The organism is Cupriavidus sp. FW305-46 (genome assembly GCF_058787075.1).
The window spans coordinates 27230-83050 of sequence record NZ_JBYSZI010000031.1 but is presented as its reverse complement, the minus strand read 5'-3'; the positions used below and the strand labels follow the sequence as shown (position 1 = coordinate 83050).

54 protein-coding genes, 1 tRNA gene and 1 pseudogene are annotated in these 55821 nt (G+C 65.5%); 22 read left to right on the top strand and 34 right to left on the bottom strand.

From position 1 onward, the window contains the following. Window positions 1-50: 50 nt before the first annotated feature. From AC3WON_RS16780 to AC3WON_RS16765, 4 genes are all read left to right on the top strand, one after another. Entirely contained in the window at window positions 51-515 is a 465-nt protein-coding gene (locus AC3WON_RS16780) for a peroxiredoxin (protein WP_492352290.1), read from the top strand. A gap of 404 nt (window positions 516-919) precedes the next feature. Further along, window positions 920-2623, top strand: a complete 1704-nt coding sequence (locus AC3WON_RS16775; RefSeq protein WP_010810471.1) for a PhoH family protein — start codon at window positions 920-922, stop codon at window positions 2621-2623. A gap of 137 nt (window positions 2624-2760) precedes the next feature. Beyond that, entirely contained in the window at window positions 2761-3222 is a 462-nt protein-coding gene (locus AC3WON_RS16770; RefSeq protein ID WP_492319944.1) for a hypothetical protein, read from the top strand. Between the two features lie 47 nt (window positions 3223-3269). Further along, entirely contained in the window at window positions 3270-3941 is a 672-nt protein-coding gene (locus AC3WON_RS16765) for a C40 family peptidase (RefSeq protein WP_492319943.1), read from the top strand. A gap of 61 nt (window positions 3942-4002) precedes the next feature. Here the strand turns inward: AC3WON_RS16765 and AC3WON_RS16760 are convergent, their stop codons facing one another. The 8 genes from AC3WON_RS16760 to AC3WON_RS16725 all read right to left on the bottom strand — a co-directional run bounded on the left by AC3WON_RS16760 (window position 4003) and on the right by AC3WON_RS16725 (window position 10021). Further along, on the bottom strand, window positions 4003-5010 hold the full coding sequence (locus tag AC3WON_RS16760) for an inorganic phosphate transporter (protein ID WP_010809518.1): 1008 nt from the start codon (window positions 5008-5010) through the stop codon (window positions 4003-4005). Between the two features lie 13 nt (window positions 5011-5023). After that, the gene (locus AC3WON_RS16755; RefSeq protein WP_010809517.1) at window positions 5024-5650 is read right to left on the bottom strand and encodes a DUF47 domain-containing protein; all 627 of its coding nucleotides are present in this window, start codon (window positions 5648-5650) and stop codon (window positions 5024-5026) included. Window positions 5651-5839: 189 nt separating this feature from the next. Beyond that, window positions 5840-7231, bottom strand: a complete 1392-nt coding sequence (locus AC3WON_RS16750; protein ID WP_492352289.1) for a replicative DNA helicase — start codon at window positions 7229-7231, stop codon at window positions 5840-5842. Window positions 7232-7391: 160 nt separating this feature from the next. Next, window positions 7392-7844, bottom strand: a complete 453-nt coding sequence (gene rplI, locus AC3WON_RS16745; protein WP_492319942.1) for a 50S ribosomal protein L9 — start codon at window positions 7842-7844, stop codon at window positions 7392-7394. A 32-nt stretch (window positions 7845-7876) separates the two neighbouring features. Continuing rightward, the gene (gene rpsR / locus AC3WON_RS16740) at window positions 7877-8155 is read right to left on the bottom strand and encodes a 30S ribosomal protein S18 (RefSeq protein ID WP_006163606.1); all 279 of its coding nucleotides are present in this window, start codon (window positions 8153-8155) and stop codon (window positions 7877-7879) included. A 3-nt stretch (window positions 8156-8158) separates the two neighbouring features. Beyond that, complete coding sequence (priB, locus tag AC3WON_RS16735; protein WP_492319941.1) at window positions 8159-8458, bottom strand: primosomal replication protein N; 300 nt, start codon at window positions 8456-8458, stop codon at window positions 8159-8161. A 77-nt stretch (window positions 8459-8535) separates the two neighbouring features. Further along, the gene (gene rpsF / locus AC3WON_RS16730) at window positions 8536-8910 is read right to left on the bottom strand and encodes a 30S ribosomal protein S6 (RefSeq protein ID WP_010809513.1); all 375 of its coding nucleotides are present in this window, start codon (window positions 8908-8910) and stop codon (window positions 8536-8538) included. A 118-nt stretch (window positions 8911-9028) separates the two neighbouring features. Beyond that, a complete protein-coding gene (locus AC3WON_RS16725) occupies window positions 9029-10021 on the bottom strand; it encodes an asparaginase (protein ID WP_492352288.1) in 993 nt (330 codons plus the stop codon). A 255-nt stretch (window positions 10022-10276) separates the two neighbouring features. Between AC3WON_RS16725 and lexA the strand changes: the two genes are divergently transcribed. Next, the gene (gene lexA, locus AC3WON_RS16720; protein WP_013957143.1) at window positions 10277-10930 is read left to right on the top strand and encodes a transcriptional repressor LexA; all 654 of its coding nucleotides are present in this window, start codon (window positions 10277-10279) and stop codon (window positions 10928-10930) included. A gap of 110 nt (window positions 10931-11040) precedes the next feature. Continuing rightward, window positions 11041-11211 (top strand): hypothetical protein, encoded by a 171-nt coding sequence (locus tag AC3WON_RS16715; protein ID WP_010809510.1) that lies wholly within the window; start codon window positions 11041-11043, stop codon window positions 11209-11211. 39 nt (window positions 11212-11250) lie between these two features. On the opposite strand, the gene AC3WON_RS16710 is transcribed toward AC3WON_RS16715, so the two are convergent. Then, complete coding sequence (locus AC3WON_RS16710) at window positions 11251-11598, bottom strand: hypothetical protein (protein ID WP_492319939.1); 348 nt, start codon at window positions 11596-11598, stop codon at window positions 11251-11253. 613 nt (window positions 11599-12211) lie between these two features. Here AC3WON_RS16710 and AC3WON_RS16705 point away from each other — a divergent pair. From AC3WON_RS16705 to AC3WON_RS16695, 3 genes are all read left to right on the top strand, one after another. Next, window positions 12212-12508: a hypothetical protein gene (locus AC3WON_RS16705; RefSeq protein WP_492319938.1), complete on the top strand. Its 297-nt coding sequence runs from the start codon at window positions 12212-12214 to the stop codon at window positions 12506-12508. Between the two features lie 277 nt (window positions 12509-12785). Continuing rightward, window positions 12786-13055, top strand: coding sequence for a DUF2188 domain-containing protein (locus tag AC3WON_RS16700; RefSeq protein ID WP_492319993.1), 270 nt, complete (start codon window positions 12786-12788; stop codon window positions 13053-13055). A 449-nt stretch (window positions 13056-13504) separates the two neighbouring features. Next, the gene (locus tag AC3WON_RS16695) at window positions 13505-13726 is read left to right on the top strand and encodes a DUF2188 domain-containing protein (protein ID WP_492352287.1); all 222 of its coding nucleotides are present in this window, start codon (window positions 13505-13507) and stop codon (window positions 13724-13726) included. A 101-nt stretch (window positions 13727-13827) separates the two neighbouring features. On the opposite strand, the gene AC3WON_RS16690 is transcribed toward AC3WON_RS16695, so the two are convergent. From AC3WON_RS16690 to dusA, 3 genes are all read right to left on the bottom strand, one after another. Further along, window positions 13828-13903: transfer RNA gene (locus AC3WON_RS16690), tRNA-His, on the bottom strand. 107 nt (window positions 13904-14010) lie between these two features. Further along, window positions 14011-14319, bottom strand: coding sequence for a hypothetical protein (locus AC3WON_RS16685; protein ID WP_492352286.1), 309 nt, complete (start codon window positions 14317-14319; stop codon window positions 14011-14013). Between the two features lie 981 nt (window positions 14320-15300). Continuing rightward, complete coding sequence (dusA, locus tag AC3WON_RS16680) at window positions 15301-16338, bottom strand: tRNA dihydrouridine(20/20a) synthase DusA (RefSeq protein ID WP_492319937.1); 1038 nt, start codon at window positions 16336-16338, stop codon at window positions 15301-15303. A 629-nt stretch (window positions 16339-16967) separates the two neighbouring features. On the opposite strand from dusA, the gene AC3WON_RS16675 reads away from it, so the two are divergent. Then, window positions 16968-17303, top strand: coding sequence for a hypothetical protein (locus tag AC3WON_RS16675; RefSeq protein WP_492319936.1), 336 nt, complete (start codon window positions 16968-16970; stop codon window positions 17301-17303). A gap of 114 nt (window positions 17304-17417) precedes the next feature. Here AC3WON_RS16675 and AC3WON_RS16670 read toward each other — a convergent pair whose 3' ends face one another. The 3 genes from AC3WON_RS16670 to AC3WON_RS16660 all read right to left on the bottom strand — a co-directional run bounded on the left by AC3WON_RS16670 (window position 17418) and on the right by AC3WON_RS16660 (window position 20872). Next, the gene (locus AC3WON_RS16670; protein ID WP_492352285.1) at window positions 17418-17978 is read right to left on the bottom strand and encodes an NADPH-dependent FMN reductase; all 561 of its coding nucleotides are present in this window, start codon (window positions 17976-17978) and stop codon (window positions 17418-17420) included. A gap of 129 nt (window positions 17979-18107) precedes the next feature. Beyond that, window positions 18108-19196, bottom strand: a complete 1089-nt coding sequence (locus AC3WON_RS16665) for an enoyl-CoA hydratase/isomerase family protein (RefSeq protein ID WP_492319934.1) — start codon at window positions 19194-19196, stop codon at window positions 18108-18110. Window positions 19197-19306: 110 nt separating this feature from the next. Continuing rightward, window positions 19307-20872, bottom strand: coding sequence for a methyl-accepting chemotaxis protein (locus tag AC3WON_RS16660; protein ID WP_492352284.1), 1566 nt, complete (start codon window positions 20870-20872; stop codon window positions 19307-19309). 237 nt (window positions 20873-21109) lie between these two features. Here AC3WON_RS16660 and AC3WON_RS16655 point away from each other — a divergent pair, with 237 nt between their 5' ends. Together AC3WON_RS16655 and AC3WON_RS16650 are read left to right on the top strand one after the other, a co-directional pair. Then, the gene (locus tag AC3WON_RS16655) at window positions 21110-22039 is read left to right on the top strand and encodes a sterol desaturase family protein (protein ID WP_492319932.1); all 930 of its coding nucleotides are present in this window, start codon (window positions 21110-21112) and stop codon (window positions 22037-22039) included. A gap of 174 nt (window positions 22040-22213) precedes the next feature. Further along, a pseudogene (locus AC3WON_RS16650) lies at window positions 22214-23184 on the top strand (autotransporter outer membrane beta-barrel domain-containing protein). Between the two features lie 75 nt (window positions 23185-23259). On the opposite strand, the gene typA reads toward AC3WON_RS16650, so the two are convergent. Continuing rightward, window positions 23260-25080, bottom strand: a complete 1821-nt coding sequence (gene typA / locus AC3WON_RS16645) for a translational GTPase TypA (RefSeq protein WP_492319931.1) — start codon at window positions 25078-25080, stop codon at window positions 23260-23262. Between the two features lie 188 nt (window positions 25081-25268). Between typA and AC3WON_RS16640 the strand changes: the two genes are divergently transcribed. The 9 genes from AC3WON_RS16640 to AC3WON_RS16600 all read left to right on the top strand — a co-directional run bounded on the left by AC3WON_RS16640 (window position 25269) and on the right by AC3WON_RS16600 (window position 34783). Beyond that, a complete protein-coding gene (locus AC3WON_RS16640) occupies window positions 25269-25757 on the top strand; it encodes a MarR family winged helix-turn-helix transcriptional regulator (RefSeq protein WP_492319930.1) in 489 nt (162 codons plus the stop codon). 102 nt (window positions 25758-25859) lie between these two features. Then, window positions 25860-27404 carry an efflux transporter outer membrane subunit gene (locus tag AC3WON_RS16635; RefSeq protein WP_492319929.1) on the top strand — a complete coding sequence of 515 codons (1545 nt, stop codon included), beginning with the start codon at window positions 25860-25862 and terminating at the stop codon, window positions 27402-27404. Window positions 27405-27448: 44 nt separating this feature from the next. Beyond that, window positions 27449-28705 (top strand): HlyD family secretion protein, encoded by a 1257-nt coding sequence (locus AC3WON_RS16630; RefSeq protein ID WP_492319928.1) that lies wholly within the window; start codon window positions 27449-27451, stop codon window positions 28703-28705. Between the two features lie 2 nt (window positions 28706-28707). Beyond that, window positions 28708-30321 (top strand): DHA2 family efflux MFS transporter permease subunit, encoded by a 1614-nt coding sequence (locus AC3WON_RS16625; protein WP_492352283.1) that lies wholly within the window; start codon window positions 28708-28710, stop codon window positions 30319-30321. 200 nt (window positions 30322-30521) lie between these two features. Beyond that, a complete protein-coding gene (locus AC3WON_RS16620; RefSeq protein ID WP_492352282.1) occupies window positions 30522-31304 on the top strand; it encodes an IclR family transcriptional regulator in 783 nt (260 codons plus the stop codon). A gap of 18 nt (window positions 31305-31322) precedes the next feature. Next, window positions 31323-32027, top strand: a complete 705-nt coding sequence (gene pepE / locus AC3WON_RS16615) for a dipeptidase PepE (protein ID WP_492352281.1) — start codon at window positions 31323-31325, stop codon at window positions 32025-32027. A gap of 60 nt (window positions 32028-32087) precedes the next feature. Then, a complete protein-coding gene (locus tag AC3WON_RS16610) occupies window positions 32088-33011 on the top strand; it encodes a DUF1177 domain-containing protein (RefSeq protein ID WP_492319924.1) in 924 nt (307 codons plus the stop codon). Then, a complete protein-coding gene (locus AC3WON_RS16605) occupies window positions 33008-33706 on the top strand; it encodes an AroM family protein (protein WP_492319923.1) in 699 nt (232 codons plus the stop codon). Before AC3WON_RS16610 ends, AC3WON_RS16605 begins: the two co-directional genes overlap by 4 nt. 84 nt (window positions 33707-33790) lie before the next feature. Then, complete coding sequence (locus AC3WON_RS16600) at window positions 33791-34783, top strand: Bug family tripartite tricarboxylate transporter substrate binding protein (protein WP_492352280.1); 993 nt, start codon at window positions 33791-33793, stop codon at window positions 34781-34783. A 37-nt stretch (window positions 34784-34820) separates the two neighbouring features. Here the strand turns inward: AC3WON_RS16600 and truB are convergent, their stop codons facing one another. From truB to AC3WON_RS16560, 8 genes are all read right to left on the bottom strand, one after another. Continuing rightward, complete coding sequence (gene truB, locus AC3WON_RS16595) at window positions 34821-35768, bottom strand: tRNA pseudouridine(55) synthase TruB (protein WP_492319921.1); 948 nt, start codon at window positions 35766-35768, stop codon at window positions 34821-34823. A gap of 99 nt (window positions 35769-35867) precedes the next feature. Further along, on the bottom strand, window positions 35868-36236 hold the full coding sequence (rbfA, locus tag AC3WON_RS16590) for a 30S ribosome-binding factor RbfA (protein ID WP_010809484.1): 369 nt from the start codon (window positions 36234-36236) through the stop codon (window positions 35868-35870). Between the two features lie 60 nt (window positions 36237-36296). After that, complete coding sequence (infB, locus tag AC3WON_RS16585; RefSeq protein WP_492319920.1) at window positions 36297-39185, bottom strand: translation initiation factor IF-2; 2889 nt, start codon at window positions 39183-39185, stop codon at window positions 36297-36299. Between the two features lie 91 nt (window positions 39186-39276). Further along, window positions 39277-40752: a transcription termination factor NusA gene (nusA, locus tag AC3WON_RS16580; protein WP_010809482.1), complete on the bottom strand. Its 1476-nt coding sequence runs from the start codon at window positions 40750-40752 to the stop codon at window positions 39277-39279. Further along, a complete protein-coding gene (gene rimP, locus AC3WON_RS16575; RefSeq protein ID WP_492319919.1) occupies window positions 40749-41237 on the bottom strand; it encodes a ribosome maturation factor RimP in 489 nt (162 codons plus the stop codon). The genes nusA and rimP overlap by 4 nt, the downstream gene beginning before the upstream one ends. A gap of 299 nt (window positions 41238-41536) precedes the next feature. Further along, entirely contained in the window at window positions 41537-43426 is a 1890-nt protein-coding gene (rluB, locus tag AC3WON_RS16570) for a 23S rRNA pseudouridine(2605) synthase RluB (protein WP_492352279.1), read from the bottom strand. 5 nt (window positions 43427-43431) lie between these two features. After that, complete coding sequence (gene scpB / locus AC3WON_RS16565) at window positions 43432-44286, bottom strand: SMC-Scp complex subunit ScpB (RefSeq protein ID WP_492319917.1); 855 nt, start codon at window positions 44284-44286, stop codon at window positions 43432-43434. A gap of 568 nt (window positions 44287-44854) precedes the next feature. Then, window positions 44855-45613, bottom strand: coding sequence for a sulfite exporter TauE/SafE family protein (locus AC3WON_RS16560; protein ID WP_492319916.1), 759 nt, complete (start codon window positions 45611-45613; stop codon window positions 44855-44857). Between the two features lie 78 nt (window positions 45614-45691). Here AC3WON_RS16560 and fnr point away from each other — a divergent pair, with 78 nt between their 5' ends. After that, window positions 45692-46417, top strand: coding sequence for a fumarate/nitrate reduction transcriptional regulator Fnr (gene fnr / locus AC3WON_RS16555; RefSeq protein WP_010809477.1), 726 nt, complete (start codon window positions 45692-45694; stop codon window positions 46415-46417). 62 nt (window positions 46418-46479) lie between these two features. Here the strand turns inward: fnr and AC3WON_RS16550 are convergent, their stop codons facing one another. The 10 genes from AC3WON_RS16550 to zapE all read right to left on the bottom strand — a co-directional run bounded on the left by AC3WON_RS16550 (window position 46480) and on the right by zapE (window position 55778). Then, window positions 46480-46725, bottom strand: coding sequence for a hypothetical protein (locus AC3WON_RS16550; RefSeq protein ID WP_013957176.1), 246 nt, complete (start codon window positions 46723-46725; stop codon window positions 46480-46482). Next, window positions 46722-46931, bottom strand: coding sequence for a hypothetical protein (locus AC3WON_RS16545; protein WP_492319915.1), 210 nt, complete (start codon window positions 46929-46931; stop codon window positions 46722-46724). Before AC3WON_RS16545 ends, AC3WON_RS16550 begins: the two co-directional genes overlap by 4 nt. Before the next feature lie 28 nt (window positions 46932-46959). Next, window positions 46960-48432 (bottom strand): cytochrome c oxidase accessory protein CcoG, encoded by a 1473-nt coding sequence (ccoG, locus tag AC3WON_RS16540; protein ID WP_492319914.1) that lies wholly within the window; start codon window positions 48430-48432, stop codon window positions 46960-46962. A gap of 49 nt (window positions 48433-48481) precedes the next feature. Beyond that, a complete protein-coding gene (gene ccoP / locus AC3WON_RS16535; RefSeq protein WP_492319913.1) occupies window positions 48482-49399 on the bottom strand; it encodes a cytochrome-c oxidase, cbb3-type subunit III in 918 nt (305 codons plus the stop codon). A 2-nt stretch (window positions 49400-49401) separates the two neighbouring features. After that, entirely contained in the window at window positions 49402-49566 is a 165-nt protein-coding gene (locus tag AC3WON_RS16530) for a cbb3-type cytochrome oxidase subunit 3 (protein ID WP_010809472.1), read from the bottom strand. Between the two features lie 3 nt (window positions 49567-49569). After that, window positions 49570-50232: a cytochrome-c oxidase, cbb3-type subunit II gene (ccoO, locus tag AC3WON_RS16525; protein ID WP_492319912.1), complete on the bottom strand. Its 663-nt coding sequence runs from the start codon at window positions 50230-50232 to the stop codon at window positions 49570-49572. Window positions 50233-50250: 18 nt separating this feature from the next. Then, window positions 50251-51699, bottom strand: a complete 1449-nt coding sequence (gene ccoN, locus AC3WON_RS16520) for a cytochrome-c oxidase, cbb3-type subunit I (RefSeq protein WP_492352278.1) — start codon at window positions 51697-51699, stop codon at window positions 50251-50253. Between the two features lie 155 nt (window positions 51700-51854). Next, window positions 51855-52001 (bottom strand): cbb3-type cytochrome oxidase assembly protein CcoS, encoded by a 147-nt coding sequence (ccoS, locus tag AC3WON_RS16515; RefSeq protein WP_010809469.1) that lies wholly within the window; start codon window positions 51999-52001, stop codon window positions 51855-51857. 3 nt (window positions 52002-52004) lie between these two features. After that, window positions 52005-54575 carry a heavy metal translocating P-type ATPase gene (locus AC3WON_RS16510; protein WP_492352277.1) on the bottom strand — a complete coding sequence of 857 codons (2571 nt, stop codon included), beginning with the start codon at window positions 54573-54575 and terminating at the stop codon, window positions 52005-52007. Window positions 54576-54680: 105 nt separating this feature from the next. Beyond that, on the bottom strand, window positions 54681-55778 hold the full coding sequence (zapE, locus tag AC3WON_RS16505; protein ID WP_013957184.1) for a cell division protein ZapE: 1098 nt from the start codon (window positions 55776-55778) through the stop codon (window positions 54681-54683). Window positions 55779-55821 lie beyond the last annotated feature (43 nt).

Below are 55821 nucleotides of genomic sequence, written 5' to 3'. Positions count from 1 at the left end.
CCCCTCACCCGATTCTCCGATCCCCTGCCCCTCCCCCAGGAGCCACAAGCATGACCGTCAGTCTGAACAAGGCCGTACCCGACTTCAGCGCGCCGATGACCGGCGACGCCACCTTCCGCCTTGCCGACAACCGCGGCAAGACGGTGGTGCTGTACTTCTACCCGAAGGACAACACGCCGGGTTGCACCACGGAGGCCATGAACTTCCGCGACCAGTATGAGGATTTCCAGAAGGCCGGCGTACAGGTGTTCGGCATCTCGCGCGACAGCATCCGCTCGCACGAGAACTTCAAGGCCAAGCTTGAGCTGCCCTTCGAGCTGATCTCCGACGCCGACGAAGCCGTGTGCACGCTATTCGATGTCATCAAGATGAAAAAACTCTATGGCAAGGAGCACCGGGGCATCGAGCGCAGCACCTTCATCATCGACGGCAAGGGCATCCTGCGCCACGAGCTGCGCGGCATCAAGGTGCCGAGCCATGTTGACGAGGTCCTGGAAATCGTGCGCGGGATCTGAGGTATCACGTCGGTATCGGCCTTGCCTCTGCACGGACGCCAAGCCGGACGTGCTGTGTCGCAACAAGCCGTTGGCAAACCCAATTGCCAAACCCAAAACCTTCGGATACATTGGCCCGTAATGAGTTCAGATTCCGGATGCCACGCTGTTTCGACTCCCCGGCCCAGGCGGTTCGCGCCACAGGCCGGTAGCGGATCTGCCGTGTCGGCAGTCCGCAAAAGAGCCGCCAATCCTGTTATGCAGGCATGGCGGCTTTTTTGTTTGCAGCCGCGTCTGTGCTCATGCCTGTCCGCGCCGGGAGCCTCGCGCATGCATGCCCCGGCCATCGGCCGCCACGACGTATCGCGGCGTCGCGGCACGGACACCCTCGCCCCCTTCTTGTCCCCCTGAAAGGAATGCCAAGCATGCCGCTGCCTACCATGCCCGCCAAGCCTGCCCAATTGCTGGATCCGAGCGAGTTTGCTCCGGTCTCCGCGGTGCCCAAGGCCAAAGCCGCCACACAGGGCAAGAAACCTGTGCCGGCGCTCGAGCGCGTGGCATTGCTGGAAACCGGCGACACCGAGGTGCCTGAGGTCCAGGCCCGCGCCGCCGGTGGCACCCGTGCCCGCAGCACCGAGACCCCGGCCGTATCGACGCCTGCCGTCAATGCCGCACCGGTCAGCCTGGTCAAGCCGTCCACCGGCCCCACGCGCCGCGCCCGCAAGTCCGAAGGCCCGAGCAAGCTGTTCGTGCTCGACACCAACGTGCTGATGCACGACCCGGCCTCGCTGTTCCGCTTCGAGGAACACGACATCTATCTGCCGATGATGACGCTCGAAGAACTGGACAACCACAAGAAGGGCATGAGCGAAGTCGCGCGCAACGCGCGCATGGTCAGCCGCACGCTCGATTCGCTGGTGGGCGGCACCGACGGCGTGCTCGACGAAGGCCTGCCGCTGGCCAAGCTGGGCAACCGCGATGCGCAGGGCAAGCTGTTCTTCCAGACGCGCCTGAACGACATCAAGTTGCCTGAAGGCCTGCCGCAGGGCAAGGCCGACAACCAGATCCTGGGCGTGGTCAGCGCGCTGCAGCAGCAGTACCCCGAGCGCCAGGTCGTGCTGGTGTCGAAAGACATCAACATGCGCATTAAGGCGCGCGCACTGGGCCTGCCGGCCGAAGACTACTTCAACGACCAGGTCCTGGAAGACAAGGACCTGCTCTATGCCGGCGTGCTGCAGCTGCCCGGCGACTTCTGGACCAGGCACGGCAAGGGCGTGGAAAGCTGGCAGGACCCGAAGTCAGGCGCCATGTTCTACCGGCTCACCGGGCCGCTGGTGCCGTCGTTCCTGGTCAACCAGTTCGTCTACCTGGAACCGGTCGACGGCAGCCTGCCGCTGTACGCGCAGGTCAAGGAGATCAACGGCAAGACCGCGCTGCTGCAGACGCTCAAGGACTACACGCACCACAAGAACAATGTGTGGAGCGTTACCGCCCGCAACCGCGAGCAGAACTTCGCGCTCAATCTGCTGATGAACCCGGACATCGACTTCGTCACGCTGCTCGGCCAGGCCGGCACCGGCAAGACCCTGCTGGCGCTGGCAGCCGGGCTGGAACAGGTGCTGGACCAGAAGCAGTACAACGAGATCATCGTCACGCGCGCGACGGTGCCGGTGGGCGAAGACATCGGCTTCCTGCCCGGCACCGAGGAAGAGAAGATGCAGCCCTGGATGGGCGCGTTCGACGACAACCTCGAGGTGCTGCAGAAGAGCGACGACAGCGCCGGCGACTGGGGACGCGCCGCCACGCAGGAGCTGATCCGGTCGCGCATCAAGGTCAAGAGCATGAACTTCATGCGCGGACGCACCTTCGTCAACAAGTTCGTCATCATCGACGAGGCACAGAACCTGACGCCCAAGCAGATGAAGACGCTGGTGACGCGCGCGGGCCCCGGCACCAAGATCATCTGCCTGGGCAATATCGCGCAGATCGACACGCCGTACCTGACCGAGGGTTCGTCGGGCCTGACCTACGTGGTCGACCGCTTCAAGGGCTGGAGCCACAGCGGCCATATCACGCTGGCGCGCGGCGAACGCTCGCGCCTGGCCGACCACGCCGGCGACGTGCTCTGACACCGGCAACCTGAGGGCGCGCCCAGCCGGTGGCGGGGCGCGCCCGCAGTGCCTGAGCGCCGTCGTCAACGGCAAGCACTTTGGGGCTATGATGGCCCCATGTTTGCCGTTGCCCCGCATCCCCACTGGAGGCGTCGATGAATACCCAGCATCTGCCCGGCAGGCATGCGCCTGCCGTTGCCCGCAGCCAGCACAGGCAGCGCCTTGCGCTGGCCATGCTGGCAGCCGCCGGCATCGCGCTGGCCGCCAGCTGGCGCCCGGCCCATGCCGCCGCCGAAGAAATGGTGATCCGCACCATGGGCCCGGTCAGCTACGTCTGCGGCGGTGTCGCCGAGGACGAGCGCCAGGCGCTGGCCGCGAAGGAAAAGGACTTCAACATGGGCATCCTGTTCACACAGGGTGCGAACGGTGAATTCCTGTCGGACGTGGCGGTCAGGCTGGTGCGCGACGAGCAGGAAGTCGCCAGCTTCCGCGCCGCCGGCCCGCGCTGCCTGATACGTGCGCCCGAAGGCAGCTACAATATCGAGGCCAGTTACAAGGGCCAGGCCAAGTCCATCAAGGTCAGCACCGGTACGCGCAACGCCCAGCTACGCTGGTAGCGGCAAGGCTTCCGGTGCGCCGGCAGGCCTGCGACCGGAAGCCCAGGATGCCATTGCGCCGTACCCGAATTCCTACCCATCCATTGCGTGCACAGGGCCTGCTTGTCCAGGTCCGGCTGCCGCTGCTCTGCGCCGCCGCCCTGCTGCTGGCGGCCTGCGCCAGTTCCCCGCCTTCGCGCCACGCCGGCCTGCCGCGCACGCCGGGCAAGCCCATGATCGACCCCAGCGCCGGACTGGAAGAGATTTCGATCCAGGCGATGTCCCTGGTCGGCACACCCTATCGCTACGGCGGCAATACGCCGGACTCCGGCTTCGACTGCAGCGGGCTGGTGCGCTACGTGGTGTCGCGCGCGGCCAATGTGAACCTGCCCCGCACCACCGAGGCGATGGGCACCCGCGGCAGCTCGCTGGACCGCAGCGAGGTGGCATCCGGCGACCTGGTGTTCTTCAACACCACCGGCCGCGCCAATTCGCACGTGGGCATCTACGTCGGACAGAACCGCTTTGTCCATGCACCGTCGTCCGGCGGCACGGTCCGTCTCGAAGACATGGGCAAGCCTTACTGGGCCGCGCGCTACAACGGCGCGCGCCGCGTGGTCGCGGCGGTCAACCAGCCGCCGGCGCCGGTGGCACCCCCGGCCGCGCCACCGCTGCCTGAGCCCGCGCCGGCTCCGCTTCCGGTCGACGACGATCCCATCGCTGCCTTCGCCAACCAGTGAAGCGCCCAAACAAAAAGCCAGGCATCAGCCTGGCTTTTTGTTGGTACGGCCGCCCCCTGCCTTACAGGATATGCCGCCCGATCCACCATGCGATCGCCGCCATGAAGGCCGACGCCGGGATCGTCAGCACCCAGGCCCAGACGATATTGCCGGCCACGCCCCAGCGCACCGCCGACATCTTCTGCGCCGAGCCGACGCCGACGATGGCGCCGGTGATGGTATGCGTGGTCGATACCGGCACGCCCAGCGCCGAGGCAAAGAACAGCGTAATCGCCCCGCCCGTCTCGGCGCAGAAGCCGCCGACCGGCTTGAGCTTGGTGATCTTCTGGCCCATGGTGCGCACGATCCGCCAGCCGCCGAACAGCGTGCCCATGCCGATGGCCACGTAGCAGCTGACGATCACCCAGGTCGGCGGCTGGCCGCCGGCGACCACATGGCCGCTGGCGATCAGCAGCATCCAGATGATGCCGATGGTCTTCTGCGCGTCATTGCCGCCGTGGCCCAGGCTGTACAGCGAGGCTGAAACCAGCTGCAGCCGGCGGAACCAGCGGTCCACCCGCGACGGCGGCGTGCGGAAGAAGGTCCAGCCCACCATCACCATCATCAGCGAACCGAGCAGGAAGCCCAGCAACGGCGAGACCAGGATGAACGCCACCGTCTTCAGCAGGCCGCTGCCCACCAGCGCGCCCGTGCCGGCCTTGGCCACCGCCGCGCCCACCAGCCCGCCGATCAGCGCATGCGACGACGACGACGGGATGCCGTAGTACCAGGTGATGACGTTCCAGGCGATCGCCCCGACCAGGGCCCCGAATATCACGTAGTGGTCGACGATATTGACGTCGATGGTGCCGGTCCCCACCGTGGCCGCCACCTTCAGGTGAAAGACAAAGATTGCGACGACGTTGCACATCGCCGCCATTGCCACCGCATGGTGCGGCTTGAGCACGCCGGTGGACACCACCGTGGCAATCGAGTTGGCCGCGTCGTGGAAGCCGTTCATGAAGTCGAACAGCAGCGCGAGCGCCACCAGCAAGGCGATCACCCACAGGCTCATTTGTATGGTCTGCATGCCGATTGCCGCCTCAGGCGTTTTCCAGGACGATGCCTTCGATGATGTTGGCGACGTCCTCGCACTTGTCGGTGATCGTCTCGAGCTGTTCGTAGATGGCCTTCAGCTTGATCAGGCGCTTGACGTCGGTCTCGTCGCGGAACAGCTTGGACATCGCCGAGCGCATCACGCGGTCGGCTTCAGATTCAAGCTGGTCGATCTGCTGGGCGGTCTTCAGGATGGTGCTGGCATTGCCCATGTCCTCGAGCAGGCCCACCGCGATCTTGACCTGGTCGCAGCACTGCACGCAGATGGCCGCCAGGCGCAGCGCCTCGTCGGTCAGGTTGGTCACGTCGTACAGCGAGATGGTCTCGGCCACGTCTTCCATCAGGTCCAGGATGTCGTCCATGGTCGTGATGAGCTTGTGGATCTCGTCGCGGTCCAGCGGCGTGATGAAGGTCTTGTGCAGCAGGTCGATGGTGTCGTGCGTGATCCGGTCGGCCTTCTTTTCGGTGGCCTGGACGCGGCGGGCATGGGCCTCGGCGTTGGGCAAGTCGTTGACCAGTGCCTGGAGCTCATGGGCGGCGGTCACCGCGCAGTCGGCATGCTGGTTGAAATATTCGAAGAACTTGCCCTCCGTGGGCATGAATCGGCCGAACATGGAATGTTCCTTGTGGCAGCGTGCAGACGCTGCGGATTGTGTTGCGGATTGAGCGGACGCGTTGCATGACAGCCGCGAGGGCGACTGTCATCAAAGCGCAATATTTTACAGGGTTACGGGGATATTGCCCGCGAATTTGGCACAAACGAGACGGCGCCGCACAGACTATTGCAGGCCGGCTTGACTTCGTCAGTTGTCGTTGTCGAAGAAAGCCGGGCCGCCGCTGAAGTTGTCAAACTTCGTGAACTGGCCGAGGAAGGTCAGGCGCACCGTGCCGATCGGGCCGTTACGCTGCTTGCCGATAATGATCTCGGCCGTGCCCTTGTCCTGGGAATCCGCGTTATAAACTTCGTCGCGGTAGATGAACAGGATCACGTCGGCATCCTGTTCGATAGCGCCGGATTCGCGCAGGTCGGACATCACCGGACGCTTGTTGGGACGCTGTTCCAGGCTTCGGTTCAGCTGCGACAGTGCAATCACCGGACAGTTGAGTTCCTTGGCCAGACCCTTGAGCGAACGGGAGATTTCGGAAATTTCCGTGGCGCGGTTCTCGCCGCCGCCCGAACCTGACATCAGCTGGAGGTAATCGATGATGATCAGGCCAAGCTGCCCGCACTGGCGCGCCAAGCGCCGCGAACGGGCACGGAGTTCCATCGGGTTCAGTGCCGGCGTCTCGTCGATGAACAACTGCGTGTCGTTCATGCGCTGGATCGCATGCGTCAGCCGCGGCCAGTCCTCATCCAGCAGGCGGCCGGTACGCAGCCGGTGCTGGTCGAGGCGGCCGACCGAGCCAAGCATACGCATGGCCAGCTGGGTGCCCGCCATTTCCATCGAGAACACGGCCACCGGCAAGCCCTGCTCCACCGCCACGTGCTCGCCGATGTTCAGCGAGAACGCCGTCTTGCCCATCGACGGACGGCCGGCAACGATGACCAGGTCGCCCGGCTGCATGCCGCTGGTCATCTTGTCCAGGTCGATGAAGCCGGTCGGGACGCCGGTGACGTCGGTGGTGGAGTCGCGGTGGTACAGCTCGTCGATGCGCTCGACCACCTGGGTCAGCAGCGGCTGGATTTCCTGGAAGCCCTTCTGGCCGCGCGAGCCTTCTTCGGCAATCGCAAAGACCTTGGATTCGGCCTCATCCAGCAGCTCGCGCACCTCGCGGCCCTTGGGCGCGAACGCGGCCGAGGCGATATCGTCGGCCGCCGTCACCAGCTTGCGCAGCACCGAGCGCTCGCGCACGATCTCCGCGTAGCGGCGGATATTGGCCGCGCTGGGCGTGTTCTGCGCCAGCGAATTCAGGTAGGCCAGCCCGCCCACCTCCTCGGCCTTGCCGGCGACCTGCAGCATTTCATAGACCGTGATCACGTCGGCCGGCTTGGTGGCCGAGATCAACCGGGCGATGCTCTGAAAGATCATCCGGTGGTCAAAACGGTAGAAATCCGCCTCGGAAATGAAGTCCGCAATGCGGTCCCAGGCGGCGTTGTCCAGCAGCAGGCCACCCAGCACCGATTGCTCGGCTTCGATGGAATGCGGCGGGACCTTGAGGTTCTCGAGTTGGGGGTCGGCGACAGGCGCGTTCATGGGGAGGGATTATAACGGCGGGAGGACGCACTTCGCCGGACATTTGGCGACCGGGCAGGCAAAGACAAGCGGGCAACAAAAAAAGGCAGGAGCCGGGGCTCCTGCCTTTTTTGCTTGCGGCGCTTCAGCCGGCGCAGCGCGCCGGCAAGGCGGCACGTCCTTAGACGCTCTCACCCACGACCGACACGGTCACGTCGACCACGACGTCCGTGTGCAGCGCAACGCTGACCGGGTGGTCGCCCACCATCTTCAGCGGACCATTCGGCATGCGAACCTGGGCCTTTTCCAGCTTGAAGCCTTGGCCAGCCAGGGCTTCAGCGATGTCGGCGTTGGTCACGGAACCGAACAGGCGGCCGTCCACACCCGACTTCTGGCTGATCTGGACGCTCAGACCGTTCAGCTTCTCGCCTTCGGCTTGCGCGGCGGCCAGCTTCTCGGCAGCGGCCTTTTCCAGCTCGGCGCGCTTGACTTCGAATTCGGCGATCGCGGTTTGCGTAGCACGGCGGGCCTTCTTGCCCGGGATCAGGAAGTTACGGGCGTAACCGTCCTTCACCTTGACGATGTCACCCAGGTTGCCCAGGTTGATGACTTTTTCCAGCAGAATAATTTGCATCGTATTCTCTCCTTAACGGACCTAGGGCCTGATCAGTTCTTGTGCAGGTCGGTGTACGGCATCAGCGCGAGGAAACGCGCACGCTTGATGGCCGTATCCAGCTGACGCTGATAGTGAGCCTTGGTACCGGTCAGGCGGGCCGGCGTGATCTTGCCGTTGTCGCCGATGAAGTCCTTCAGGGTGTCCAGATCCTTGTAGTCGATCTGTTCCACGCCAGCCACGGTGAAGCGGCAGAAGCGCTTGCGCTTGAACAGCGGGTTCTGTTGCTGGAAGCGCTTCTTGTTCTTGTTGTCACGTTTGACGAATGCCATGATTCAATCCTTTTCGAATGCTTTACATCCAGTGATGTGAAAGACGAGAGCCTTGCTGTTGCGGTGCTTGCGGGCCAGGAATCCTTCGCAGTCGAGCAGCGTGCCGAGCGGTAACCGCTCCAGACGCTGGCCAACCTGTCCGACCCCCATCGCTGCGATTGCAAACTCGACCTGCCGCGGCGTTTGCGCCTCGACGGCCTCGCCGCTGTACTGCAGGATGCAGTTCACGACGGGGACCCCGGCCGGGGTATAGCGCAGGGCATCGCGTTCCGCCAGGGTGGCGGCAAGCCGAAGCTGGTTCAACGCGGGACCTCTTGCTGGTTGCAATCCATGCTGCCGTGGCCGACGCTGTCAGCCATGGCGCGCACCGCAGTCCGCACTCAGGCGGCCTGGCCTTCGGTGGTCGTTTGCGCGGCCTTGCGGGCTTCTTCGCGCTGCACTTCCTTCATCATCGGCGAAGGTGCAGTCTCGGCCTTCTTGGTCTGCACGATCAGGTGGCGCAGGACGGCGTCGTTGAACTTGAACGCGTGTTCCAGTTCAGCCAGCGTTTCCTTGCCGCATTCGATGTTCAGGCAAACGTAGTGAGCCTTGGCCAGCTTCTGGATCATGTAAGCCATCTGGCGACGGCCCCAGTCTTCCACGCGGTGAACGTTGCCGTTCTGCGAGGTCACGAGCTGCTTGTAGCGCTCGATCATGGCCGGCACTTGTTCGCTCTGGTCCGGGTGGACGATGAAGACGATTTCGTAATGACGCATTGACGCTCCTTTTGGATTAGCCACCCGGGCGTCACGAGTCCGGTGTGGCAAGGTTGAATAGCCTTAAATTATAGCCCGCATGGCGGCAAGTGCGCAAGCCGCTGATTACACAGACAAATCAGGCGTTGGCAAACACGGCCTGCAGCCTTGCCGGATCCCGCGCCAGGCCTGAGTCGGCTGCCAGCGCCAGGGCCAGCAGCACGCGCGCCTTATAGGGATTGAGGTCCGTTGCGGAAACAAAAGCTCCATCCGTCGGGCTGAGCTGGGGCGGAATCGCCACATGGCCGGCCCCGGTGCGGGAACTGCGCACCACGGCCACGCCCGCGGCAGCGGCATCGGCCAGCGCCTCGGCCAGCACCTCATGCACCGAGCCATTGCCGGCGGCAGCCACCACCAGCCCGGCAACACCCGCGCGGACCAGCGCATCCACTGCCACCCTGCCCGGCTGCGCGTAGCTCGCCACGATCTCCACCATCGGCCACGCCGCCGGCATCGGCCCGATCACCCAGGCCACGCGTGGCGCGCGGGCGAAGCGCACGTAGTCGTCCTGCACGAAACCCAGCGGCCCGCAGGCCGAAACAAAGGCGTCCACCGCCGACGTGTGGGCCTTGGCCACATCCCGCGCAGCGTGGATCTGCTGGTTCAGCACCACCAGCACACCCTTGCCGCGCGCATCGGGATGAGCGGCCACGCGCACCGCATCCAGCAGGTTCAGCGGCCCATCGGCCGACAGCGACGTCGACGGCCGCATTGCCGCCGTCATCACCACGGGCACCGGACACGATTGCGTCAGGTGCAGCGCCATCGCAGTTTCTTCCAGCGTATCGGTGCCGTGGGTGATCACGATGCCAGCCACGTCGGGCTGCGCGGACCAGTGCTCAACCCGCGCCGCCAGCGTTTGCCAGAGCGTGAAGGTCATGTCCTTGCTGTCGACCTGGGCCACCTGCTCGGCCTCGATGCGAGCCGCCGACTGCAGCGCGGGCACCGCTGCCAGCAACGACGACACCGGCACGGTCGCCGCCTGGTAGCGTGCGCTGCTGGCAGAGTTTCCGGCCGCGCCAGCAATGGTGCCGCCGGTGGCCAGTACGACGATGCGAGGCAATTGGGTCATGGAGCGTGCAAAGAAAGTGGAAAGGCAGGAATGCCGATTGTAACGGGCGCGCCCCGCCTCGCCGCGGCTCTCGCCGGTGATCCGCATTCCGTCCATGAGACACGCCCCAAAAATTCTGCTTGCGCTCAGGCCGATACTGTATAAAATCACAGCATACTGTTTAAACATACAGTGCCCGGCCAGACGGATGCAGGATAAAGGATCGACCGATCCTCTTACCCGAAACCCCGCGGCCCCGCACGGAACGGCGATCCCATGGCGACCCTGACACCCCGGCAGCAGCAGATTTTCGATCTGATCCGCAACACGATCCGCCGCACCGGCTTTCCGCCCACGCGCGCCGAAATCGCCGCAGAGTTTGGCTTCTCCTCGCCCAATGCCGCGGAAGAACACCTGAGGGCGCTGGCACGCAAGGGCGTGATCGAACTGACCCCGGGCGCTTCACGCGGCATCCGCCTGAAGGTGGCACGCAGCGATTCGGAAATGCCCGACCAGTTTTCGTTGCCGATGGCCGGCGTGATGCAGCTGACGCTGCCGCTGGTGGGCCGCGTTGCCGCCGGCAGCCCGATACTCGCCGCCGAGCATATCGACCGCCAGTACCAGGTCGACGCCTCGGTCTTCGACGAACGCCCCGATTACCTGCTGCGAGTGCGCGGCCTGAGCATGCGCGATGCCGGCATCCTCGACGGCGACCTGCTGGCCGTGCGCCGCGCCAGCGAAGCCGCCAACGGCAAGATCGTGGTGGCGCGCCTGGGTGATGACGTGACCGTCAAGCGCCTGCAGCGTCGCGGTGGCCATATCGAACTGATCGCAGAAAACCCGGACTTCACCAACATCATCGTGGAGCCTGGCGAGGAGTTCTCGCTGGAAGGCATCGCCGTCGGGCTGATCCGATCCTCCGGCTTCTAACCGGGCACCGCAGGCCAACCGCCTGCGCGGGCCCACCCGCTTCCATTGCTTTGCAGACGCCGCCCGGCTTGCCGGGTGTTGACCCCGCTTTGCCTAAAAGAGGTGCCACCATGCCGCAAATCCACCAAGTCGCCGCCCGTCGCCCGGTCAAGCCTGTGCCGTTCCGCCAGAGCAAGGGCGTACGCGTCTACCAGGGTACGCAGCGCCGCACCATGGTCGGCAGCATGGCGGCGATCTGCCGCATGCTTGAACTCGAAACCGCCGAAAAGCTGGCCGCCTGAAATCTGCCGACTGTCTCCGAGCAGCTGCGGGCGCCGCCCTCAGCTACGCGGCGCACACGCCTTGGCTTCGGCTTCCAGCTCCGTCGGCGTCAGCTGCGGGAACCAAGTATCGCTCTTGCGCAGCTCCAGCGCCGTACCATCCTGCTTCGCCGTCAGCGAAATCAGATAGGCGTATTGGTATTCACCGCCAGACGTGGTCTGGCCGATGCGGATCTCGGTCTGGCTCTTCGCCGGATAGTTGACGACCGCGGCGTCATCGCCCAGATTGTTGCGCAGGCATTTCGCAACCTCACCCATCTTGGCGGGCGTGAACAAGCGCATCGGCGCACGCGCGCGAATGTCCTTTTCAGAAGTGCCGGTGGCACACCCTGCCACCATGGCTGCCATCGCTACGCCAACCGCTGCCGCTCGAACAGACATACCACCCCCGGGAAATGCAGAACGGCGCCCTCGCGAGGCGCCGTTCTGGGAAATGCTTTGGGGTGGCTGATGGGACTCGAACCCACGACAACAGGAATCTCAATCTTAGCCACCAAGCTAATAACGACGCGGGGTTCCGGGTAGTTCGTGGGAATACTGGAAGCCCGCATACGGCTCTAGGTCGGGGATTATATATCGAGTATTCCCACGGGCACACGGCTAATTTGTGTCGCATACCCCACCCGACAGAAATTACCTCTGGCTGCTTTCGCAGCGACCCTACGAGTAGCTATACTGTATATCCATACAGTACTCATATATGCCCCGCCATGTCGCCCGAACCTGCAAACTGCCCCATCTGCGGCACTGCCGCCGAGCGCACTCGCGCCCCATCTCATGGCTACCTCTACCGTTGCCCAAGCTGCGGCACCTTCCGCATCACCAGCAGCGCCCTGGTGCGCAAGAAAGACATTCCGAGTTCCGCCCGGGAAAATGTCCGGCTGTTGCGGGCTTACGGCCACCAGCCTCAGATCGAGGTTTCTCGGGACGGCGTGCGCATCGTCCCCGGTCGGAGCTGAGCATGGGCAACAGCAAAAAACGCGCGGCAGGCTGCCATCTTCCGACCGCAACCGCCGAGCCGTTCCCGGCTCCCGGCGCAAACGGCATTCTCAGTCGAGTTCAGGGGCACTACATTGCCGCTGGCCTGCAGACGTTGCCTCGCGCCACGCACGACGGGCCAAGCCATCATGCGGTCCTGGTCGAGGCCGGGCACCTCGGCACCGTGCGACTTTTCATCGAGAAGAAGCTGGCCCGCCACAACCGACACAGCCACTACTACTGGTCGGCCTATCGGGCTGAGCCGGCTGAACGGCAATAGCGCAGCCAGGCAACTACACCCCCGGGAAGCTGGCTGCCGGTAGCGGCACTATATGCAGCATGCCAAAGATGTAGTTGGGCGCGGCCGATCAGGCTTGCTCGTTCATCCGACCGGACTCAGGATGCCTGACGGCCAACCGCTTTCACGCTCGGCGCCCCCTGGCGCCAATCTCAGGGCGTGACTCGAAGCCCGCCTCAGTGCGGGCTCCTCTTGTCAGACGGCGCCTGATACCGGAGGGCGAGTGGCATGCAGAAACTGGATCCAGCGACTTCAGGAGATGGTCATGCCAGGAAGAAACATACATGTCGTACGAGTCGAAGGTCTTCAATGGATAGTTGAAATTGAGGATGGGTCCACCGACCGTCAATTCTTCCCCTCCCGGGAGGCGGCCATTGATGCAGGTACAGCAATGGCTCGGCAGGAGAAGGCCGATTTGATCATCCATGGCCGTGACGGACTGATTCGCAGGCGAAAGTGCTTTGGCGACGCCGCATGCGGGAGGCGTGCCGTTGCCGGCCGGCTACCGCTTGCACCGACGCTGAGCTGAGTGGCAAGACCTGCCCGCGGAAACGGAGTCTCGCAGTCACTGAAATCAATCTCGTCTCGCCCCCCTGCGCCATGGATCATTAGAGCGGCATCGCGGTCCATTGCCAAATGAACGAGACGGATAGATTGCACGTGCGCGACTTGGATCATCGGTTTCTACGGCCCACTGCGATCCATCAGTCACTGGCACTTGGACAGTAGTGCTCGCCAAATCGTCAAGGTGAAGCGGCCGTAGCCAGCATGTGATTTACGCCAAGTGCATGCGAAATCTCTCGTTGCAATGAGCCGGCAAAGTCGCGGTCTCGTGGGCTGTAGCTTATCTGACTGCGACAGGCGTGCGTGCCCCGCAGGAAATCCGCGACTCGTCCGCTATCACTTGTCGGACAGCGCCTGATACCGGCGCCTGCGGGTCGCGCGGAGACTGGCTCCATCAACTTCAAGGAGACAGCCATGCCAGGCCAGAACATCCATGTTGTACCTGCTGGTGACCGCTGGGCCGTTGAGGCGGAAGGCGGCCACGGACGGGAGACATTCGACACACAAGCGGAGGCCATCGCCGCCGGCACCAAGCGCGCCCAAGAAAAGAAGGTCGAACTGCTGATTCACGGCCTAGATGGCCAGATCCGGGAGAGGAACTCCTTCGGAAACGACCCGCGCGACATTAAGGGGTGACGCTGTGGCCAGCCGGCAGCCGCCGGCTGCCTATGCGGCCGAGCGCGGTGACCGGAAAGCAAAACAGCGCCTGTATAAGGCGCTGTTTTGCAAGGATACTTTGGGGTGGCTGATGGGACTCGAACCCACGACGACAGGAATCACAATCCTGGACTCTACCAACTGAGCTACAGCCACCGTAGAGGTCATCAGCGCGTTTCCGTTGCTGATCGACGAAAACCAAGATTATACAAACAGTTTCCCGGGATGGCTAGTATCCCGCACAATTTTTTTGAGAGAAAAACTCAGGCTCTGGACGGGCTCCACTTTGCCTCAAGCAGCACTGCCTGCTTGATGGCTTCGACGGCCTCCGCTTCGGTATCGAACTGCCCCAACAGGCGGCGCGACTTGCCATTCAGCACGGCTTCCTGCAACGCCTTGCCAGCGGCTTCCGAAGTGCCGGGATGCCAGCAGTAGCGTGCCGTCCATTTGCCGTCCTGCAGTTGCTCGGCAACCCAGATCACCCTGAAGTCTTCATAGACAACGCCGAACGGCGCTTCGTTTTCCACGTTTTCTTTTTCCACGCTGCTCCCCCTGCCGGCATCGGTCCGCATGCCATGCCTTGTCTCGCCTGGGGCAATGCGAGGGATCGTATCACGGCCGCCGACCAGGGCGCCCGCCCGGCTGGCACCTTCGCGCCTGCCGCTGATTCGCTCGCGGAAATATGCTGTGCACAGCCCCTACCTCTGCAGGGTTCATGCCGCAAATGCGCGAAGCGATACTTGTGCCTGAGGGACATTGACCCCCCTCGACCTTCCCGTCAGGCGGCCCGCCCCATCGGGCCGCCTGCCTCTTTTTGGCCACCCTGCCTTCTCATTGTCGTGGCGCCAGCACCTGGCGAAGGAACCTCACGAGCATCTGAGAGCCCAATCGACGTCATCGACAAAATCGACACGTCTACGAACGGCAGGAAACGGGAATGCAAATCAAGTGTAGATGGCCTACGCGGATTCTTGCGCTGACGGCATTGGCGGCCTTGCTCGGCGGATGCGCTGGCGGCGGGGTCGACGGCAGGGAATCGAGCATCACGACCTACGGCACGCTGGACGTAGGCATCAGTCATACGCGCTAGCCTGCTGGCGTGACCGATGGAACTCTTCACGAGGGCAACCGTCTAATCCCCTCGTCAGCGCATGCAAAGCGAGCGCGCAAAAAAAGAGTCCGCAGCGCGGACTCTTAAATTTAGCGATCTCAAATGCCCTGAAGGCGGTTGCACTGTAACTGCCATCCCGGGAATGCACCATTCGGGTAAACGAAGAGCAACAAGCCTGGCGTAGCAACAAGAGAACGCCGACGAAAAAAAAGCCCGCCGAAGCGGGCTAATAATCAGTTGAAGAAAGCCCTGTATTCGAGGGCAGGCACAGTGTATGAAAGTGCCCTGCCTCAGCGAATTAGGGGAATCCCTTTCCTGGCGCCGGTTTCCGGGCGATCAGGCATTGCAAGTGCGGCGCGCGGTACCCCCGTGCAGCCATGCACATTTTCACGATTCGGAGTTAGAGCGCGCCCTCGGCAGAGCGCGCGCAGCCCACGCTCGCTTACGCGGCCAGAGGCTCTTGTGCCTGCGGCTGCAAGTGCGCGCGCGCCTCTTCGAACAGTGCATCCACATCGGCTCGCGTGCGTGTCGCATTCATGCGCTTGGCATCCGACAGCACGCGGCGCCAGCCACGCCCGCCCGCGATGCCACGATGCAGGCCAAGCATGTGGCGCGTGACCGCGCCCATATAGCCACCCCGCTCCACCAGGTCGCCGATATAGCGCTGCATCGCCAGCTCGACATCGAGCCGCGACGGCGCCGGCGCACTCGCATCGCCATAGAAGCGCGCATCCATTTCGGCCAATACGTAGGGCTGATGGTATGCCTCGCGACCGATCATCACGCCATCGACGTGCTCGAGGTGGGCCGCCATCTCGTCATAGCTGACGATGCCACCGTTGATCAGGATCTCCAGCTCAGGAAACTCCTGCTTCAGCTGGTACGCCACCTCATAGCGCAGCGGCGGAATCTCACGGTTTTCTTTCGGGCTCAGGCCCTTCAGGATCGCATTGCGCGCGTGGACGATAAACGTGCCGCAACCCGCCTCGGCCACCCGGCCGACGAAATCACGAACAAAATCGTAGTGCTCAATCTTGTCGATGCCGATGCGATGCTTGACGGTGACCGGGATATCCACCGCATCGCGCATCGCCTTGACGCAGTCGGCCACCAGTTGCGGCTCGGCCATCAGGCACGCGCCGAAGGCCCCGCGCTGCACGCGCTCGGACGGGCAGCCGCAGTTCAGGTTGACTTCCGCATAGCCCCATTGCTGGCCCAGCTTGGCCGCCATCGCAAGATCTGCCGGCTCGCTGCCGCCCAACTGCAGCGCGACCGGGTGTTCGGCCGCATCGAAATCCAGATGGCGCGGTACGTCGCCATGCAGCAGCGCGCCGGTGGTCACCATCTCGGTGTACAGCCAGGTGTGGCGGCTGAGCTGGCGGTGGAACATGCGGCAATGGCGGTCGGTCCAGTCCATCATCGGGGCCACGGACACCCGGCGCGGGCTTGCAGCAGCGATCTTCCCTTGATAATCAGTCATTTCACCACGATCCGCCTGGACCGATATTCCTACTATAGAAAAACTCAAAAACTGCCTCATCAGCCTGCCGGGAAACGGCAAGTTCGCTGATGAGCGGAAGCGCTTGAGTTTACCATCGAGGGCAGATCGGGATCGATCGAAGCAACGCAGGTGCACTCGCGATGCTGAAACGCCCCCTTGGCATCATTCCGCGTGTACGGCTTAACTGGGGCTAGGTCAGCACGGCCATCCAATGTCACAAGAAATGGAAGACGTGCAGCACAGATAACATGCACATTCGGACTGCGCTGATTGATTCCCGAAGCCCTCTGCGTGCAAATGGGAACGTGCGCGCCCGCCCCTGACAGGGGCCCCACACCACCGCGCGGCAGGATGATTTTCAACGCTGGGAAGTTACAAGCATCTTCAACAGAGCTGCCTGCATTCTCAGGCTCATCAACATCAAGGCCGGGCGATGGCCGGCTGTACGACAGCCTGGGGAACCCGGCGCATTGGGTTGCAGCCACGCCCGGGGACAAACGTGTTTGGCCGAGGCAATTTCACGATCCATGGCGGAAGCTACCCTGGCTCTGCAGATTGCATCGACCTCACCAGTTCAATGAATTCCTTTGCCAAGGAGTTTTTGTACTATGCCAAAGACATGGAACTGGAAGTTCGCTATTAAGGCTGTCGGTTCCAGCATCCTCGGTCTCGTCGCCATGCTGATGCTGGTAGTGATATGGGGAGCCTGGACAGGCCCTGAGAACTATCCGTTCGGCGGCCAAGGACCATCTGCGGCGATGTTGGCATATCAATCACAGGCGAACTACCTGCTGTCGTGCTTCGCACTCCTGCTTGGTTGCTCACTTGCAATTTGGGCGTTGCTGGCAATGAACCGCAGCATTTGGCTGCGCTCGCTGGCCGGGATGCCGGTGCTTCTCCTCTGGGCATGGATGGCACTCGACGGTTCTCGACTAGACCTCTGACCGTTCGCTGACAGGAGCCGGGGCGGATGCGCACGCCTTCGTAACCTGACACGTCCCCCCAACCGCGGTTACAGGCTACCGCGCCGAGGTTCACAGCGCCCCGCCCCGGCAGTATCAGCGCGGCGCAGTCCGCTCGATCCAGTCTGCAAACGTCGTCAGAAATTTGCCGAGAAAGCCCTTGGTCGATTCATTGGCGATCCCGCCCTGCTCATCAAGCAGCTTGTCGACCCCGCTGATATACGCCTCAGGCTGCTGCAGCATCGGGACATTGAGGAACACCATCGACTGGCGCAGGTGCTGGTTGGCACCGAAGCCACCGATGGCGCCGGGCGAAGCGCTGATGACGGCGCCAGGCTTGCCGTCCCAGACGCTGCTGCCATAGGGCCGCGAGCCCACGTCGATGGCGTTCTTCAGCGGCGCGGGCACGGAGCGGTTGTATTCCGGGGTCACGAACAACACGGCGTCGGCGCGGCGGACGCGGTCGCGGAACGTGGTCCAGGCCTGGGTAGGTTTGTCGTCCAGGTCCTGGTTGTACAGCTGCAGCTCGCCGATCTCGACAATCTCCAGCTTGAGTTGCTGCGGCGCCAGCGCGATCAGCGCCTTGGCCAGTTTGCGGTTGTATGACTCCTTGCGCAGGCTTCCCACCAGTACAACGACATCACGAGGATTACTCATTGCGGCTCCTTTGACTGTGTGGACGGAATGACGCGGACGGCGCACGCGGCCAGGGTTGGCCTGGCCGCGTGCGCCGGTCCAGCCGTCACTCTACCCGAGTCGGCGCCGCCACGTCCTGCGCAGCGGATGTCAGGCAGTCTTGCCGAGCGACGCCAGCGGATGTTCCTCGGCGCGCCACGGGCTGTCGAAGAACGACAGCACCTTCTCGCGGCTGACATCATCAAGCCGCGCATGCTGCCAGCGCGGCTTGTGGTCCTTGTCGACAGCCAGTGCGCGGATGCCCTCGACACCGTCGCCGTTGCGGAACACGTAATGCATCATGTCCAGTTCCATGCGCAGTTCGTCTTCGAGCGACATGCTGCGCGCACGGCGGATCTGCTCCAGCGTCACGCACAGCATCAGCGGCGAGCGGCTGCGCAGCATGGCGGCGGTCTGCGCGGCCCAGTCGCCCGGTGCGTCGCTGACGGCGGCGAGGATGTCCGGCATGGTGTTGCCAGCGAACAGGCTGTCGATCTGTGCCGACAGCCCGGCCAGCGTGCTGTGCGCCGGCGCGCAGTCATCGCGGTGCGCAGCGGTAAAGCCTTCGATGTGCGCCAGCACGGCGTCGCCGCTGGCAAACTGCTGCGTGCGCAGCGAATCGACCAGCTCGGCCAGCCGGTTGCCCGGCAGATAGGCATCGGCCAGCCCGGCGTAGAGCGCGTCGGCGGCATGGATCACGGTGCCGGTCAGCCCCAGGTACTCGCCGATGCGGCCCGGCGTGCGCGCCAGGAACCAGCCGCCGCCCACATCCGGGAACAGGCCGATATTGGTTTCCGGCATCGCCATCTTGGTGCGATCGGTGACCAGGCGCAGCCGCGCCCCTTGCGAGATGCCCATGCCGCCGCCCATCACCACGCCGTCCATCAGTGCGATATAGGGCTTGGCATAGCGGTGGATCAGGAAGTTCAGCGCGTATTCCTCGACAAAGAACTGGTCGAGCAGCGGGTTGCCTTCGTGCGCAGCCTTGTGGAAATAGCGGATATCGCCCCCGGCGCAGAAGGCCTTGCCGCCGGCACCGGCGACCACCACGGCCGCCACCTCGGGTGCGGCGGCCCAGGTCTGCAGCGCCTGGGTGATGGCGCGGATCATGTCGAGCGACAGGGCGTTGAGCGCCTGCGGGCGGTTCAGCGTCAGGTATCCGATGCCACCGCGGACCTCGGTCGTGACGAATTCAGTCATGTCGTACTCCTCCAATGCAACTCGCGATTTTACGCCAGTCGCATCGGCGAGCGCACCCCTGTGGGCAGCTTGCTGCGCATGTGCAGTCACTGCGCATGCGCCCGGCACCGTCAGGCCAGCCGGAACGTCGCCACCAGCGAGGTCAGGCGCTGCGCCTGGTCTTCGAGCGATGCCGCCGCGGCGGCCGCCTGCTCCACCAGCGCCGCATTCTGCTGCGTCATGCTGTCCATCTGCGACACCGCCACGTTGACCTGCTCGATGCCGTTGGACTGCTCGTCCGAGGCCGCGCTGATATCGCCGATGATGGCGCTGACACGCTGCACCGCGTCGACGATGTCCTGCATCGCCCGGCCGGCGTCATCGACCAGCTCCGAGCCCTCACGCACATTGGCCACCGAGGCGCCGATCAGCGCGCGGATCTCCTTCGATGCGCCAGCGCAGCGCTGCGCCAGGTCGCGCACATCGCCGGCCACCACGGCAAACCCCCGGCCGTGCTCGCCGGCACGCGCGGCTTCCACGGCCGCGTTCAGCGCCAGGATATTGGTCTGGAACGCAACCTTCTCGATCACGTCGATGATGTCGACGATCTTGCCCGAGCTGGCATCGATCGATTGCATGACGTTGACCACGCGCAGCACGGCCTCGCTGCCGCGCTCGGCCAGGGTCGCGGCATCCGTTGCGAGCCCGCGGGCCTCGCGCGCGCTGTCGGCATTCTGGCGCACGGTACTGGTCAGTTCCTCCATGCTGGAGGCGGTCTCTTCCAGCGAGGCCGCCTGCTGCTCGGTACGCTGCGACAGGTCGGCGTTGCCGCTGGCGATCTGCTTGCTGGCCGAGGCAATCGAGTCCGCGCCGCCACGCACGTCGCCCACCATGGCCACCAGGCTGGCCTGCATCCGGCCCAGCATGCCGAGCATGCGCGCGGTCTCGTTGCGCGCCGACTCATCGGCCAGCACCTCGCCGCCGGAAGCGGCGACGCTCAGGTCGCCACCCGCGATCTTCTCGAAACGCCCGATCGCAGTATCCAGCGGCTGCACGATCGAACGGCGCAGGCGCCATGCCACCACGGTGCTGAATGCCAGGCCCACTGCCAGCACGCATGCCGACAGCGCGAACAGGTTGCGATAGCGTTGCTGCGATGCCTCGTAGACCTGCTTGGCGCTGGCCACCTGCAGCTTGTTCAGTTCGGCATTGACGGCGGTGAAGGCGATGTCGAGCTGCGGGATGGTTTCGAGCACGGCCTTCATCACGCCATCGCGGTCGCCGGCATGCAGCGCAGTGATCATCGGCGCGACACCCTGCTTGAAGAGCGCATCGCGCTTGGCGGTGACATCCTCCACCGCCCTGGCTTCGTCAGCCGAGCGCGGCAAGGCGAGATATGCCTGCCAGGCCTTCTCTGAATCGCGCGCAAAGCCTTCCGCGGTCGCGGCGCGCGCCTTGGCATCGGCGGGGTCCGTGGCGAAGGTCGCCTGGTCCAGCAGTACGCGCACCAGCAGCTGGTTCGAACGCGCTTCGGCCAGGTTGAACGCGGCCGACAGCTGCTGCCCATAGATCTGGTGCGTCGCCTCGTTGCTGCGCGACATGCCGAGCCAACCCACTGCGCCGACAATCAACAACAACAAGTTTGTGACGATGGTGAGGAACCACAATCTGGCTCCGATGGTAGTGTTCTTGAACATGAAGGCTCCGGGGGAAGAGGAATCGGGGAAATCGGGAGCGCGAGCCGCGCCGCCGCCCTGTTCAACTACGGCACGCTGGCTGCGTCCTTTACCGGTATTCACCACCTTCACACGCGTGACAGAATTGCGTGGCAGTACAGCAATCCACCATGTGGCGGATGCGCCGCGAAACCCCGCGCGGCGCCGTTTGGAGGAACCCCTCGTGGCAATTCCGCGCGGAATATGCAAACTGGCGGCATGAACACTGAATCGCTCGATCCCGGACTGGTGCTGCTGGCCTTTGCGCCAGTGTTCCTGCTGACCATCGGCGCCGAGGCCTGGTACTGGGCCCGCCGCGACCCGACCGTCTACAGTCCGCGCGACACCGTATCCAACGCAGCGCTGGCGCTGATGCACCAGGCCTCGGATGCGTTCTTCCTCTGGCTGATGATCCGCACGGTCTATACCTGGTGCTACCAGCACGGCCTGCGCGCCATGCCCGAGACCCTGTGGTCATTCGCGCTGCTATTGCTGCTGCAGGACTTTCTCTATTACTGGTTCCACCGCGCCAGCCACCGCGTGCGCTGGCTGTGGGCTTCGCACGTGACGCACCATTCGTCGGAAGGCATGAATTTCTCGACGGCGTTCCGGCAGAGCCTGACGTATCCGCTCTCAGGCATGTGGCTGTTCTGGATTCCGCTGGCATGGATCGGCTTCACGCCAGACTGGGTGATCCTGGCGGTCGGCGTGAACCTGGCCTTCCAGTTCTTCGTGCATACGCGGCTGGGGCAACGCTGGCCGCTGATCGAGTCGCTACTGAATACGCCATCGGTCCATCGCGTCCACCATGCGAAGAACCCGCAGTACATCGACCGCAACTACGCCGGTGTGCTGACGACCTGGGATCGCCTGTTCGGCACCTTCGTCCCCGAGCATGAGGCCCCCGTGTACGGCATCACCCGCCAGGTGCGCACCCATAACCCGCTGACGCTGACCTTCCACGAATGGCGCGACATGTTCGCCGATACCTGGCGCGACCGCGACCTGCGCTACCTGTGGAAGCCGCCCGAGTGGCGCAGCCCGCGCGCACCGGCGCTGGAGGTCGTGCCTGGCACGCAACAGCCATCGCCTCCACAAGTTTCCGAAGGAACCAGACTGTTGAATTCTGCGCAGAAAATACGAAATTGACCGGCCGCCGGCACCGGCATTTACTTCCATCCGGTGCCCGTGCCGATGCAGCGCGTTGCTGCGCATCGTAGCGATCCTCGACAGGGGCAGGCAAAGCACCCGATGTGGAGATCGCGGCAATGGCGTGCGCATGGTCGAGATTCACCGCCGTAACGATGGGCGCGCTCGCGGTGGCTGCCGCCCAGTTGCTGCCCTGCCTACGCGCAGAAGGCCATCTCGGGTGACGGCATCACCCAGATCGACCTGCGGCAGCCGGCATCGTTCAGCACCTATACCGTCACCGGCGGCACGGCGCCCGGCACCACCGGCCTGCGCATTGTCAATGCCGGCGGCGCGGGCGCGCTGACCACGGCCAACGGCATAGTGGTGGTCGATACTGTCAACGCCGGCACCACCGCGCCCGCCGCGTTCGCGCTGGACGGCCGCGCCGTGGCCGGCGCTTACGAATACCGCCTGTTCCGCGGCGGCACGGACGGCAGCAATCCGCAGGCCTGGTACCTGCGTTCGGCAAAGCCGCCGCAACCGGCGTCACCGGGTCCCGGCCCCACGCCCTCGCCGCCCGAACCGCCTGCGCCACCTGCGCCGCCGCAGCCCCATACCGCCCTGAAGTCGCCGCCTACCTCGCCAACCAGCGGCTGGTCGGGCAGATGTTCGTGCATAGCCTGCATGACCGCCTCGGCGAGCCGCAATACGCCGAAGGCATGGCTGCCCGCAGCGTCCCTGACAGCGCCCGTGGCAGCATCCGTTCGGGCTGGCTGCGCGCGCTCGGCAATTGGGAAGGCAGCCGCAGCCGCGACGGCAATTTCAAGGTCGGCACTGAAGCATTCCTGCTGCAGGGCGGCGTCGAACTGGCGCGCTGGCGCGTGGCCACGGGCTCCGATCGCTTGCATGTGGGCGCAATGGGCAGCTACGACAACGCCGGCAGTGATGCCCACGCCGACGGCAATCCGGCGCGCGCCAAGGGCAGCGTGCAGGGTTGGAGCATCGGCGCCTACGGCACCTGGTACCAGAACGACGAGCACAAGCTCGGCGTCAATGCCGATATCGGCAAGCGCTGGAGCGGCTGGGCCAATGTGGCCGGCGCGTGGGGGGCGCAGAGTTTCTATCAGTACGCGCTGCGTGCCGGGGTGAAGTACGCATGGTAAGCAGGTGCCCCGTTGTCCCCCCGCCAACAAAAAACCGCGCTCACGGGCGCGGTTTCTTGTTGGCACAGCCAGCGCTTATGCGCCTTCGCGGGAAGCGCGCTTGCGCTCGTGCTCCTTCAGGTGGCGCTTGCGCAGGCGGATGCTCTTGGGCGTGAGTTCGACCAGCTCATCGTCGGCGATGAATTCCACCGCGTATTCGAGCGACATCTGGATCGGCGGCACCAGGCGCACGGCTTCGTCGGTACCCGAAGCACGCACGTTGGTCAGCTGCTTGCCCTTGATCGGGTTGACCACCAGGTCGTTGTCGCGGCTGTGGATGCCGATGATCATGCCTTCGTACAGCGCATCGCCCGGCTTGACGAACATGCGGCCGCGGTCCTGCAGCTTCCACAGCGCGTAGGCCACGGCGTCGCCATCGTCCTGCGAGATCAGCACGCCGTTGTGGCGCTCGCCCAGGCCGCCCTCGCGCACCGGTGCGTAGTCGTCGAAGATATGGCTGATCAGGCCGGTGCCGCGCGTCAGGGTCATGAACTCGCCCTGGAAACCGATCAGGCCACGGGCCGGGATGCGGTATTCCAGGCGGGTACGGCCCTTGCCGTCTGAAGCCATGTCGAGCAGTTCGCCCTTGCGGCGGCCCAGCTCTTCCATCACGCCGCCCTGGTGGCTGTCTTCGACGTCCACGGTCAGCAGTTCGTACGGCTCGCACTTGACGCCGTCGATTTCCTTGAACACCACGCGCGGACGCGACACGGCCAGCTCGTAGCCTTCGCGGCGCATGTTTTCCAGCAGGATGGTCAGGTGCAGTTCGCCGCGGCCAGACACTTCAAAGATGGTGTCGTCGCCGGTATCGGCCACGCGCAGCGCAACGTTGGACTTCAGTTCGCGGTCCAGGCGCTCGCGCAGCTGGCGGCTGGTCACGAACTTGCCTTCACGGCCGGCCAGTGGCGAGGTGTTGACGCAGAAGTTCATGGTCAGCGTCGGCTCGTCCACCTTCAGCATCGGCAGCGCGTCCTGGGCGTCCGGCGCGCACACGGTGCAGCCGATCCCCAGTTCTTCGATGCCGTTGATCAGCACGATGTCGCCGGCTTCGGCCTCGGACACGATCTCGCGCTCCAGGCCCTGGAACTTCAGCACCTGGTTGATGCGGCCCTTGATCGGGTTGCCTTCCGGGCCGAACTTGACCACCACGTCCTGCAGCGGACGGGCGCGGCCACGCGAAATGCGGCCCACGCCGATCTTGCCGACGTAGCTGGAGTAGTCCAGCGAGATGATCTGCAGCTGCAGCGGGCCGTCCCGATCGTCGTCACGCACCGGCACCTTGTCCAGCACGGTCTCGAACAGCGGCTTCATGTCGCCGTCGCGCACGTCTTCGGTCAGGCCGGCAAAGCCGTTCAGGCCCGAGGCGTAGATCACCGGGAAGTCCAGCTGCTCGTCGGTGGCGCCCAGCTTGTCGAACAGGTCGAAGGTCTGGTTGATGACCCAGTCCGGGCGCGCGCCCGGGCGGTCGATCTTGTTGACCACCACGATCGGCTTCAGGCCCAGCGCCAGCGCCTTGCGCGTGACGAAGCGGGTCTGGGGCATCGGGCCCTCGACTGCGTCGACCAGCAGCAGCACGCCGTCGACCATCGACAGCACGCGCTCAACTTCACCGCCGAAGTCGGCGTGGCCCGGGGTGTCGACGATATTGATATGGGTGCCGTTGTATTCGACAGCACAGTTCTTCGCGAGAATCGTGATCCCGCGTTCCTTTTCCAGGTCGTTCGAGTCCATCACCCGCTCGGCGACTTGCTGGTTGTCGCGGAAGGTGCCTGCCTGGCGCAGGAGCTGGTCGACCAGGGTGGTCTTGCCATGATCGACGTGGGCGATGATGGCGATATTTCGGATGGCGCGGGTCATTGCTGCGTCTCGCTTTGGAGAATCTGAGGTAACCCAATATTCTAGCATGTTGCAGCGCAAGACGCGTTGATCCGAACCGCCACTTACCGAATGAATATCATTGCGAAAAGTGGAATAACCAATTTCCGTTCTTGCTTATCATTAAACGTGAACATATATTTGCCTCAGCAAAGATTGCAAAGGCAAAGATGTCACGGCTCCCTTCCTCCGATCAACCAGCCGAATCCACGGCCGGCCAGTTCGATCCCACCCAGTACCAGATGTGCGACAGCGTCGGCTACCTGATGCAGCGCGCCAAGAACATGCTGGCGCACGGGGTCGAGCAGGAAGTCAGCAGCCTGGACATCACGCAGGCACAAGCCAGCTGCCTGATGATGCTGGCCACCGGCCGCGCCTCGACCGTCACCGACCTGGGCCGCGAACTGAATACCGACATGGGCTCGGTCACGCGCCTGCTCAGCCGCATGGAAAAACGCGGGCTGATCGAACGCCGGCGCCGCGACGCCGACCGCCGGGTGGTCGACCTGTCGGTCACGCCACAGGGCCAGGAACTGGTGGAACGGCTGCCCGCCATCTTCTGCAAGGTACTTGCCCACCACTTCCGCGGTTTTTCCGAGGATGAGATCCAACTGCTGCGCAGCATGCTGCGACGGATCATCGAAAACAACAGCGGGTAGCGGGCGTACCTGCCGGCTTCCGGCAAGCCAGAACGTCCGGTCAACCGGACCCCGCAACAGCCCGTAGAAGAAACAGCATGGCTCCGGCAACGGAGCGTCATCATGAAACCAGCTCTCTCTCCCCAAGTCTCCCAGCCAGCCCGTACAAGCGCGCTCGTGCGCCGCGCCGGCACACTGGCGCTGACCGCCGTGGCCGCGGCGGTGCTGGCCGGCTGCGCGGCCCTTGGCAATTCGCACAGCACGCAGACCGTGGCCGACCCGGCCACGATGGCCACGTCGCAGACCTTGCCCGACGAGCATGGCCAGTGGCCCTCGCAGGACTGGGTCGCGCAGTTCAAGGACCCCCAGCTGAGCGCCCTGGTCGATGAGGCGATCAAGGACAACCCGAGCCTGCAGGCCGCGTTCGCCCGCGTGGAAGCCTCGCGCGCCATGGCCGATGTCACCCGCAGCGCGCTCTATCCGCACCTGGAGTTCGAAGGCAGCCTGATCCGCCAGCGCTTCTCCGAGAAAGACCTGTTCGAAGGCACCCCGCTGGCGGGATCGTGGCAAAACCAGTCGCGCCTGCAGGTGGGCCTGTCCTATGACTTCGATTTCTGGGGCAAGAACCGCGATGCGCTTGAAGCCGCGCTCTCCGACGACCGCGCCGCCGAAGCGGAAAGCCAGGCCTCGCGCCTGATCCTGGCCACCTCGATCGCCCGCAACTACGCCCGCCTGGCGGCGCTGTATGCCCAGCACGACGTGGCCGAGCGCGCCATCGCCCAGCGCAGCGACCTGACCGAGCTGTCGCGCCAGCGCCTGGCCGCCGGCCTCGACACCCAGGTCGAGACCACGCAGGCGCGCGGCACGGTGGCTGCTTCGCGCACCGACCTGCAGCGCGTGGACGAGGAAATCGCCCTGGCGCGCAACCAGCTTGCAGCGCTGCTGGGCAAGGGCCCGGACCGTGGCCTGCAGATCCAGCGCCCGGTGCTGCTGGCGCAGGCCACGCCGACGCTGCCCGACAACCTGACCATCGGCCTGCTGGGCCGCCGGCCGGACCTGGTGGCGGCACGCTGGCGCGTGGAGGCGGCGTCCAAGGACATCAATGTCGCCAAGAAAGAGTTCCTGCCTGACGTCAGCCTGACCGCCTTTGCCGGCCTGGCCGCGCTGGATCCGTCCAACCTGCTGATGGGCGTCAGCCGCACCTTCGGCATCGGCCCGACCATCCGCCTGCCGATCTTCGAAGGCGGCAAGCTGCGCGCCAACCTGAAGGGCAAGTACGCCGGCTACGACATCGCCGTGGCCAACTACAACCAGGCCCTGGTCGATGCGCTGCGCGAGACCGCCGACACCATGACCAGCATCCGCAGCGTCGACAAGCAGATCCAGACCCAGCGCGAAGCGCTGGACCTGGCCGAGCACGCCTATGCGCTGGCCACCACCCGCTACAAGGCCGGCCTGGGCACGCAGCTGACCGTGCTGAACGCCGAAAGCAATGTGTTGCAGCAGCGCCGCCTGGCGACCGACCTGCAGGCGCGCCGGCTGGACCTGCAGATGGGCCTGATGAAGGCGCTCGGCGGCGGCTACGAGGAGCCTGCGGAAGGCCACGAGAGCGCGGGCCACGGACCGGCGCAGCAACAGCACAACACCCAGGCGGGCGCCCGCGGCTGATCCGCGCACCCAGTGATCGAAGACAAGATTATTCAGAAGACATCATGAGCAACAACCAGCAAGCGGCCGGCACCAACACCCCCCAGCACCCTGCCCAGCAAGCGCCAGCTACCACCAACAACAACGGCAAGCGCAAGCGCATGCTGCTGTCGCTGACCGCGGCAATTGTGGTCGCTGGCATCGGCTATGGCGTTTACTGGGGCATGTACGCCCGCCACTTTGAAAACACCGACGACGCCTATGTCGCCGGCAACGTGGTCCAGGTCACGCCGCTGGTGGGCGGCACCGTGGTGTCGATCTCCGCCGACGACACGCAACTGGTCACCGCCGGCCAGCCGCTGATCCAGCTTGACCGCGCCGATTCGCAGGTGGCGCTGGAACAGGCCGAGGCCCAGCTGGCACAGGCCGTGCGCGAAGTGCGCACGCTGTATGTCAACAACGGCTCGCTCGCCGCCAACGTGGCGCTGCGCGAAGCCGACGTGGCCAAGGCCCGCGACGACCTGCGCCGCCGCCAGGCCATCGCCGGCTCGGGCGCGGTCTCGAATGAAGAGATCTCGCACGCGCAGTCCGCGCTCAAGGGTGCGGAGTCGGCGCTGCTGGCCGCGCGCGAGCAGCTGGCGTCGAACAAGGTGCTGACCGACCAGACCACGGTGGAGAAGCACCCCAACGTGCAGCGCGCCGCCGCCAGCCTGCGCTCGGCCTACCTGTCGTTCGCGCGCTCGGCCATGCCGGCGCCGGTCACCGGCTACGTTGCCAAGCGCTCGGTGCAGGTCGGCCAGCGCGTGGCCGCCGGCGCGCCCCTGATGGCCGTGGTGCCGCTGGATCAGGTCTGGGTCGACGCCAATTTCAAGGAAGTGCAGATCACGCATATGCGCATCGGCCAGCCGGTGACGCTGGAAGCCGACGTGTACGGCTCCAAGGTGGAATACCAGGGCAAGGTCGCCGGCTTCTCGGCCGGCACCGGCTCGGCCTTCTCGCTGCTGCCGGCGCAGAACGCCACCGGCAACTGGATCAAGGTGGTACAGCGCCTGCCGGTGCGCATCGCGCTTGACCCGCAGCAGCTCAAGGACCACCCGCTGCGCGTGGGCCTGTCGATGACCGTCAAGGTCGACGTGCGCCGCGAGGAAGGCGCCGCCATGGCCGCCGCCGCGCCGGCCAAGCCGATGCAGACCGATGTCTACGACAAGGTTGCGCAGGACGCCGACCAGCTGATCGCGCGCATCATCGCCGCCAACAACGGCGGCCGCAGCACCGGCCTGCCCTCGGCCAGCGCCGCCAACGCCAAGCCCGCCAACACCTGACCATGGCCATCTCCCCCTCCGCCGCGCAGTCCGGCGGCAGCCAGGCGCCGGCGCGGCCCGTCCGGCCGCTGGCGCCGCCGCAGCCGCAGCCGCTGACCGGCGGCAAGCTGGTGGTCGGCACCATCGCGCTGTCGCTGGCCACGTTCATGAACGTGCTGGACTCGTCGATCGCCAACGTATCGATCCCGGCGATTTCAGGCGACCTGGGCGTGGCGCCCAACCAGGGCACATGGGTCATCACCTCGTTTGCGGTGGCCAATGCGATCTCGGTGCCGCTGACCGGCTGGCTGACCACGCGCTTCGGCGCGGTGCGGCTGTTCATCACCTCGATCCTGCTGTTCGTGCTGGCATCGTGGCTGTGCGGCGTCGCGCCCAACCTCGAGACGCTGCTGGCCGCGCGGGTCCTGCAGGGCGCGGTGGCCGGGCCGATGATCCCGCTGTCGCAGTCGCTGCTGCTGTCGAGCTATCCGCCGCAGAAGAGCACCATGGCGCTGGCACTGTGGGGCATGACCACGCTGGTGGCGCCGATCATGGGCCCGCTGCTGGGCGGCTGGATCTCGGACAACATGACCTGGCCGTGGATCTTCTACATCAACGTGCCGGTGGGCATCGTCACGGCCTATGTCACCTGGGCCATCTACAAGGACCGCGAAACCCCGACCAAGGTGCTGCCAATCGACCGCATCGGCCTGGCGCTGCTGGTGATCTGGGTGGGCTCGATGCAGCTGATGCTCGACAAGGGCAAGGAACTGGACTGGTTCCACTCGACCGAGATCGTGGTGCTGACGCTGGTGGCGATTGTCGGCTTCCTGTTCTTCCTGATCTGGGAGAGCCATGAGAAGCACCCGATCGTCGATATCAGCCTGTTCAAGGGCCGCAACTTCAGCGCCGGCGTGGTGGCCATCTCCGTGGCATATGGGCTGTTCTTCGGCAACCTGGTGATCCTGCCGCTGTGGCTGCAGACGATTGTCGGCTATACGGCCACGGACGCGGGCATCGTGATGGCGCCGGTGGGGATCTTTGCGATCCTGCTGTCGCCGCTGATTGGCAAGAACCTGCCGAAAATGGATGCCCGCTGGGTGGCCACGGCCGCGTTCATCACCTTCGGCATCGTCAGCCTGATGCGCGCCGGCTTCACGACGCAGGTGGACACCCGCACGCTGATGATCCCGACCCTGATCCAGGGCGCGGCCATGGCAATGTTCTTCATCCCGTTGACCTCGATCATCCTGTCGGGCCAGCCGCCGGAAAGGATTCCGGCGGCGTCAGGACTGTCCAACTTCGTCCGGATCACGTTCGGGGCCATCGGCGCGTCGATCTCGACCACGCTCTGGGAAAACCGGACAGCGCTGCACCACGCGCAGCTGGTGGAACAGGTGAACCCGTACAACCCGGCCTACCACGACCAGCTCAACCACCTGATGCAGATGGGCATGAGCCAGGCCCAGGCGATCGGCGTGATCGAGCGCAATATCACCCAGCAGGCGGCCATGCTCGGCGCCAACGATATCTTCTGGATCTCGGGGATGCTGTTCTTCGTGCTGATCGGCTTTGTCTGGCTGACGCGGCCGGCCAAGGGCGGCGGCGGGTCGGCGGATGCGATGGCGGCGCACTGACCCCCACCTCGCCGGTTTTCAAGACTTGGCCCCTGACCGGGGCCATTTTTTTTGCTTCGCCGCCGGATTGCCGCGCCAGGAATGCCCCCCTTGTGTTCCTGTCCTTGTGCCTCTATTATTTGCAAACCGATTTACGGAACCTTGGTTCCACAAAACGGAACTTGAGCGGGTAAGAGAGATGTGGAGCGTGGAGCGGCGGAGTGAGCATTCTTGAAGGCGTGGAAAGCGTGCTGGACATGTTCGGACATCACCGGCACGAGATCACTTTTAACGATGTCCTGGACGAACTTGGCCTTGCCAAGAGTTCGGCCTCGCGCCTGCTCGCCCAGATGGTGCGCTACCGCCTGCTGGAACTGCAGCCGTCCACGCGGCGCTACCGCCCTGGCGCGCTGCTGATCCGCGCAGCGCAGGCTGCTGCGCAGGCGCATCCGTTCGACGAGCAATGCCGCGAGATCCTGGCCACGTTGTCCGATGCCACCGGCTTCACCGCCTACCTGTCGATGCTGGACGGCACCGACACCGTCGTGCTGCAACGCCTGAACGGCAGCAATCCGGTGCAGGTGCTGTCGCCGCCCGGCGCACGCCGGCCGGCATTCACCACGGCGATGGGCCGGGTACTGCTGTCGCGCCTGCCCGAGCCTGACTTCAACTCGCGCTATGGCGCCACCGGCACCCGCAAGCTGCCGGATGCACCCGCAGGCTGTCCCGCCACGGTTGCCGAGCTGCGCGAACGCGTGGCGACGGCCCGCGCCGAGCGCAGCGCCATCGCCGTGAATGAAGGCATGCCCGGCATCGGCGCCGTGGCCGCGACGCTGGCAGACCCGCTCTCAGGCGACGTGCGCGGACTGTGCCTGTCTTTCACCGCGATGCAGGTCAGCCAGGCCCAGGCCCAGGCGCTGCGCGCGACGCTGGTGCAGGCCGTGGCACCCGTGGGACAGCGCATCGGCGACCCACTGTGGCTCGACGCCGCCCCACTTATCTAGACTTCGCCGCAACGACTTATGGAACTCCTGTTACTCAGCAACTCCAGCAGCGACGCCGGCTACCTGGTACACGCCCAGGCGGCAATCCGGGACCTGGCCACCGGCCGCAAGACTGCCTGCTTCATCCCGTTCGCCGGCGTCACGCGCGACTGGGACACCTACGAGACGCTGGTCCGCGACGCTTTCGCGCCGGTCGGCATCGCGGTGCAATCGCTGCACCGGCTGGCCGAGCCGGCGGCAGCCGTGCGCGCCATCGAAGCGGCTGAACTGATCGTCGTTGGCGGCGGCAACACGTTCCGCTTGCTGCAATGCCTGCGCGAGCGTGGCCTGCTGGCGGCGATCTCGGCGCGGGTGCGATCCGGTGCCGCGCGCTATATCGGCTGGAGCGCCGGCGCCAACCTGGCCTGCCCGACCATCCGCACCACCAACGACATGCCGGTGGCCGACCCGGGCGGCCTGGACGCGCTGGCGCTGGTCCCCTTCCAGATCAACCCGCACTACTTCAACCTGGTCGTGCCCGGCTTCCGCGGCGAAACGCGCGACCAGCGCCTGGCCGAATTCACCGTGCTGCAGCCCGACATGCCGGTGCTGGGCCTGCCCGAGGGCAACTGGGTGCGGGTCTCGGACGATCGCCTCGAAATGGGCGGCGCCCATGCCGCGCGCTGGTTCTGGGGCGCGGACATTGCCGACGTGCAGCCCGGCGCGCTGTCGCTGCCGCGCTGAATTTGCCGGCCTGAGTGCCCAGCGTACAGAACCCACCCCAGCCCCAGGAAGTCAAGCAAGATGTCTATCAAGCAGGTTATTGAATCGATCGAGCTGCTGTCGGCAGCGAATGTCGACGGCGCAGCCGTCGCCTCACTGCTGCGCTCGCGCGGCCTGGACGATGTCACCGTCACGCGCGTGGAAGAGAACGGCCTCTACACCGATTTCCTCGCCTGCACGGTACCCGGACAGAACCCGGACGCGCCCGCACTTGGCGTGGTGGGCCGGCTGGGCGGCGTCGGCGCACGCCCGGCCGTGACGGGACTGGTGTCCGATGCCGACGGCGCCATCGTGGCCGTCGCCAGCGCGCTGAAGCTGGCCGACATGGCCGCCACCGGCGACGTGCTGGCCGGGCCGGTGCGCATCCACACCCATATCTGCCCGCATGCCGCCACGCGGCCGCATCATCCGGTGCCGATGATGAAATCGCCCTTTGCGATGCGCACGATGATGTCGCATGAGGTGCACCCGCGCATGGCGGCGATCCTGTCGGTCGACACCACGCGCGGCAACCGCTTCGTCAACCGCCGCGGCGTGGCGCTGACGCCGGTGGCCAAGGAAGGCTGGCTGCTGCGCCTGCCGGAGCGGATGCTGGACCTGATGGGATGGGTCAGCGGCGAACTGCCGATGGTGTTGCCATTGACCACCCAGGACATCACGCCGTATGAGAACGGCCTGTGGCATGTCAACTCGATCATGCAACCGGCCATCGTGACCCCTGCCCCGGTGGTGGGCGTGGCGCTGACCGCGCAGACCACTGTGCCAGGCTGCGCAACCGGCGTCACCAACGCCTTCGACATCGACGTGGCGACGCGCTTCTGCATCGAGGTGGCGAAGCAGTTCGGCCAGGGCCAGTGCGACTTCTATGACACGGCCGAGTGGGCCGAGCTGCAGCGCCGCTATGGCTCGCTGGCCCATCTGCAGACCGTAGGAACCGAGGCATGAACACGCCTGCCGCACGCCAGCCACGCGTGGCCTTCGTCACCATCGGGCAGGCGCCCAGGACAGATGTGGTGCCGCAGATGATTGCCGACCTGGGCCTGCCGGCCACGGTGGAAGAATTCGGCATCCTGGACGCGCTGGGCCCGCAAGACATTGCCGCGCTGGCGCCCGCGCCCGGCGAGTACCGCTTTGCCAGCCGGCTGCGTGACGGCACGCAGGCGGTGATGGGCAAGCCGGTGGCCGAGGCCATGCTGGCCCGGCTGATGACCTCGCTGGACGACGGCCGCTTCGACGCCCTGGTGCCACTGTGCACCGGCACCGCCCTGCCGCCGATGCGGACCCTGGTCATCGAACCGCAGCAGATAGTGGACCACCTGACCGTGGCGCTGGCGCAGGGCTCCAAGCGGCTCGGCATCGTGTTGCCGCTGGAAGCCCAGGTAAGCAGCTTCCACCTGATCCAGCCGGCGCCCTGCGAACTGCGCGTCACCCATGCCTCGCCTTATACCGACGCCAGCACCGATCGCTTCGCGCAGGCGGGCGAGACGCTGCGCGGCTGCGACCTGGTGGTGATGCACTGCATGGGCTACACCGAAGCCATGCGGGCCGAGGTGGCGCGCCATGCCGGCGCGCCGGTGCTGCTCTCCAACCGCATGGTGGCAAGGCTGCTGGGACAGGTACTGGCTGGTGCCGCGGCCTGAATCCAGGCACGAAGCGAATCCATTTTCGGGTAAGGGCAAGCCCGCTGACAGATTGCCCATGACACTGCTGGAGTGGAAGTAACAATGAAACAGGTGGCGAAGTGGATGGGGCCGCTGGCACGCGGCATGATGTGGGTGAGCCTGGGCGCGGCGGTGATCCCGGGCGCGCAGGCGCAGGAGTGGAAGCCGGCCAAGCCGGTGCGCCTGCTGGTGGGCTTTGCGCCCGGCGGCTCGGCCGATCTGCTGGCGCGCCTGGTGCAGGCGCCGCTGTCGGAAAGCCTGGGGGTTCCGGTGGTGGTGGAGAACGTGCCGGGTGCGGGTGGCAATATCGCCGCCGACAAGCTGGCCAAGGCCCCGGCCGACGGCTACACCATCGGCATGGGCGCCGCCGGCGCGATGGCGGTGACCCACGTGCTCAACCCCAAGGGCACGCCATACAAGGCGGATGATTTCACGCCCATCGCCATGCTGGCCACCCAGCCGAATGTTGTGATCGTCAATCCGGCCCTGCCGGTCAAGACCATGGCCGACTTCGTCGCCTACGTTAAAAAGACGCCGCAGGTCACCTACGGCACCGCCGGCGTCGGCACGTCGAATCACCTGATTGCCGAAACCATGCTGCACCGTCTTGGCATCGACATGGTCCATGCGCCGTACAAGGGTGCCACCCCGGTGATCACCGACCTGATGGGCGGGCATATCGCCATGACGGTCGACAACATCACCACCGCGGCGACGCTGGCCAAGACCGGCAAGGTCAAGGCGCTGGCAGTCACCGGCAGCAAGCGCTCGCCCCTGTTGCCGGAGGTGCCGACGCTTGCCGAGAGCGGCCTGAAGGACTTCAACATGCCGACCTGGCAAGGCATCTTCGGGCCGAAGGACCTGCCGAAGGCAATCGTGGTCCGCTACAACCAGGCGCTGGTCAAGGCCTTGGCGAACCCGGAAGTCAGGAAGAAGATGGCTGAATTCGGCTCCGAGCCCGTGGGCGATACACCGGAGCATTTCGCCGGGTTCCTCGCCCAGGATCGCAAGATGTGGGCCGATGTCATCAAGACGGCCAAGATCACGCTCGAGTAATTGCTGACGGGGCGGCCACTTACGCCCCTCGCGCAATTTACAGCTTGACCAGCCGCTCCGGCCGCAACGCGCCTTCGCGCATGCGTGCCACGCCCAGCAGCCGGGCTGGTTCGCCGGCATAGACGCGCGCCAGCGCATCCTCGGCCAGCCCGGTGGCGGCCGGCAGGTCGCGCTGGGCGATGCGCTGGCCCTGCAGGAAGCGCGCTGCGGCGGCGTCATCCAGATGCACCGGTGCACACTTCTGCAGCAAGGCGTCCACAGGTGCGAGCATGGCCGGGCGCTGCGCATCGTCGTGCTGTTCGATCTGCTCCAGCGTCACCGCGCCGTCCAACGTCAGGTCGCCCACGGCGATCCGGCGCAGTCCGGTCAGGTGCGCGCCGCAGCCCAGCGCTTCGCCGATGTCCTCGGCCAGCGTGCGGATATAGGTGCCCTTGCTGCACGTCACCCGCATCGTGAACGACAGGGCATCGGGCAAGGCACAATCCAGCAGCGCAATCGAACGGATGGTGACGCGGCGCGCCGCGCGCTCCACGGTCTGGCCGGCGCGCGCGTATTCATACAGCGGGCGGCCGTCCTTCTTCAGCGCCGAATGCATCGGCGGCACCTGTTCGATCTCGCCGAGGAAGCTTGCCAGCGCCTGCTCCACCGCGGCGCGGTCGCAGGTGACCTCGCGCACGTCGAGCAGCTCGCCTTCGGCGTCGCCCGTGCTCGAGCGCGCGCCCAGCCGCACCACGGCGTCATAGGTCTTGTCCGCTTCCAGCAGGTCTTGCGAAAACTTGGTGGCTTCGCCGAAGCACAGCGGCAGCAGCCCCGTGGCAAGCGGATCCAGCGTGCCGGTATGGCCGGCCTTGGCCGCGCGCAAGAGGCGCTTGGCGCGCACCAGCGCGTCGTTGGACGACAGGCCCAGCGGCTTGTCGAGCAGCAACACACCATGGACCTCGCGGCGCGGCAGGCGCGGCGGGCGGTTGGCGTTGGAATCGGTCATCTGGAGAAAGCGGGAGGCGGGACGGCGATGCGGCGCGGATGGCGGCAACGTGAACGTAGTGGCCGCGAAACCCATGCCAGGGCGGCATGGGCGCCGGCTTCAGTCGTCTTTCGAACGCGTGGCGTTCGCTTCGTTGATCAGCTTGGACATCTCGATCGCATGTTCGACCGAGGTATCGTGGAAGAAGCGCAGCGTCGGCACGGTATGGATGTGCAGGCGCTTGTACAGCAGCGAGTGCAGGTAGCCGGCCTTTTCGTTCAGGATGGCTTCCGCCTCGGCGGCCTCGGCGCCCAGCACGGTGAAGTACACCTTGGCGTGCGCATAGTCGGGCGTCAGCGCGACCGACTGCAGCGTGACCAGGCCGAGGCGCGGGTCGCGCAGTTCGCGCTGGATCATCTCGGCCAGGTCCTTCTGGATCTGGTCGGAGATGCGGAGATTGCGGGAGGAGATGCTGCCTTTCTTGGCCATTCAATACAGTCTGGTCGAGATGACAACGGCAGGCCGAAGCCTGCCGTTGCTTGCGACGCCTTACAGCGTACGCGCCACCTCTGTGATTTCGTACACCTCGAGCTGGTCGCCTTCCTGAACATCATTGAAGTTCTTGATCGACAGACCGCACTCGAAGCCTTGCTTGACTTCCTTGACGTCGTCCTTGAAGCGCTTGAGCGAATCCAGCTCGCCGTCGTGGATGACCACGTTGTTGCGCAGCACGCGCACCAGCGAGTTGCGCTTGACCAGGCCGTCGGTGACCATACAGCCGGCCACCGCACCGATCTTCGGCACGCGGAACACCTGGCGCACCTCGACCTGGCCGATGGTGGTCTCGCGCTTCTCCGGCGCCAGCATGCCCGACATCGCCGCCTTGATCTCGTCTACCGCATCGTAAATGATGTTGTAGTAGCGGATATCGATGCCGTTGTGCTCGGCCAGCTTGCGCGCACCAGCGTCGGCACGCACGTTGAAGCCGATGATGACCGCCTTCGAAGCCGTCGCCAGGTTGACGTCGGATTCGGAGATGCCACCCACGCCGCCATGCACGATCTGCACGCGCACTTCGGCGGTCGACAGCTTCTGCAGCGACTGCACCAGCGCTTCCTGCGAACCCTGCACGTCGGCCTTGACGATCAACGGCAGCGTCTGCACTTCGCCTTCGGCCATCTGCTCGAGCATGTTCTCCAGCTTGGCGGCCTGTTGCTTGGCCAGCTTCACGTCGCGGAACTTGCCCTGGCGGAACAGCGCGATTTCACGTGCCTTGCGCTCGTCCGGCAGCACCAGCACTTCTTCACCGGCGGCAGGCACTTCCGACAGACCCTGGATTTCCACCGGGATCGACGGGCCTGCTTCCTTGGTCGGCTTGCCGTTCTCGTCCAGCATGGCACGCACGCGGCCGTAGGCGCTGCCAGCCAGGACCACATCGCCACGCTTGAGCGTGCCGCTGCTGACCAGGATGGTTGCGATCGGGCCCTTGCCCTTGTCCAGCTGGGCTTCCACCACCAGGCCCTTGGCCGGGGCATCCACCGGAGCGGTCAGTTCCAGCACTTCGGCTTGCAGGAGCACTTGCTCGAGCAGCTCTTCCACACCGGTACCCATCTTGGCGGAAACCGGCACGAACGGCGAATCGCCGCCGTATTCTTCCGGCACCACCTGCTCCGCCACCAGTTCCTGCTTGACGCGGTCCGGGTTGGCATCGGGCTTGTCGATCTTGTTGATCGCCACCACGATCGGCACACCGGCAGCCTTGGCATGCGCAATGGCTTCCTTGGTCTGCGGCATCACGCCGTCGTCGGCGGCCACCACCAGGATCACGATGTCGGTCGCCTTGGCACCGCGGGCACGCATGGCCGTGAAGGCCTCGTGACCCGGGGTATCCAGGAACGTGATCACGCCGCGGTCGGTTTCCACATGGTAGGCACCGATGTGCTGCGTAATCCCGCCAGCTTCGCCCGCAGCCACCTTGGTGCGGCGGATGTAGTCCAGCAGCGAGGTCTTGCCGTGGTCGACGTGACCCATCACGGTCACCACCGGCGGACGCGGCAGCAGTTCGGCATCGGTGTGTTCCTCACCGCCCACCACCAGCAGCGCTTCCGGATCGTCCAGCTTGGCGGCATACGCCTTGTGGCCCATTTCTTCCACCACGATCATGGCGGTTTCCTGGTCCAGCACCTGGTTGATGGTCACCATCTGGCCGAGCTTCATCATCTGCTTGATGACCTCGGATGCCTTGACGGCCATCTTGTGCGCCAGGTCGGCCACCGAGACGGTTTCCGGCACGTGCACTTCACGCACCACCGGCTCGGTCGGCGCCTGGAAGCTGCTGCGGCTGTCGTCATGCTGTTGCTGCCTGCCGCCGCGGCCACGCGGGCCACCGCGCCAGCCGCCCACGCCACCCGAGGTATCGCCGCGGGTCTTCAGGCCGCTGCCCTTCTTGCGGCTGCTGTCGTCCTGCCAGCCCGCCTTCACGACCTTGCCCTTCTTGTCGGCAGTTGCCGTGGTCGTGGTCGTGGTGGCCGGCTTCTTGTCGTCCTTCTTCGCTTCCGTGGTCGCACCGGCCGGCTTCACCGGCTTGTGCAGCGTACCGGTCTGCTCGGCCTTCTTCTCTTCGGCCTTGCGCTCGGACGGCGCCTTCAGCACGCGGGGCGGCGCGTTCAGCATCTGCTGGATCGCACGGGCCTCGGCTTCGGCAGCCTCGCGGCGCTTGCGCGCAGCGACTTCCTGCTCGGCGCGGGCCTTGTCGGCGGCAGCCTTGGCCTCGTCGGCAGCCTTCTGCGCCTCGGCGCGTTCGGCGGTGACGCGTGCCTTCTCGTCCTCTGCCTTCTTGCGCGAGGAATCCTCGTTGGCCTCGGTCACGGCGCGCGACGCGGCAGCCTCTTCCTCCGCCTTGCGGGCGGCGAGTTCGGCCTGGCGGCGCTGTTCAGCCTCCAGCGCTTCCTGGCGGGCGCGGCGCTCGGCTTCCTCGCGCTCGGCTGCCTCGCGGGCGGCCTTGGCTTCAGCTTCCTGGCGCGCCAGCAGTTCGGCCTGCTGGCGTTCTTCCTCGTCGCGGCGAGCTTCCTCGACAGCATCGACGACAGGCGCCTGGGCTTCGACCGCGTCGGCCTGGGCATCGGGCGCAGCTTCGTCGCGCTTGATCAGCACGCGCTTCTTGCGCACTTCCACCTGGACCGTGCGGGTCTTGCCAGTGCCATCCGACTGGCGGATCTCGGAGGTTTCGCGCTTGGTCAGTGTGATCTTCTTGCGGGAGCTGTCGTCGGCCTGGCCGTGCGAACGCTTCAGATAGTCCAGCAGCCTGGTCTTATCCGATTCCGTGATGATGTCTTCTGGCGTCGCTTTGCCCACCCCAGCCGCCTGCAATTGTTCCAGCAGGGCAGCTGCGCTGCGACTCAGTTCTGCGGCCAGTTGGGCAACTGTTGTGCTTGCCATTCAAACCCTTTCAATGCTTGGTTTCTACGTCGGGACAAATCGTTGCGGAAAGCGCGCCCGGGCCAGGTGTAGGCTGGCCCGGCCGTGTCCCTCAGTTGAACCAATGTTCCCGTGCTTTCATGATCAGCGACTTGGCTTCTTCCTCGCTGACACCGGTCATCTCGACCAGCTCGTCCACGGCCAGTTCGGCCAGGTCGTCACGCGTATGGATATCGCCTTCGGCCAGCTTGCCGATCAGTTCCGGGTTGAGGCCGTCGAGCGAGCGCAGGTCCTGCGACACCTCTTCCACCTTTTCTTCCCGGGCCAGTTCCATCGTCAGGAGCGCATCACGCGCGCGATTGCGCAGCTCGTTGACGGTGTCTTCGTCAAAGGCCTCGATCTCCATCATTTCACTGATGGGGACATAAGCCACTTCTTCCAGCGTGGAGAAGCCTTCCTCGATCAGGATGTCGGCAACTTCCTCATCCACGTCCAGCTTGGACATGAACAGCTTGCGCACGACATCGCTCTCTTCGGCCTGCTTCTGCGCCGACTCTTCCTGCGTCATGATGTTGATCTGCCAGCCGGTCAGCTCGGTCGCCAGGCGCACGTTCTGACCACTGCGGCCGATCGAGACGGCGAGGTTTTCCTCGTCGACCACCACGTCCATGCTGTGCTTTTCTTCATCCACCACGATCGACTGCACCTGTGCCGGTGCCAGCGCGCCGATCACGAACTGCGCCGGGTCTTCCGACCACAGCACGATGTCCACGGCCTCGCCGCCGATCTCGTTGCGCACCGCGGTGACGCGGGTACCGCGCACGCCGACGCAGGTGCCGATCGGGTCGATGCGCTTGTCATGCGCGACCACGGCGATCTTGGCGCGCACGCCCGGATCACGGGCAGCCGCCTTGATCTCCAGCAGGCCTTGTTCCATTTCCGGCACTTCGTTCTCGAAGAGCTTGATCAGGAACTCGGGCGCGGTACGCGACAGTTCAATCTGCGGGCCGCGCGCGGCGCGGTCCACATTCAGGATATACGCACGCACGCGGTCACCGGTGCGCAGGTTTTCCTTGGGGATGATCTGGTCGCGGGCCAGCAGCGCTTCCACGCGGCCGGATTCGACGATCAGGCCCTTCTTGTCGGCGCGCTTGACCGTGCCGGTCATGATCTTCTCGCCGCGATCCAGGTAGTCGTTCAGGATCTGCTCGCGCTCGGCGTCGCGGATGCGCTGCAGGATCACCTGCTTGGCAGCCTGCGCACCGATGCGGCCGAACTCGACCGACTCGATCTGCTGCTCGATAAAGTCACCCAGCTCGATGCTGGGGTTTTCATCGCGGGCTTCGAACAGCAGGATCTGCTTGTCCGGCTCTTGCAGGCCCAGCTCGTCGGGAACGACCAGCCAGCGGCGGAAGGTTTCATGCTCGCCCGACTCGCGATCGATCGCGACACGGATATCCACGTCTTCCTCGAAACGCTTCTTGGTGGCCGAGGCGAGCGCCGCCTCCAGGGCACCGAATACCACATCCTTGTCGACGTTCTTCTCACGCGCAAGCGCATCGACGAGCAACAGAACTTCGCGGCTCATTGCTTGTTCCCTTTTCTTTGATTTCCTTTGAAGTCGATCACCGGCACCAGGCGTGCCTTGTCGACATCGGATACGGCAAATTCCAGCAGCGCCGGGCCATCTTTGCCTTCGAACTCCAGGCCAATCATCTCCTCGCCCGCCGCGCCGGTGGGCTCGCGCAGGATGCCTGTGAAGTTCTTCTGTCCGTTGACGGGCAGGCGCAGCGTCACGCGCACCTCCTCGCCGGCAAAGCGGACATAGTCGGCCAGCTTCTTCAGCGGCCGGTCCAGCCCGGGCGACGAGACCTCGAGGCGTTCATAGTCGACGTTCTCGACCGTGAACACGTGGGTGAGCTGGCGGCTCACCTTTTCACAATCCTCGATGGCAATGCCGGTTTCAGGCTGATCGATATAGACACGCAGCAATCCGGCCGGGGCACGCTCGAGCTCGACCAGCTCATATCCCATGCCGCTTAGGGTGGTTTCGATCAAATCTGCCAGATGCACTGTTATCCCGAGTAATGGCCATCAACACCGTGGCAGGCAAACCCGCCGGTGCCGTCCGGGACGACCCTGCTGCAGCCCTGCCTGTCCGCCATCCCCCGCTCCAGCGGAGAGAACCGAAAAACGGGCGAACCAAAAAAAAATGGGCGCAATGCCCATCATTCGCCCATCCTCGACGAGGATGGCTTTTTGAATAGACTTGAATTATACGCGGATTATGTCGAAAAGGCAAAAGCCAGACATTTCCGCGCACCGATCCGGCGCCGGCAGGCGTTCAGCCCGCCATGCGCCGCAATCAGCGCTTATCGGTTGCCGCCGCGGTTGCCACCACGGTTGCCGCCGCCACTGCCACTACCGCCGCGCGGGGAACGGTTGCCGCCCGGTTTCGACGCCTTCGGCATCACATTGCCGTTGGCTTCGCCGCCGCCGCGACGCGGCTTGCCCTGACCCTGGCCGCCCAGGCCACCCTGACCACCCTGACCGCGCATGCCACCCATGCCGCCCATGCCGGCGCCACCACGCCCCTGGCGTGCGCCAGTGCCGCGCCCGCCGCCCAGATTGGCCGCGTGCGAGGTCAGCAAGGTGGGCCCGTGGGTGATATAGCCCATCGAGGTCTTCATCGGGTCCGGCTGGCTGCTGCGGCCGCCGCTACCGCCCCGGGCGCCGCCCTGGTCGAAGCGCGGCAGGCCGTCCATGCCCGTGGGCATCGGCATGCCGGCAATCGCGGCTTCGGTGCGCTGCTTGCGCCCGCCTACCTTGGTGGCGCCCTTGGGAGCCTGCTCGCCCTTGCCGGGCACCTTCAGGCCGACACCGGCCATCAGCGCCTTGACGTCATTCGGCTCGACTTCCTGCCAGCGGCCGCGCTTGAGGCCACGCGGCAGCAGGAACTGGCCGTAGCGGGTGCGGATCAGGCGCGACACGGTCAGCCCGACCGCCTCGAACATGCGGCGCACTTCACGGTTGCGGCCTTCGGTCAGGGCCACGTGATACCACTGGTTGACGCCTTCGCCGCCGCCGTCGGCAATACGCAGGAAGTTGGCCTCGCCGTCATCGAGCTTGATGCCATGCAGCAGGCGCTGGCGGTCGGCCTCGGCCAGCTCGCCCAGCGTGCGCACCGCGTACTCGCGCTCCACGCCATAGCGCGGATGCATGAAACGGTTGGCAATGTCACCCGAGGTGGTGAAGATCAGCAGGCCTTCGGTATTGAAGTCCAGGCGGCCCACTGCGACCCACTTGCCGGCCTTGATGCGCGGCAGGCTGTCGAACACGGTCGGACGGCCTTCCGGATCGGACTGGCTGACGATCTCGCCGGCGGGCTTGTGGTACAGCAGCACGCGCGGCGGCTTGGTCGACACCTTGCGGTGGATCAGCTTGCCGTTCACGCGGACCTGGTCCGCCGGCAGGATGCGCTGGCCGATATGGGCCGGCAGGCCGTTGACCGAAACGCGGCCCTGCAGGATCAGTTCTTCCATCTCGCGGCGCGAGCCCAGCCCGCCCTCGGCCAGCACCTTGTGCAGCTTGGGCGCGTCGTCGTCGGCCGACAGCTCGCGCACCGGCTTGGCCTTGGTGCGCGGAATGACGGTGTCTTCGTTGTCGTACTGCTCGGAGATCACGAAGCGGAACAGGTCTTCGCTGCTCGCCGCGGTCTTGTCCCCGCCGCCCTGGCCCTTGCGGGGCGCCTGCGGCTTGCCGCCATCCTTGCGGCGGCCCTGCTGCCGCGCGCCGGTGCCCTGCGCCTCGCCCGGCGCTGCCGCCTTGCCCGAGCGCTGGACCGGCTTGCGCTTGCGGCCGGGCTGCTCGGGCTTGTCGGTGCCTTCGGCCCTGGCCGCGCGGTCCACCTTGTCTGCCTTGCTGGTGCCCTGGCCGCCCTGGCTACCCTGGCCGCCCTCGCCCTGCCCCGTCTTGCGCTTGCCGCGGCCACGCTGGCCAGCGCGCGCACCGCCCGCCGCCTGTGCGGCGCCCGCTTCACCGGCATCGGCCTGGCCGCCGGCGCCTTCGGCGCCCTCGCCGCGGTCCTGTGCCTGGCGGCGCGATGCGACCAGGTTCCTCAGCCCGCGGCGCAGCCCCTTGCGGCGGGGCGCGGCTTCGCTGCCCGATCCGGGTTCTGCGGCGCCGGTGTCGGCGGGTGCGCCCGCATTGCGGGTGTCTTGCTCAACGGAATCAGACAAGATATTCACTATCGGATGTTGCATGTTGTTCAGTTCGGCACGCGCTCGTCGTGCTCGCTCGGGTGCGGCGGGGTGCCGTTGTCCGGCAAATCGCCCCGCGCCCCGTCCGGATTGGGTGCGGCTGGTTCGGTGGAAGCGGCCTCGGCGGCATCGTCGGCTGCAGCTTGCAGCGGTTGCGCGTCAAAGCCATTGGCGCCTTGGTCGACCGGGCCGGTCGTCTCGGCTTCGTTTGCGACGGATGCTTCAGCCACATCCGCTGCGTGCGCGGCGGGGTCGGCAAAAGCCTCTTCGTCGGCGCTGGCCGCCTTGTTTGCAGCCAGGTCTTCAAAATTGATGGCCTGCTGTTCCAGCAGGGTTGCCTGCGCCTGCGCCTGGGCATCTTCCAGCGGCGGCAGCTCATCCAGCGTACGCAGGCCAAGATCGTCCAGGAACGCCTTGGTGGTCGCATACAGCGCCGGCCTGCCCGGCACGTCGCGGTGTCCGATCACCTCGATCCAGCTGCGGTCCTCAAGCTTCTTGATGACTTCCGTGCTGACCGTCACGCCGCGGATTTCCTCGATATCGCCGCGGGTCACCGGCTGCCGGTAGGCAATGATCGCCAGTGTTTCCATCACCGCGCGCGAATATTTTGGCGGCTTTTCAGGATTCAGCCGATCCAGGTATTCACGCATTTCCGGCCGGCTCTGGAAGCGCCAGCCGCTGGCCAGCGCCACCAGTTCCACGCCGCGCGGCCGCCAGTCCTGGCGCAGTTCATCAAGCAGCACGCGGATGGTGTCTGCGCCGACGTCGTCGTCAAACAGCCGCCGCAGATCATTGACGCGCAGCGGTTCCTGCGCGCAGATCAGCGCCGTCTCGAGGACGATCTTCGCCTCTTGGGTATTCATGTTGATGGTGTGCAGCCTGTCTTTGCACCTGCTCCCGGACGGATCCGGGGCACCGGAGATTTTGGATACAGCGGTGCGAAAGCCACCGCCATCTCATTGCGCAGCTAGCCGGATACCTGCTGCATCCAAGCCGTGCACTTCCCTATCTTTGCATCGAGTTGCCGGGCGTTCCGGCAGGAGATCGTTCGCATGCCGTTATGGGCCAGCCAGCGAACCTCTTGCGTAGCGCGTCCGCACATATCGGACGTCGCTGTCAGCGAACTGAAGGCCTCGGACGCAAGAAAAACGGGTATCGGGAGCAAGGCCGGCATCGCCAACACCGCAGTGCCAGCCGGACTTTTGAACCAGATCTTTTGAACCGGATGGACTTTGGGGACGGGACGGGCATCGAAAACCTTCCGCTTCCCCTGCCCTGAACTCGCCTTCTGGTATGAAGGCCGCCTGGCGCTGCTCGCCCGCTGCTTACCGCGGCTCACAAGACGCCGCGCGATACCGCAATGTTGGCGATTGTATGGCATTCCCGCCCCCGCCTGCAACCATCATCCGTTGCCCGCGCGGCGCCGGCGCCTCAGAACACCAGGCAGAATCCATGCTCGGCCAGCGAATGTGGCAACAGCACCGCTCGCGCAATGCCAAGGCCGCCGAACGCCATCACCGCCAGGCCGGCACCCAGGCGCACGCCGGGACGTCGCGACAGCGTACGCAAATAGCCCGACAGGCCGGAGAGCACCAGCAGGTTAGGCAGTGTGCCGAGCCCGAACACGCCCATCACGAGTGCGCCGGACGCCGCATTTCCCGCCAGCAGCGCCAGCGTGAGCGCCCCATAGACCATGCCGCACGGCACCAGTCCCCACGCCAGGCCCACGCCATATCGCCGCGCCAGGCCGCCGCGTGCGCGCACAAACGACGGCATGCCGCGTGCCACGCCAGCCAGCCGGCGCGCCACCGTTGCGCCGGCACGCGCCGCCAGCCGCTCCAGCCAGTCGACGGTAAAAGTGTTGCCGCGCAGCAACCGCCAGCCCGACCATAGCAGCATGACGCTGCCTGCGCCGAACAGCCAGCGCTGCACCGGCAGATAGTCCTGCTTCCACGCCGAAGCACCGACCGCGCCCAGCGCGGCCCCAAGCAGCATATAGGTCGAGATCCGGCCCAGGTGCATTATCAGCAACTCGCCCAGCCAGGCGGCACGGCTGGGCACAAGACTGATCGTGGCCGCCGCCCCGCGGCGTTGCTCCACGGCCAGCGCCACGCCGCCGCACATGGCAGCGCAGTGGACCCCGCCCAGCAAAGCCAGCAGAAAAACGCTGATCAGTACGCCAAATGTCAATTCTCACTCCCTACCACATCACATCGCACGGTAAAATGTCCTTATCGCGCCCTCGCTGCCATTTCTAGCAGGTTCCAATTGCTCACCTCCATTCCCATTACCGAGATGTCACCCCGCTGCTCCACCTGTGCGATGGGGCAGCTGTGCCTTCCGGTCGGCATGTCGCAGCAAGACCTTGCCAAGATGGACACGCTGGTTCAGGAACGCATCCGTGTGCACAAGGGTGAAACCCTGTATCGCATGGGCGATCCGCTCACCGCGGTCTATGCCGTGCGCTTTGGCACGCTCAAGACCCACGTCACCACTGAAGACGGCCGCTCGCAGATTACCGGCTTCCACCTGCCCGGCGAAATTGTCGGTCTCGACGGGCTGGGCGAGATGCAGCATGCCTCCGATGCCGCCGCGCTGGAGGACACCGAAGTCTGCGTGGTCCGCATGAGCGAGTTGCAATCGCTGTCGGCAGACCTGCCGTCGCTGCAGCAGCAGTTCCTGCGCCTGATGGGCAAGGAAATCACGCATGACCAACTGATGCTGGTCACGCTGGGCTCGATGCGCGCCGAGGAACGCCTTGCCGCCTTCCTGATCAACCTCTCTGAGCGCCTGTCGGCGCGCGGCTATTCGGCGTCCGAGTTCGTGATGCGCATGAGCCGCGAAGAGATCGGCAGCTACCTGGGCCTGAAGCTCGAAACCGTCAGCCGCCTGTTCTCTCGCTTTGCCGAAGCCGGCCTGATCCAGATTCGCCAGCGCCACGTCAAGCTCGTGGACATCGACGGCATCAAGCAACTCTACAGCCGCTCCTGCTAAGCGGCCAAGGCGCTGTCATGGCCGCATCCGGCCATGACAGCGCAGGCCTCACGGCAGCCCGCTTACTCCAGTTCGTCGGTATCGCTGAGCCGCGTCGGCATGGTGTAGAGCGTCAGTCCGCTGGACAACGCGCAGAACACCCAGGCCATCAGGAAGCCGATGGTGTAGACCGATTCGCGGGACGCTTCGATCGGCTGGCCGAAGAAGTTCAGGTCACCGGGATCCACCACCGAAAACACCGTCGCGGTCGCAAACCCAGCCATCAGGAACGCCGGCCAGAGTACCCACATCAGCCAGCGCAACCTCATGGCTGCCTCACAGCGGCAGCCTTGGGCGGCGCGGCGTCGACCTTCTCGACCACCAGGCCATGGCGCGTTGCACCCTGCACCGGCATGTCCGGATGCGTGGATGCCAGCCAGATTGTCACGCCGCACGCCACCATCGCCACCAGCGGGCCGCTCATCAACAGCCACGGCCACGGCTCCTTCCACCACGGATTGCCTTGCTGACTCATCTTGCCCCCTTCATCTTGACGACTAGCTTCACAAATCGCGCGGCACGATGAAACTGGTGGATTGCCGGATTTCGGCATGCCCCCGCTCCGTGCCTTCGCTCGTCACTGTCACGTTGATCTTGTGCGTGCCCTGCGCCGCGGCCTCGATCGGCACGCGGATCCGGATCGGCAGCAACCGGTTGGACGTCGGCGCCAGCGATTCGGCCTGCTTGTCGTATTCCACCGTCAGGTTCTTCAATTCGTCGCTGTCGGCGCGCACGCTGATCTGCATCGGCGCTTCGGTGGTGTTGATCAGCTGCAGGCGATAGACATTCTCGATCCAGCGGCCTTCCACTTCACGGCCGAGCGCACCACGGTCGCGGATGATGTCGACCTTCAGCGGCGTGCGCAGCGCGATCGAAGCCATGAACCCGGCCAGCAGTGCCACCCAGATCACGGAATAGATAACGACGCGCGGGCGCAGCAGGCGCTTGCGCGATGCCGCCGCGGACAAGCCCTTGCGCATCGCGTTTTCCGAGGTGTACCGGATCAGGCCGCGCGGATATGCCATCTTGTCCATGACCTGGTCGCAGGCGTCGATGCAGGCGCCGCAGCCGATGCACTCGTACTGCAGGCCGTCGCGGATATCGATGCCCGTCGGGCACACCTGCACGCAGATGCTGCAGTTGACGCAGTCGCCAAGCCCCGCCTTGTGGTGGTCGGTCTTGCGCGACCGGCTGCCGCGCGGCTCGCCGCGGCCGACGTCGTAGGTCACGACATAGGTATCGCGATCCACCATCACGCTCTGGAAGCGCGCATACGGGCACATGTACTTGCACACCTGCTCGCGCATGAAGCCCGCATTGCCCCAGGTGGCGAACGCGTAGAACAGCATCCAGAACGACTGCCACGGCCCCAGCGACAGGCTGAGCACCTCGCCGCCCAGTTCGCGGATCGGTGCGAAATAGCCGATGAAGGTAAAGCCGGTCCAGAGCGCAATCAGCACCCACAGGAAGTGCTTGGTCGCCTTGAGACGGAACTTGCGCAGGCTCCACGGATCGCCGTCGAGCCGGATGCGGGCGATGCGGTCGCCTTCGACCCGCCGCTCGATCCACATGAAGATCTCGGTGTAGACCGTCTGCGGACAGGCATAGCCGCAGAACAGCCGCCCCGCGATCGCCGTGAACAGGAACAGCGCCAGCGCCGAGATGACCAGCAGCACCGCCAGGTAGATGACGTCCTGCGGCCACAGCACCAGCCCGAAGATGTAGAACTTGCGCTCGCCAAGGTCAAACAGCACGGCCTGGCGGTCATTCCATTGGAGCCAGGGCGTGCCGTAGTAGATCAGCTGGGTCAGGATCACCAGCCAGACCCGCCAGCTGGAGAAGGCGCCCGTCACCGAGCGCGGGTAGATCTTGCGGCGGACCTCGTAGAGCGTTTCGTCAGAGGTCTCGCCCGGCGCAGCGGCCGACCGTTGCAGGTCGGCCGCCCGGGCCATTTCTTCGGTCCCGGGTGCGTTCATGGGCATGCTCTCCCGCGAGCTGCCAGCGCCCGCTCACATGAGTCGTCGGTCATTGCCCGGCTCCGCCCCCAGTGTTGGACAAACCCCAGACATAGGCCGTCAGCATCCGGATGCGTTCAGGCGTCAGGATCTCCTCATGCGCGGGCATGTGGTTGTTGTGGCCCTTCAGGATGGCGTCGACGATGCTGCCTTCCGAGCTGCCATACAGCCAGACGTTGTCCGCCAGGTTGGGCGCGCCGAGCGCCTGGTTGCCCTTGCCGCCGGCGCCGTGGCATGCCACGCAGGTCGTCTTGAAGGCGCCCTCGCCACGCGACGCACGGATCGGGTCCGACGACAGGCCCGACAGCGAGCGCACGTATTGCGCCACGTCGCCCGCCTGCTTGGCGTCGATGGCCGCGGCAAACGGCGGCATCACGCCATTGCGGCCCTTGGTGATGGTCTGCTGGATGATGTCGGGTTCGCCACCATAGAGCCAGTCGCTGTCCGTCAGGTTCGGGAAGCCGCGGCTGCCGCGCGCGTCCGAGCCGTGGCATTGTGCGCAGTAGTTCAGGAACAGGCGCTGGCCGATCTCGCGCGCCTGCGGATCCGCCGCTACCTGCTTGACGTCCATCTTCAGGTACTTGGCGTAGATCTCGTTCTGCATTTTCTCCTGCGCCGCGCGGTGCGCGGCAAGTTCGCCCTGCGTGGAGAACTTCAGCACGCCGGCATACGAACCCAGTCCCGGGTACAGCACCAGGTAGGCCAGGCTGAAGATGCAGGCCAGCAGGAACATCCACATCCACCAGCGCGGCAACGGGTTGTTCAGCTCGCGCAGGTCACCGTCCCAGACATGGCCGGTGTCTTCAGTGCCGCCGGCGGTCTTGGCGACCTTGCGTTGCGAGAACAGCAGCCACACGCACCAGACGATGCCGATGAGCGCGATAGCGGCAATGTAATAACTCCAGAATTCGGAAATGAAATCGCTCATGGCTAGGTGTTCCGGCTCGATGTTGTCGTGGTTTCGTCAGGCAGCGCGAACGGCAGCATGGCGGATTCCCGGTTGGCGGCCTGCCGGCCGGCGGACCAGGCCCACCAGCAGATCCCCAGGAAGACGACCATCGACACGACGGTCGCAATGGCAGTGATCATGGCCATGGCTTACTCCTTGGGTGCCGCGGCCGCGGCGGAATCCACGCGGACGTTGCGGCGGTTGGTACCCAGGCCTTGCAGGTAGGCAACCAGCGCATCTTCTTCGGTCTTGCCCTTGAGCTCGTCCGGTGCCTTGGCGATCTCGGCATCCGTGTACGGCACGCCCAGGCGCACCAGCGCGCGCATGCGGGCCTGGATGTCGTTGGTGGGCAGCTCGGCCCTTTCCAGCCACGGGTACGATGGCATCACCGATTCCGGCACCACGTCGCGCGGATTGCGCAGGTGGATGCGCTGCCAGTCATCCGAGTAGCGCCCGCCCACGCGCGCCAGGTCGGGACCGGTGCGCTTGGAGCCCCACAGGAACGGGTGGTCGTAGACCGACTCGCCCGCCGTGGAAAAGTGGCCGTAGCGCTCGGTCTCGGCCTGCAGCGTGCGGACCTGCTGCGAGTGGCAGCCGACGCAGCCTTCACGGATATAGATATCGCGGCCCATCAGCCGCAGCGGCGAATACGGGGTGATGCCCGGATCCGGCTCGGTGGTGGAGTGCTGGAAGAACAGCGGCACGATCTGGACCAGACCCGCAATGCTGACCACGAGGATCGTGCAGATGATCAGCCAGCCGATGTTCTTCTCCAGCGTTTCGTGGGAAAAGAAGCGTTGTTTGTCGGACATCTTTCTATCCTGGATTGATCAGTGGGCAGAGGCAGTGATGCTGGCCGGAATCGGCGCATCCACGGCGGGCTTGCCGACGATGGTCTTGAGCACGTTGTAGGCCATCAGCAGCATGCCGGACAGGAAGCACAGGCCACCCAGCAAGCGAATCAGGTAGAACGGGTACTTGGCCTTGACTGCTTCGACGAAGGCATAGGTCAGCGTGCCGTCAGGCTGCGTGGCGCGCCACATCAGGCCTTCCATCACCCCGGCGATCCACATCGAGGCGATATACAGCACCACGCCGATGGTCGCGATCCAGAAGTGCCATTCGATCATCCTGACGCTGTACATCTGCTTCTCGCCGAACAGACGCGGGATCAGGTAGTAGAGCGAGCCGATCGAGATCATCGCGACCCAGCCCAGCGCGCCCGAGTGCACGTGACCGATGGTCCAGTCCGTGTAGTGCGAGAGCGCGTTGACGGTCTTGATCGACATCATCGAGCCTTCGAACGTGGCCATGCCGTAGAACGACAGCGCCACCACCAGGAACTTCAGGATGGGGTCGGTGCGCAGCTTGTGCCAGGCCCCCGACAAGGTCATGATGCCGTTGATCATGCCGCCCCACGACGGCGCCAGCAGGATCAGCGAGAACACCATGCCCAGCGACTGTGCCCAGTCCGGCAGCGCGGTGTACTGCAGGTGGTGCGGGCCGGCCCACATGTAGGTGAAGTTCAGCGCCCAGAAGTGGACGATGGACAGGCGGTAGGAGTAGATCGGGCGCTCGGCCTGCTTGGGAATGAAGTAGTACATCATCCCCAGGAAGCTGGTGGTCAGGAAGAAGCCCACGGCATTATGGCCGTACCACCATTGGATCATCGCGTCCTGCACGCCGGCATAGGCCGAGTAGGACTTCCACAGCGACACCGGCATCTCGATGTTGTTGACGATGTGCAGCAGCGCGATGGTCAGGATGTAGGCGCCGAAGAACCAGTTGGCGACGTAGATATGCCGGGTCTTGCGCTTGACGATGGTGCCGAAGAACACGATCGCGTAGGCCACCCAGACCGCGGTGATCAGCAGGTCGATCGGCCATTCCAGTTCCGCGTATTCCTTGGAGCTGGTGATCCCCAGCGGCAGCGTGATGGCGGCGGCGACGATGACCAGCTGCCAGCCCCAGAACGTGAACGCGGCCAGCGGGCCGCAGAACAGGCGAGCCTGGCAGGTGCGCTGAACCACGTAGTACGAGGTCGCGAACAGCGCGCTGCCGCCGAAGGCGAAGATCACCGCATTGGTATGCAGCGGCCGCAGCCGGCCAAACGACAGCCAGGGTGTGTTGAAATTGAGTTCGGGCCAGATCAGCTGTGCTGCCAGCAGCACGCCGACGGCCATGCCGACGATCCCCCAGACTACCGTCATGACAGCGAACTGTCTTACGACGCCGTAATTGAAGGTGTCGACGCGTGAAGACGCGGCAGTGACATCCATTCAGACCCCCAAAGCTTAGAGAAAAGAAAAAACCTACTGACAGTGTGACTTTAGAAAAACCATGCTGCGTGTGCGTTGATCTTTATCAAGTCGCTCAGGGCATGCATGGAACCTGCGTGCTGGACCCCGGTCGGAGGGCGCGCCGCGCGGCAGGTTCATGGCTTGTCGTTGTCCAGCAGGATCGATTCGGCGGGCCGGTCCAGGTCGTCGTACTGCCCGGCATGGAGGGCCCACCACAGCGCGCCCGCGATGACCACGACAAGCACCAGGCTCATCGGCACCAGCAGGTAAAGCGTTTCCATCAGTCAGACTCCCTTGTGGCGCGGCTTGCCGGCGCGCAGCAGGCGCCAGGCATTGGCCACCACCAGCAACGACGACAGCGACATGCCGATGCCGGCCATCCAGGCCGTGACCAGCCCCGTCGCTGCGAGCGGGATGGCCACCACGTTGTAGAAGAAGGCCCAGCCCAGGTTCTGGCGCACCACCCGGCGCGTCCGGCGCGACACCGCCAATGCGGTGGCGATCTCGGCCACGCCGCCGTGCGTCAGCACCGCGTCCGCACCGGCCTGGGCCAGCGGCGCGCCGCTGCCGATGGCGATCGACACCTGGGCCTGCGCCAGCACCGGCGCATCGTTGATGCCATCGCCCACGGCCAGCACCACCGCCCCGCCCTGCTGGAGCCGCGCGACGTAGTTGCGCTTGCCTTCCGGGGTGACCGCGCCGGCCACGCAGGCTATGCCGAAGTGCGATGCCCACCAGTGGACCGCTTCGGCGTGATCGCCCGATACCAGGTGGCAGCGCACGCCCAGTTCGCGCAGCCGCGTGAGCAACTGCGGCGTCTGCGTCCGCTCCACATCGGCCAGGACGAAGCGCGCCAGCGGACCCGCTGGCGCGCCCAGCCACACCACGGTGGCGCCAGGATGGTCCGCGTCGCTGCGCCAGGTGTCCGGTGCCTGGCCGCTGTCGGGCGCCAGCGCCGCGACAAAGTCGGCGCGGCCGAGCCGCAGGCGTTGGCCATCGACGATCGCCTCCAGGCCCTGGCCCGGGACGTTGCGCATGTCGGACACCTGGAGCGGCATGCCGGCGTTACCCTGCGCCGCGGCCACCAGCGCACGCGCGATCGGATGTTCGCCACCGCGCTCCATCGCGGCGGCCAGCGCCAGGCATCGGGTCCGATCGGCGTCAGCCAGCGGCTCGACCGCGGCCACGGCAAAGCGCCCTTCGGTCAGCGTGCCGGTCTTGTCGAGGACCACGTCGGTGACGCGCGCCAGCGTCTCCAGCGCGTGGCCGCGTGTCAGCAGCACGCCGCGGCGCGAAAGCGCCGCACCGGCCGCGGCCAGTGCGGCCGGCGTTGCCAGCGACAAGGCGCACGGGCAACTGACCACCAGCACCGCAATCGTCACCAGCAAGGCGCGCGACGGATCGATCCAGAGGCCCCACACCAGCCCGGTCAGCGCCGCCAGCACCAGCAGCGTCGCCACGAACCAGCCCGCGACGCGGTCGGCCAGCGTGGCCAGGCGCGGCTTTTCAGCCAGCGCGCGGTCCAGCACGGCGACGATCTCGGCCAGGCGGGTGCCGGCGCCGACGCGCGTGATCCGCAGTTCGAGCGGGCTTGCCGTATTGAAGCTGCCGGCCAGCACGGTCTCGCCGGCGGCGCGGCGCACCGGGCGGCTCTCGCCGGTCAGCATGGATTCGTCGAGTTCGCTCGCGCCCGCCACCACGGCGCCATCGGCGGGAACGATCTCGCCGGCCTTGACGCGGATCAGATCGCCCGCGCGCAGGCGCGCGACCGGCACACGCTCGCCGGCGCCGCCGGTGGCGGCCAGCCGCTCGCAGGTGGCCGGCAGCTGGCGCGCCAGCATCTCGGCGCCGCTGCGCGAGGCCTGGCGCACGCGCAGTTCCAGGTAGCGGGCCAGCAGCAGGAAGGCGACGAACATCGTCACCGAATCGAAATACACCTCGCCCACTCCGCGCACCGTGGCCAGCGCGCTGGCGGCAAAGCCGGCGCCGATGCCGATCGCCACCGGCACGTCCATGCCCATGTGGCGCTGGCGCAGGCTGCGCCAGGCACCGGCAAAGATCGGCGAGGCGGCATAGAACACCACCGGCAGCGTCAGGGCGAAACTGGCCCAGCGCATCAGCTGGAGCTGGCCAGGGTCGATGGTGGCCTCGTGCGTGTAGATCGGCCACGCATACATCATGACCTGCATCATGCCGAGCATGGCCACCGCCATGCGCATCAGCAGCCCGCGGCGCGCGCGGCGGTCCTGCTGGTCGGTGCGCGAGACTTCGAACGGCCAGGCCATGTAGCCGATGCCGGCCAGCGCGGCTAGCAGCCCCGCCACCGTCTGGGCGCCGTCGCGCCAGCGCACCACCACGCGCCGCGTGGCGACATTGGCGACCGCGGACTCAACGCCCGGCTGGCGGCTCAGGTGCTGTTCGATCAGCCACGCGCAGGCGGCACAGCGGATGTTCTCGGGCGCCAGCGTGATCTCGGCGCGGCCGCTGTCCAGCGGGCGGACAAACTGGGCGCGCAGCTCAGGGGTGTCGTAGGCGGCCCAGATCGGTTCGGCCTCGCGCCGGGCGTCGTCGTCGATGGGACGGGCGAAGCGGGCTTCATCCCCGTACAGGTGGGCGAAGCCGGCCGCATGGAGGGTCTGCGCCAATGCCTGGCAACCGCCGCAGCAGAACACCCGGCGGCTGCCGTCCAGCTCGGCGGCAAGCGGCTCGGTGTCCGTGACGGGCAGGCCGCAATGGAAGCAGGCCAGCCGCGCACCGGCGCCGGACGCAGCCGGGCCCACGGCATCACGGAGCGCGGACGGCGGGTACGGTGCCAGCAAGCTGGCTGAAGGACTGGTGACTGGGGGCGACGACATGGGAACCTTTTTCTACCCGATGGAGGGTATATGCGGGTCCCCGAATCGACCTTGATATAGGTCAATGCGGCCCGGCAATCGTCGCGCCGGGCCGGAAAACAACGCTCAGGTGAGCGTGGTATCCATGGTGCGGCGCTCGGATTCCAGGTATTCGCGCGATTGCATCTCGATGATGCGCGATACGGTCCGATGGAACTCGTTGGCCATCTGGCCTTCGGTGTAGAGTTCGTCCGCGGGCACTTCCGCCGACATCAGCAGCTTGACCTTGTGGTCGTAGAAGACATCGATCAGCCAGGTGAAGCGGCGTGCCTCGGACGACATGCGTGGCGTCATGCGCGGCACGTCGGACAGGATCACGGTGTGGAACTGGGACGCCAGCTCCAGGTAGTCGTTCTGTGAGCGCGGGCCGCCGCACAGCGTGGCAAAGTCGAACCACACCACGCCGTTGGCCTTGCGCAGCGCACGCAACTCGCGATGCTCGATATGCAGCAGCGGCGACTCGTCGGCCACGCCGGCGATCGAGGTGAAGGCGTCGCGCAGCGCGGAACTGGCCTTGGCGCCGAGCGGCGTGTGGTACGCCTGCACCTGCTCCAGCGCGCGCTTGCGATAGTCGATGCCCGCGTCGACGTTGAGCACATCGAGCTTCTGCTGCAGCAGCGCGATGGCCGGCAGCACGCGGTCGCGGTGCAGGCCATCCGGATACAGCAGGTCCGGGCGGTAGTTGGAGGTCATCACGAACTGCACGCCGTTCTCGAACATCTGCTGCAGCAGCCGATGCAGGATCATCGCGTCGGCGACGTCGCTGACGTGGAATTCATCGAAGCAGATCAGCCGGAAGCGGCGCGCGATGCGTTTGGCCAGCTCATCCAGCGGATCGGGACGCCCGCGCAGCTCTTCGAGCTGGCGATGGACCTCGCGCATGAACTCATGGAAATGCAGCCGCGTCTTGCGCACCACCGGCACGCAGGTATAGAAGCTGTCCATCAGGAAGGACTTGCCGCGCCCCACCCCACCCCACAGGTAGACGCCCTTGGGCACGTCGGGACGGACCAGCAGCTTCTTCAGCGCATTGTTGCGGCGGCTCTTGTAGGCCACCCATTCGTCGTAGCACTGCTGCAGCCGGGCCACGGCGCGCAGCTGCGCTTCGTCGGACTGGTAGCCGCGCTCCTTCAGTTCCTTCTCGTAGTACTCGGTGACGTTCATGCTGACGGGTTCCTGCGGCACGGGCCGCAAGTGAAAACGGGGC

Bases quoted from the DNA above. Each gene is read 5' to 3' on its own strand.
- AC3WON_RS16780 (WP_492352290.1), top strand. From the start codon at position 51: ATGACCGTCAGTCTGAACAAGGCCGTACCCGACTTCAGCGCGCCGATG.
- AC3WON_RS16775 (WP_010810471.1), top strand. From the start codon at position 920: ATGCCGCTGCCTACCATGCCCGCCAAGCCTGCCCAATTGCTGGATCCG.
- AC3WON_RS16770 (WP_492319944.1), top strand. From the start codon at position 2,761: ATGAATACCCAGCATCTGCCCGGCAGGCATGCGCCTGCCGTTGCCCGC.
- AC3WON_RS16765 (WP_492319943.1), top strand. From the start codon at position 3,270: ATGCCATTGCGCCGTACCCGAATTCCTACCCATCCATTGCGTGCACAG.
- AC3WON_RS16760 (WP_010809518.1), bottom strand. From the start codon at position 5,010: ATGCAGACCATACAAATGAGCCTGTGGGTGATCGCCTTGCTGGTGGCG.
- AC3WON_RS16755 (WP_010809517.1), bottom strand. From the start codon at position 5,650: ATGTTCGGCCGATTCATGCCCACGGAGGGCAAGTTCTTCGAATATTTC.
- AC3WON_RS16750 (WP_492352289.1), bottom strand. From the start codon at position 7,231: ATGAACGCGCCTGTCGCCGACCCCCAACTCGAGAACCTCAAGGTCCCG.
- rplI (WP_492319942.1), bottom strand. From the start codon at position 7,844: ATGCAAATTATTCTGCTGGAAAAAGTCATCAACCTGGGCAACCTGGGT.
- rpsR (WP_006163606.1), bottom strand. From the start codon at position 8,155: ATGGCATTCGTCAAACGTGACAACAAGAACAAGAAGCGCTTCCAGCAA.
- rpsF (WP_010809513.1), bottom strand. From the start codon at position 8,910: ATGCGTCATTACGAAATCGTCTTCATCGTCCACCCGGACCAGAGCGAA.
- AC3WON_RS16725 (WP_492352288.1), bottom strand. From the start codon at position 10,021: ATGACCCAATTGCCTCGCATCGTCGTACTGGCCACCGGCGGCACCATT.
- lexA (WP_013957143.1), top strand. From the start codon at position 10,277: ATGGCGACCCTGACACCCCGGCAGCAGCAGATTTTCGATCTGATCCGC.
- AC3WON_RS16715 (WP_010809510.1), top strand. From the start codon at position 11,041: ATGCCGCAAATCCACCAAGTCGCCGCCCGTCGCCCGGTCAAGCCTGTG.
- AC3WON_RS16710 (WP_492319939.1), bottom strand. From the start codon at position 11,598: ATGGCAGCCATGGTGGCAGGGTGTGCCACCGGCACTTCTGAAAAGGAC.
- AC3WON_RS16705 (WP_492319938.1), top strand. From the start codon at position 12,212: ATGGGCAACAGCAAAAAACGCGCGGCAGGCTGCCATCTTCCGACCGCA.
- AC3WON_RS16700 (WP_492319993.1), top strand. From the start codon at position 12,786: ATGGTCATGCCAGGAAGAAACATACATGTCGTACGAGTCGAAGGTCTT.
- AC3WON_RS16695 (WP_492352287.1), top strand. From the start codon at position 13,505: ATGCCAGGCCAGAACATCCATGTTGTACCTGCTGGTGACCGCTGGGCC.
- AC3WON_RS16685 (WP_492352286.1), bottom strand. From the start codon at position 14,319: ATGCGGACCGATGCCGGCAGGGGGAGCAGCGTGGAAAAAGAAAACGTG.
- dusA (WP_492319937.1), bottom strand. From the start codon at position 16,338: ATGACTGATTATCAAGGGAAGATCGCTGCTGCAAGCCCGCGCCGGGTG.
- AC3WON_RS16675 (WP_492319936.1), top strand. From the start codon at position 16,968: ATGCCAAAGACATGGAACTGGAAGTTCGCTATTAAGGCTGTCGGTTCC.
- AC3WON_RS16670 (WP_492352285.1), bottom strand. From the start codon at position 17,978: ATGAGTAATCCTCGTGATGTCGTTGTACTGGTGGGAAGCCTGCGCAAG.
- AC3WON_RS16665 (WP_492319934.1), bottom strand. From the start codon at position 19,196: ATGACTGAATTCGTCACGACCGAGGTCCGCGGTGGCATCGGATACCTG.
- AC3WON_RS16660 (WP_492352284.1), bottom strand. From the start codon at position 20,872: ATGTTCAAGAACACTACCATCGGAGCCAGATTGTGGTTCCTCACCATC.
- AC3WON_RS16655 (WP_492319932.1), top strand. From the start codon at position 21,110: ATGAACACTGAATCGCTCGATCCCGGACTGGTGCTGCTGGCCTTTGCG.
- typA (WP_492319931.1), bottom strand. From the start codon at position 25,080: ATGACCCGCGCCATCCGAAATATCGCCATCATCGCCCACGTCGATCAT.
- AC3WON_RS16640 (WP_492319930.1), top strand. From the start codon at position 25,269: ATGTCACGGCTCCCTTCCTCCGATCAACCAGCCGAATCCACGGCCGGC.
- AC3WON_RS16635 (WP_492319929.1), top strand. From the start codon at position 25,860: ATGAAACCAGCTCTCTCTCCCCAAGTCTCCCAGCCAGCCCGTACAAGC.
- AC3WON_RS16630 (WP_492319928.1), top strand. From the start codon at position 27,449: ATGAGCAACAACCAGCAAGCGGCCGGCACCAACACCCCCCAGCACCCT.
- AC3WON_RS16625 (WP_492352283.1), top strand. From the start codon at position 28,708: ATGGCCATCTCCCCCTCCGCCGCGCAGTCCGGCGGCAGCCAGGCGCCG.
- pepE (WP_492352281.1), top strand. From the start codon at position 31,323: ATGGAACTCCTGTTACTCAGCAACTCCAGCAGCGACGCCGGCTACCTG.
- AC3WON_RS16610 (WP_492319924.1), top strand. From the start codon at position 32,088: ATGTCTATCAAGCAGGTTATTGAATCGATCGAGCTGCTGTCGGCAGCG.
- AC3WON_RS16605 (WP_492319923.1), top strand. From the start codon at position 33,008: ATGAACACGCCTGCCGCACGCCAGCCACGCGTGGCCTTCGTCACCATC.
- AC3WON_RS16600 (WP_492352280.1), top strand. From the start codon at position 33,791: ATGAAACAGGTGGCGAAGTGGATGGGGCCGCTGGCACGCGGCATGATG.
- truB (WP_492319921.1), bottom strand. From the start codon at position 35,768: ATGACCGATTCCAACGCCAACCGCCCGCCGCGCCTGCCGCGCCGCGAG.
- rbfA (WP_010809484.1), bottom strand. From the start codon at position 36,236: ATGGCCAAGAAAGGCAGCATCTCCTCCCGCAATCTCCGCATCTCCGAC.
- infB (WP_492319920.1), bottom strand. From the start codon at position 39,185: ATGGCAAGCACAACAGTTGCCCAACTGGCCGCAGAACTGAGTCGCAGC.
- nusA (WP_010809482.1), bottom strand. From the start codon at position 40,752: ATGAGCCGCGAAGTTCTGTTGCTCGTCGATGCGCTTGCGCGTGAGAAG.
- rluB (WP_492352279.1), bottom strand. From the start codon at position 43,426: ATGCAACATCCGATAGTGAATATCTTGTCTGATTCCGTTGAGCAAGAC.
- scpB (WP_492319917.1), bottom strand. From the start codon at position 44,286: ATGAATACCCAAGAGGCGAAGATCGTCCTCGAGACGGCGCTGATCTGC.
- AC3WON_RS16550 (WP_013957176.1), bottom strand. From the start codon at position 46,725: ATGAGGTTGCGCTGGCTGATGTGGGTACTCTGGCCGGCGTTCCTGATG.
- AC3WON_RS16545 (WP_492319915.1), bottom strand. From the start codon at position 46,931: ATGAGTCAGCAAGGCAATCCGTGGTGGAAGGAGCCGTGGCCGTGGCTG.
- ccoG (WP_492319914.1), bottom strand. From the start codon at position 48,432: ATGAACGCACCCGGGACCGAAGAAATGGCCCGGGCGGCCGACCTGCAA.
- ccoP (WP_492319913.1), bottom strand. From the start codon at position 49,399: ATGAGCGATTTCATTTCCGAATTCTGGAGTTATTACATTGCCGCTATC.
- AC3WON_RS16530 (WP_010809472.1), bottom strand. From the start codon at position 49,566: ATGGCCATGATCACTGCCATTGCGACCGTCGTGTCGATGGTCGTCTTC.
- ccoO (WP_492319912.1), bottom strand. From the start codon at position 50,232: ATGTCCGACAAACAACGCTTCTTTTCCCACGAAACGCTGGAGAAGAAC.
- ccoN (WP_492352278.1), bottom strand. From the start codon at position 51,699: ATGGATGTCACTGCCGCGTCTTCACGCGTCGACACCTTCAATTACGGC.
- ccoS (WP_010809469.1), bottom strand. From the start codon at position 52,001: ATGGAAACGCTTTACCTGCTGGTGCCGATGAGCCTGGTGCTTGTCGTG.
- AC3WON_RS16510 (WP_492352277.1), bottom strand. From the start codon at position 54,575: ATGTCGTCGCCCCCAGTCACCAGTCCTTCAGCCAGCTTGCTGGCACCG.
- zapE (WP_013957184.1), bottom strand. From the start codon at position 55,778: ATGAACGTCACCGAGTACTACGAGAAGGAACTGAAGGAGCGCGGCTAC.